The sequence below is a fragment of the Streptomyces sp. PL-29 genome (genome assembly GCF_058344425.1).
This window is the reverse complement of sequence record NZ_CP136996.1, coordinates 2,485,102-2,541,284: the sequence shown is the minus strand read 5'-3', so window position 1 is coordinate 2,541,284 and position 56,183 is coordinate 2,485,102. Positions and strand designations below refer to the sequence as shown.

The window sequence follows — 56,183 nt, the reverse complement described above, 5'->3', positions numbered from 1 at the left end:
TGTGGCGCGACGGGCACAACTGCCGAAGCCCCGACGGGCGGTTGTCCGGCCTTCCGCCGCCGACGTGGCCGACCTCGTCACGCGGTGGTGTGCCGTTCCCCTGCGGCCCGCTCCGGGAGGACGGGGCTCAGATGCCCAGGTCCTTGATGATCTTGGCTACGTGGCCCGTCGCCTTCACGTTGTAGAAGGCGTGCTCGACCTTGCCCTCCTCGTCCACGACCACCGTGGAGCGGATGACGCCCGTGACCGTCTTGCCGTACAGCTTTTTCTCGCCGAACGCCCCGTATGCCGCCAGCGTCTCCTTCTCCGGGTCGCCGACCAGGGTGACCTTCAGGTGCTCCTTCTCGCGGAACTTCGCCAGCTTCTCCGGCTTGTCCGGGGAGACGCCGATGACGTCGTAGCCGGCCGAGGCCAGGACGTCCAGGTTGTCCGTGAAGTCGCACGCCTGCTTCGTGCAGCCCGGTGTCAGGGCCGCCGGGTAGAAGTAGACGATGACCTTGCGGCCCTTGTGGTCGGCGAGCGAGACCTCGTTGCCGTCCGCGTCGGGCAGGGTGAAGGCGGGGGCGGTGTCGCCCGGCTGGAGTCGCTCGCTCATCTCACAGTCTCCTCGGAAGGGGAACGGTACGTCACGAGACTAAGCTGACAGACTGTTCACGGCGGACCACGCCCCCACACGATGACGACCACGACGACGGAGGCAGCGCGGTGTCGGAAGCCAGGACCCCCGCACAGATCGAGGCGGATATCGTCCGCCGCCGCGAGCAGCTCGCCGAGACGCTCGACGAGATCGGCGTGCGCGTACACCCGAAGACGATCATCGGGGACGCGCGGGCCCGGGCGGCCTCGACCGTCGACCAGACCGCGGGCCGTGCCGTCGCCGCGGTGAACCGCCTCGTGACGGACCTGCGCGACGGTCTGCGTCACGAGGACGGCAGCCCGCGCATCGAGCGCGTCGTGCCCGTCGCGCTGCTCGCGGTCGGCGTGGTCGGCCTGCTCGTGGTCTCGGCGCGCCGCAAGCGCGGATGACCCTGGACGGTACGGGACCGGTGAGGACAGGTAGGTTCGGGGCGTGAGCGACAACACCACCCACGACAAACTGCCCATCCGCATGCTCCACGACCGCGTGCTCGTGAAGTCCGACCTGCCCGAGGGCGAGCGGCGTTCCGGCGGCGGCATCCTGATCCCGGCGACGGCCGCCGTGGGCAAGCGGCTGGCCTGGGCCGAGGTCGTCGCGGTCGGGCAGAACGTACGGACCGTCGAGCCCGGGGACCGGGTGCTCTACGACCCCGAGGACCGGGCCGAGGTCGAGGTGCGCGGGGCGACGTACGTGCTGATGCGCGAGCGGGACCTGCACGCCGTGGCCGCGGAGCGGCTGGAGGGGTCGGAGGACTCCACCGGGCTGTACCTCTGATCCGACGCACGGCGGAAGGGCCGGTGGCCGAGGCCACCGGCCCTTCCGCCGTCTTTTGCTACGGTGGGGGAGAACCCGACGAGACGCGCCGTACCGGGTAGGAAAAGACGACGCACCCCGTACCGCTCGACGTCTCGGAGGTGCCGTCATGGCCTGGGTTCTTCTTCTTGTCGCCGGTCTGCTCGAAGTCGGCTGGTCGATCGGCATGAAGTTCACCGAGGGCTTCACCCGGCTGTGGCCCAGCGTGTTCACGGGCGCCGGCATCGTGGCCAGCATGGTGCTGCTGTCGTACGCCGCGAAGACCCTGCCCATCGGCACGGCGTACGGGGTGTGGTTGGGCATCGGGGCCGCCGGTGCGGCCGTGCTCGGTATGGCGGTGCTGGGTGAGCCCGTCACCGCCGCCCGGATCTTCTTCATCTGTCTGCTGCTGGTCGCCGTGGTGGGGCTGAAGGCGACCTCGGGCCACTGACCCCCGGCCGCCCCGGTCACTCCCCGGTCCTGCGGTCACTCCTCGGTCACTCCAGGAACGCGGACGGCGGGCGGGGGCCTCCGATCGTCCCGCCGCCGTCCCAGCCGCCCCCGCTTGCGCCGGTGCCCGTTCCGCCCCGGGGGCCGGAGGTGGTGGCGCCCTCGTCGTCCCGGCCGGTGCCGCCGCCGTCCTGGCCGCCCTGGGTGCGGCCTCCGGTGTCCCGGCCCCCCTGGGCCTGGCCGCCGTTGTCGCGGCCGCCGCCGCCGTCCTGGCCGCCGTTGTCCCGGCCGCCCTGGGTGCGGCCCCCGTCGCCCTGGCCGCCGTTGTCCTGGCCGCCGGACGGCGGGGTGGGCTGCTGGGACGGGGACGGGGTGTCCTCGCCGGGCGTCTCCCGCGGGGACTCCGGCTGCCAGGAGGGCGGCGGGGGCTGCGCGGCGCCCGGCTGGAGGTCGAGTTCGAAGTCGACGGGGTCGGTGCCCTCCAGCGCGCTCTTGGTGTACGCGGCCCAGATGCGGGCCGGGTAGCCGCCACCGCCGATGCGGGGCTCGCCGAGGGCCCCGTAGAGCGACTCCAGACTGCCGGTGTCCGGGTCCTGGCCCATCATCGCGACCACGGTGACCAGGTTCGGGGTGTAGGCCGCGAACCAGGCCGAGCGGTCCAGCTCGGCCGTGCCGGTCTTGCCCGCGGCCGGGTGTCCGGCAGCGAGGGCTGCCGTACCGGTGCCGTTGTCCACGACGCTGACCAGCATGGACGTGGTGGTGTCGGCGGCTTCGCGGCTGATGGCCTGAACGGGGGTGCGCTCCGGCAGGGGGACCGTGTCGTCGCCCTTGGCGATCTCCTCCAGGAAGGTGTAGGGGGTGCGCCGGCCGTGGTCGGCGAGGGTCGCGTATGCCTGGGTCATGTCGAGGACGCTGGCCTGGAGGGTGCCCAGTGCCATGGCCGGGCCGACCACGAAGTTCGGCGTGTCCTCGGGGATGCCGAGGTCGATGGCCGTCTTCTTGACCCTGGCGGTGCCGACGTCGACGGCCATCTGGGCGTACACGGCGTTCACCGAGAGGTCGGTGGCGGTGCTGACCGTGATGTTGCCGTAGGAGATCTGGCCCTCGTTCTCCGGCGCGAAGCGGATCCGGCCGCCGACGACGGGGCGCTTGTTGTCGCCGTTGTAGACGGTGTGGGGGGTGATCCTGCGGCCGTCCTGGGTGCGGGAGTCGTTCTCCACGGCGGCCGCGAAGACGAACGGCTTGAAGGTGGAGGCGACCTGGTAGTCGTGCCGGGTCGCGTTGTTCACGTACTGCCTGGTGTAGTCGAGCCCGCCGTACAGGGCGACGACCTTGCCGGTGGCCGGGTCGATGGAGACCCCGCCGGCCCGCACCACCCGGTCCGCCGGGTGCGCCTCGGGGTCGAGCTTGCCGAGCATCCGGTCCTCCACGGCCTCGACGAAGTCGGCTTGGAGGCGCCGGTCGATCGTGGTGGTGATCCGGTAGCCGCCCTCGGCGAGGGTCTTGTCGTCGAGGATCTCGCGGTCGAGGATGAACTCCTTGACCGCTTCGACGAGATAGCCGCGCTGGCCGGACAGTCCGGCGGCGGCCCGGACCTTGCCGGGCTCGGGGAACTGCGTGGTCGCGCGTTCGGCACTGCTGAGCCAGCCCTTGGTGACCATGCCGTCGAGGACGTAGTTCCAGCGGGCGAGGGCGCGGGCACGGCTCTGCGGGTGGGAGACGACGTCGAAGGCGCTGGGGGAGTTGAGCAGGGTCGCGAGGTAGGCGCCTTCGGCGGTGGTGAGGCGGCCGACCTCCTTGCCGTAGTACGCCTGGGAGGCGGCCTGGATGCCGTAGGCGTTGCGGCCGAAGTAGCTGGTGTTCAGGTAGCCCTCGAGGATGTAGGCCTTGGACTTCTCGCGACCGAGTTTGATCGCGATGAAGAACTCCTTGGCCTTGCGTTTGATCGTCTGCTCCTGGCCCAAGTAGTAGTTCTTGACGTACTGCTGGGTGATCGTCGACCCGGACTGGGTGCCCTTGCCGGTGGCCGTGTTCCAGGCGGCCCGGACCATCGCCTTGGGGTCCACGGCCCGCTCGGAGTAGAAGTCCCGGTCCTCCGCGGCCAGTACGGCCTCCTGGACGGTTCGCGGGATCTGTGAGAGGGCCACGTTGACCCGGTTGACCTCGCCGTCGCGGGCGAGCTGGGAGCCGTCGGAGTAGAGGTAGACGTTCGACTGCGCGGTCGCGGCGGCATTGGCCGGAGGGATGTCGACCAGTAGGTAACCGGCCACGAGTCCGCCGCCGATCAGGAGGGCGAGGAGCAGTACCGCGCCGAGGACCATGCGCCAGGTGGGCAGCAGGCGGCGCCATCCGGTCCGCCCGCGGCGGGCTTTCCCGCCCGGTCCGCCGCCCGGCCCGGGAGGCCGCGTCCCGGGCCGCGTCCGCCCGCGGGCCGACTGCCGGGCCCGCGGGTCGAGGGCGCCGGGCGGGGTGTCCGGGTCTCGAGGGGTCCAGCCCGCGGGTGGTGACTGGTCGCTCATCTCCAGGACTCCTCGACGCTGTACGAAATATCCACTTCTGTACCTCATGGTGTCTACCCGATGGCCGGTGACCACCGCCCCGGACGGGGGTAAATCGGTCGCGTGGCTCGCCCCTCCGCACTAAGCTCACGCGCTTTGGCCGACCTGGCCGACCTGGCCGACGTAGGAACGACGCGGAAAACGGAGGGGATACGGTGCGCCAGAGAGTGCGCCTCTACGCGGCGGTCGCGGCCGGCGGTTTCCGCCGCTACGCCACCTACGGGACGGCGACCGCCGCGGGCGTGTTCACCAACACCGTGTTCGGGTTCATCGTCGCGTTCACGTACATCGCCCTGTGGGACCAGCGCCCGGGGCTGGGCGGCTACGACCAGGCGCAGGCCCTGGCCTTCGTCTGGGTGAGCCAATCGCTGCTGGCCGCGGGAGCCCTGATCGGCGGCGGCTTTCAAGAGGAGCTCCAGGAGCGGGTCCGCACGGGCGACATCGCCGTCGACCTCTACCGGCCCGCGGACCTCCAGATGTGGTGGCTCGCGGCCGACCTGGGCCGTGCCGCCTTCCAACTGCTGGGGCGCGGGCTGGTGCCGCTCGCGGCGGGGGCGCTGGCCTTCCGGCTGGCGCTGCCCCCGGATCCGTGGCGCTGGCTGCTGTTCCTGGCCTCCGTCGGACTCGGGCTGGTGGTGAGCTTCGCGGTGCGCTACCTGATGGGGCTGCTGGCGTTCTGGCTGCTGGACGGTTCCGGGATCAACCTGATGATGACCGTCGTCTCGATCTTCTGCTCGGGGATGCTGCTGCCGCTGACCGTCCTGCCCGGGGCCTTCGGTGCGTTCGTGCGCATGCTGCCCTGGTCGGCGATGCTCCAGGTCCCGATGGACGTGCTGCTGGGGGTGAACTCGGGGGCCGGGTACGCGGCCGGCGCGCTGGGCTTCCAGATCTTCTGGGTCCTCGTACTGCTGGGCGCCGGGCGGCTGTTGCAGGCGGCGGCGACGCGGAAGGTGGTGGTCCAGGGTGGCTGAGGTCACGGGTGCTGCGGGGCCTGCCGGGGCTGCCGGGGCTGCCGGGGCTGCGGGGGCGGTACGGGAGCGGGAGCATGCGGACCTGGTGGCGCCCCGGGTGCGCGGCCGGGTCCGGGAGGGGCTGCGCGGCTACGGCCTGATCGTCGCCATGTGGATGCGGGCGACCATGACGTACCGGATGTCCTTCGTCCTGTCGACGCTGGGCAATGCGGCGATCACGATGCTGGACTTCGCGGCGATCTCCATCATGTTCTCGCACGTGGACGTCCTCGGCGGCTTCACCCTGCCCGAGATCGCCCTGCTGTACGGGTCCTGCTCGGCGTCCCTGGGGCTCGCCGACCTGCTGCTGGGCAGCACCGACCGGATCGGCGCCCGGATTCGCGACGGTTCGCTCGACACCATGCTGGTGCTGCCCGTCCCGCTGCTCGCGCAGGTCGCGGCCGATCGTTTCGCGCTGCGCCGACTGGGTCGGATCGCGCAGGGGCTGGGGGTGCTGGGCTGGGCGCTGTCGTCGCTGGACGTGGACTGGACGGTCGGGAAGGTGCTGCTGATGCCGGTGATGCTGCTGGCGGGCGCGGCGATCTTCGCTGCGGTGATGGTGGCCGGAGCCGCCTTCCAGTTCATCGCCGGGGACGCGGCGGAGGTCCAGAACTCCTTCACCTACGGAGGCTGCACGATGCTGCAGTACCCGCCGACGGTCTTCGCGACGGAGCTGCTGCGCGGGGTGACCTTCGTCGTCCCGCTGGCCTTCGTCAACTGGCTGCCCGCGCTGTACGTGCTGGGGCGGCCCGATCCGCTGGGGCTGCCGGGGTGGGCTGCGTTCCTGAGCCCGCTGGTGGCCGTGGCGGTGTTCGTGCCCGCGTCGCTGGCCTGGCGCGCGGGAGTTCGTTCGTACCGGAGCACGGGGAGCTGAGCCGTGGGTGACGATGCGCTGATCTCGCTGGACGGGGTCGAGAAGGTCTTCGACGTACGGCGCCGGGTGGGCCTGCTGCGCCGGGAGAAACGCCGGGTCAGGGCGGTGGACGGCATCAGTTTCGCGGTCGCGCGGGGCGAGATGGTCGGCTACATCGGGCCCAACGGGGCCGGGAAGTCCACCACGATCAAGATGCTGACCGGGATCCTCACGCCGAGCGGCGGACGGCTGCGGGTCGCGGGCATCGACCCGGCGCGGGAGCGGGTCCGACTCGCACAGCGGATCGGGGTGGTGTTCGGGCAGCGCACCACGCTGTGGTGGGACCTGCCGCTGAAGGACTCGTACCGGCTGATGCGGCGGATGTACCGGGTGCCGAGGGCGCGGTTCGAGGAGAACCTGGACCGGTGCGTGGACCGCCTCGACCTGGCGGAGCTGCTGGACGTCCCGGTACGCCAGCTGTCGCTCGGGCAGCGGATGCGCGGGGACATCGCCGCGGCGCTGCTGCACGATCCGGACGTGCTGTACCTGGACGAGCCGACGATCGGGCTCGACGTGGTGAGCAAGGCCAAGGTGCGGGGCTTCCTGCGGCAGTTGAACGCGGAGCGCGGCACCACCGTGCTGCTGACCACGCACGACCTGCAGGACATCGAGCAGCTCTGCGAGCGGGTGATGGTGATCGACCACGGGCGGCTGATGTACGACGGGGCCCTGGACGGCCTGCACGCGGCGGGCTCGGCGGGTTCGGCGGGGGAGAGCGAGCGGATGCTGGTGGTGGACCTGGAGCGGGAGCTGGCGCCGATCAGCGTGCCGGGGGCGCGGGTGGTGAAGGTGGAGGGCCCCCGGCAGTGGCTGGCGTTCCCGGCGGGCACGTCGGCCGCGCCGCTGGTGTCGGCGGTGGCGGCCCGGTACCCGATGGTGGACCTGTCGGTGCGGGAGCCGGACATCGAGGACGTGATCGCGAAGATGTACGCCGGGCGGGGCTGACCGGGGCGCAGGTCGGGGGCGGGTCAGGGATGGTTCAGGGGAGAGTCGGGGGCGGCCTCAGGGCCCCGGACCATACAACTCCCGCGCGCCGGTGCATAGTCTGGTGCACATGAGTGACGAGCGGCCGGAGAAGCCGTTGCCGGAGTTGAGGGCGTCGGATGCCGACCGGGACCGGGTGGTGGAGCGCCTTCGGGACGCCGTCGCCGAGGGTCGGCTCGACATGGAGGAGTTCGAGGAGCGACTGGAGGCGGCGTACAAGTCCCGTACGTACGCGGAGCTGGAACCGCTGACGGCGGATCTGCCGGCGGTCGCGGGGCAGGCCGCGCCGGCCCCGGTCCCGTCCGCATCGGCGCCGGCGGCCGGCGCGCCCTGGCCGGGCCGGATCGGCGGTACGGGCTCGTCGGCGCTGGCGGTCGCGGTGATGTCGGGCTTCCAACGCAAGGGCCGCTGGACGGTCCCGCCCCGCTTCGATGCGGTGGCCTTCTGGGGCGGCGGCGAACTGGACCTGCGCGAGGCGGACTTCGCGCAGCGCGAGGTGGTGATCAACTGCGTCGCGGTCATGGGCGGCATCGAGATCACGGTGCCGCCGGGGGTGGACGTGGACGTCCGGGGCTTCGGCTTCATGGGCGCCTTCGACCAGCGCGACAGCCCGGGCCCGACCCAGCCGGGCGCTCCGCGGGTGGTGGTGACGGGCTTCGCGTTCTGGGGCGGTGTCGAAGTCAAGATCAAGAAGCCCAAGCGTCCCTTGGGCGGCCCGTCCCTCCGCAAGGAGCTCTGAGCTTCCGGGGAGGCCGTCCCCGCGGTCGGTGGTTCGGCCGGAGCGTCCGCCCGCGCGGCACGCCGCGGGGGCGGGAGGGGCGCGCCCGCAGGGCGAGCGAGCACCGCCCCGTACGGGCCGTTCCGGCCGTACGTGCGAGCCGAGGAGGCACCCCGCGCGGGGCGCCACCGCGCGCCGGATCCTGTGCGGGCCGCTGCTTCCACCCGGCTCCCGCCACGTCCCCCGCAGGGGCGGGCACGAGAGGCCGGGCGGACCGGGACCGTCTCCCCCGCGGGGGCGGTACGGCGGGTCGGGCCCACTCGGGCCCGCTCCCGCAGGAGCGGACGGGCGGTCCGGTCCGGACGGGGACCGTCGGCCCCGCGGGGGCGGCCCGGCGCGTCCGGACCGGGACCGTCACCCCCGCGGGGCGGAGAGCCGGGCCCGGGCCGTCCGGACCGCTGCCCCCGCGGGAGCGGAAGGGCGTGGCGGGAACTCCGCCGCCCTCTCAGGAGTCGGATGCTATGCAGACAAACCGGCACGCCCCCGGGGAAGGCAGGAGCACGTGGACAACCGCAGCACAACCGGCGACGGCGCCGGCGGCGCAGCCGCCGGTACGGCCGGCGGCACCGCCCCGCCACCACCACTGCCGCCCTCGTCCCCCGCCCGCGGAGCATTCGTGTTCAACGCCGCCGACGAGGAGCGCCGCCGCGGCGTCCGCCGGATGAAGGCCACCGCGACCGGCCTCCTGCTCCTGGTCGCGCTGGTGTACGTACTGGCCACGTACGCCCAGCACGCCTGGGGCGCCGGTGGCTGGGCCGGCTACGTCGCCGCGGCTGCGGAAGCCGGCATGGTCGGCGCGCTCGCGGACTGGTTCGCCGTCACCGCCCTCTTCAAGCGGCCGCTCGGCCTGCCCATCCCGCACACCGCGATCATCCCGACCAAGAAGGACCAGCTCGGCGTCACCCTGGGCGAGTTCGTCGGCGAGAACTTCCTCTCCGCCGACGTGGTCCGGGCCCGCCTCCACGCCCTCGGCATCGGCGGCCGCCTCGGTGCCTGGCTGGCCGAGCCCGCGCACGCCGACCGGGTCACGGCCGAACTGGCCACGGCCCTGCGCGGCGCACTGACCGTCCTGCGGGACTCCGACGTGCAGGCAGTGGTCGGCGAGGCCATCACCCGGCGGGCCGAGTCCGCCGAGATCGCGCCGGGCATCGGCAAGACCCTGCAGAAGATCGTCTCGGACGGCGGTCACCGCCGCGCCGTCGACCTCGTCTGCGCCAAGGCGCACGACTGGCTGGTCACCCACGGAGACTCGATCACGGACGCCGTCCAGGGCGGAGCCCCCGGCTGGACCCCCCGGTTCGTCGACCGCAAGGTCGGCGAGCGCGTCTACAAGGAGCTGCTCCGCTTCGTCACGGAGATGCGGGACATGCCCGAGCATCCGGCGCGCGCGGCGGTCGACCGCTTCCTGCGTGACTTCGCGGCCGACCTGCAGTCGGACACGGCGACGCGCGCCAAGGTGGAACGCCTCAAGTCCGAGATCCTGGCCCGCGACGAGGTCCAGGACGTCATCGCCTCCGCCTGGTCCGCGATCCGCTCGATGATCATCTCGGCGGCGGAGGACGAGCAGAGCGAGCTGCGTCTGAGGGTCCGCGCCTCGCTGATCTCCCTGGGCGCGCGCCTGGCCACCGACGGTCGCCTCCAGGCGAAGGTGGAGGGCTGGATCGAGGGTGCGGTCGTCTACGTGGTCACCACCTACCGGGCAGAGATCACCTCGCTGATCACCGACACGGTGGCGGCCTGGGACGCCGAGCACACCTCCCGCAAGATCGAGGCCCACATCGGCCGCGACCTGCAGTTCATCCGCATCAACGGCACGGTGGTCGGCGCCCTGGCGGGCCTGCTGATCTACACGGTCTCCCGCGCCTTCGGTGCCTAGCGCGGCGACCTCGGAGCGCCGCGGATGCCGAGGAGCGCGAGGGTCGCACCGCCGGTCAGCGCGGTGCCGGTCCCGGCGAGCGGGTCCGCGGTGGGCGGGGCGGCGTACAGCACGGCGGACACGGCCTGCTGCCGGGCATCGGACGGGCCGGTCTGTGGCAGGTACACACCCGGTAGGAGCCGCTGCCCGGGGCCTCCGCGGCGGCTGCGGCCGCTGATGGTGGCGGCCGGGACGCCGGCCTGCCGGAGCTGGTGGTGGGTGGTCGTGTTCAGCTGGCGTCGGGCGAAACGCGTGTTCATGGCCCCGGTATGCCCGGTCGCGGGCGGTCGACGCTCAGGCCGAGGGGTGGTTCGGGGCGAGGAAGACGGCGACCGCGTTCCGCGTGCCGGGCAGCGGTTTCACCTCGTGCCAGCCGAGCCGGTGGTAGGTGGCCACGGTGTCGGTGGCCACCCGGGAGGTCAGCAGCCAGGCCCGCTCTGCGGGGGCGTCGGCGGTGATCTCCGCCAGCAGGGCGCGCCCGGTGCCGTGGCCGCGCGCGTGCGGGCGTACGGCGAGTTCGTCGATCTCCAGGGCGCCGATGAGGAGCTCGCGCACGCGCTGTCGGCCGAGCTGCGCGGCGACCTGCCCGTAGGCGCGGTCCGTGGGGAAGGCGCGGGGGGTCAGCCAGGCCGTGGCGAACCCGTCGATGCCGAGGGGCGACTGTGCAAAGGCGGTGCGGAAGCCGGTGCGCCGGCTGTCCGCCTGGAGCCGTACGGCGAACTGGCGAATGGTTTCTTCATTTTCGTTCCACGGCGGCGCCGAGAAGACCTCGCCGTAGACGTCGGCCAGTTCGTCCACCAGGTCGAGGACGGCCGGTCCATAGCAGATCACGTGTGCAGCTCCTTGGGCCGGCTTGGGCGGCTTGGGCCGTATCGCCCCTGTCGAAGGCCGAATCTACGCCTGGGGTGCTCCCCGGACGGGAGGTCCACAGATCCGGAGGGTGTGCGACAAATCCGACTTCCGTACGGTGTCGTGGGCCACCCGTATCGGCCCGCTCGGCCCGGCGTTGAGCCCGACGTGCGCAACAACCTCCTGAGCAGGGCCCTGATGGGTCTCGCCGCCTGCGCGGTGGCGTTCTTCGTGCTCCTGGGCGTCGTGGCCGTACTGCCGCGGTCCCTCCAGGACGCGCTGCCCGACGGCGTCCTGGGCGGGGCGGCCGTCGTGCTGACGGTGGCGGCCGCGCGCCGGTTCGCCCGCCGGGCGCGTTAGCCTCGTCCGGTGACGTTCGAACGGCTGGAGGTCCCCGCCATGGAGCAGTTCCCCACATCGGTCGTAGCCGCAGGCGGCCTCGTCGGCGGGTACGCCGCAGCCCGCTGGACCGGCAGGCGGCCGCTCGGCGGTGTGGTTCTCGCAGCGGCCGGCACCGTCGCCGCGCGCGAGTGGCACCGCCGCACGTCGCCGACGACGACGGCCCTGCTGGGCGCGGCCTACGTCGCGGCGTTCGCGGGCTCGCACCCCCTGGCGAAGAAGATCGGTGCCTGGCCCGCGGTCTGCACGGCGGCAGCCGCCGTGGCCGCCGCAACCTACGCGGTGGCAGACCGCTAGGGCGGTCGAAAATTCACCGCGAACGTTGGGTGGACCGCCCCTTCTGGATCGTTCTCCAGAGAGGCGATATTCCGCCCCCCTACTCCCCGTGGCACTCCGAGTACGGCTTGCCCGAGGTGCACCAGCAGGGGGCCGTGGGGGTGGGGGGCCAGGGGGTGGCCTTGCCGCGGGCCGCGAGGGTCGTGGCGTATTCGGCCAGGAGGCTGGGGGACGCGGGGGAGGTCTTCTCGGAGGCCGCGAAGGCCTCGTACGAGGGGACGCTCGCCGTGACGATGCCCAGGTTGGTGGTGCCCGAGGCGGCGAGGGCGCGCAGGGAGGTCTCGATGTCGCGCAGATGGGCCTCGTGCGAGGCGTACTCCGCGCCGAGCGTCGGGTAGCTGGTCAGCAACTCGGACAGTTCGCGCTGCGGCCAGTGGAGGATCGCCACCGGGAACGGGCGGGACAGGGCCGCACGGCGGTCGCCCAGTTCGGCGCGCAGGCGGGCGATCTCGGCGCGCAGCTCTGCGGGGTCGTCGGAGCCTAGGGCCCAGATGCGCTTGGGGTCGTGGAGCTCGTCGAGTGGGATGGGGCCGATGTGGCGCGTGTCGGCGACCATGTCCCAGTCGTCGTGCGGGCGCCCGAGGAGGCGGCGCACGCGGTGGCGGCCCGTCAGGAGGGCGGTCGTGGCCGGGGTGAGCGGGGTGGAGTCCGCGATCAGGAGCGTCGCGGCCTGAGTGAAGCAGTTCTCCGCGTCCTCCAACTCGTCGTGCGTCTCCAGGGCTTCCGCGATGACCTCCCACGGGGCCGGGTCCTTGGGGGAGGCGGCGCGGATGCCCGAGATGAGGGCGCGGGCCTCGGGCTCGTGGCCGTACTCCCAGAGGTTCGCCGCCTGGAGGGCCTTGATCAGGTGGGGGTCGGACGGTGAGGAGGACAGGAGCTGGTCGTAGAGGGTGCTCGCCCGGTCCCGTTCGTCGGCCAGTTCGAGGTGGGCCGCGGCCTGGAGGAGCAAGGGCTCCTGGTCCTCGGGGTAGCGGGTCGCCGTGCGGATGAGGCGCTCGGCTTCGGCGATGTGCTCGGCAGGCGTGTCGGGGCGCATGGTTCACACCGTACTGCCGCTGGTCAGTTGGTGGGGGAGGACTTAGGGTGCCGCCCGTGCGCGATCACATACCTGTGGTGGTCCAGGGGCGGGGTCGACAGGCGCGCCGGGTCGGCCCGGCGCGGATCCTGTGGGCGACCGCCGAGCTGACCGTCACCGCGGGCGTGGTGGTGTTGTTGCTGGTGGTGCACCAGATGTGGTGGACCAACCGGCAGGCCGTCGCTGTGGCGCAGGAGCAGGTCCGGGTTCTGGAGCGGGACTGGCGGGCCGATCCCCATCCTTCCGGTTCGCCGTCCGGTTCGTCCGCCGGTTCGCCGTCCGCTGCTTCTCCCCCCGCCTCCCCTTCCGGCCCCTCGGCCGTTCCTGCTCCCCGGCCGGAGCCCGGGTCCGCCGCCGAGCCGTCGGGGGCGCGCGAGCGGGCCTACGCCGTCCTGCGCATCCCGCGCCTCGGCCTCGTCGCGCCCGTCGCGCAGGGAATCGACCGGCGGGCCGTCCTCGACCGGGGGTACGTGGGGCAGTACCCCGGGACCGCCGGGCCCGGGGAGCGGGGGAACTTCGCTCTGGCCGGACACCGCAACACCCACGGCGAGCCGTTCCGGTACGTCAACCGGCTGCGGCCGGGCGACGAGCTGATCGTCGACGTGCGGGGGCGCAGGTACACCTACGTGGTGGGAAAGGTCCTGGGCGAGACGACCGCACGGGACACCGGGGTGATCGCGCCGGTGCCGCGGAGCGTGGTGAAGCCGGAGTACGGGTACGACGAGCCCGGCGCGTACATCACCCTGACCACGTGCACGCCCGAGTACAGCTCGAAGTACCGGCTGGTGGTCTGGGGGACCCTCAGACCGTGACCCGGGCCCCGCCGTTGTCGGTGGACCCGGTTACCATCGACCGAGGACGGTGCAGTTCACGGATGTGATGAGGGGGAGGTTCGCATGGGTCGGTCACGACGCTTCGACGTTCCGCCCGCCCGGATCGCCCGGCTGCTCTCCGTACTGCTCCCGCTCGTGCTGCTCGGGGGAGCCCTCGGCCTGTTCGCGGGGGAGAGCGGGCTGGGCGCCGTGGTGGTCGCCCTCGCCGCGTCCGTCGCGTCCGTCTCCGTGGGCGCCGAGGCCCTGGCCGCCGCCGCGCGGCTCGTACGGCCCGTACCGCCGCACCGCATACGCACCGTGATCCGTGATCGCGAGCAGCGCACGGCGTTCCTGCCGCAGCGCGATCCCGACGCCTCGGGCCGTTCACGACCCAGGGCACCCGGCCGTCTCGCCCCGACGGCCGCGTAGGGGCGCGCAGTACTCCCCGCCTTCTGCTGACTGATCACTGTTGTCGCCCCTCGTGGGTCGTCACGCCGAAACGCAGTTCTTTCGACGTTCGACGAGACCCCTCGGAGGGCCCACGTGTCCGTTCTCATCCACCTTGTCGCTGAGCTGGGCCGGCTTCTGGAGCCGGCCCTGGCCGAGTCCGCGACTGCTGCCGCGATCGTGCTGTTCACCGTGCTCGTACGGCTCGCCCTGCACCCGCTGAGCAGGGCCGCCTTCCGCGGTGCGACCCCGGTGGCCGGCCTCCTGCCCGTGCTGCTCCAGCTGCCGGTCTTCTTCCTCATGTACCAGGCGTTCTCGTCGGGGAATGAGCTGCTGGACCACCGGTTGTTCGCCGCCCCGCTGGGGTCCCGCTGGAGCGACGCGCTCGGGGAGGGCGGCCTGTTCGGGGCGCAGGGGCTGGTGTTCCTCGCGCTCTTCGGGGCGATCGCGGTGGTAGCCGCGTGGAGTGCCGCGCGCGGCCGCCGGTCCGCCGCTGCGGCGGCTGCGGTTGCGGCCGCCCCGAAGAAGCCGGCGCATCCTGCGAAGGCCGCCAAGAAGGCCGGTGCCGGTGCCGGTGCCGGGAGTGCGGCGGTCGCGGGGCTGCCCGAGCTGAGCGCCGAGCAGCAGGAAGCCATGCGCAAGCTGGGCGGCGTCCTGCCCCTGCTGTCCTTCGGGACGCTGATCACCGCCGCCGTCGTGCCGCTGGCGGCCGGCCTCTACCTGCTCACCACCACCGCCTGGTCCGTGGCGGAGCGGGCCTGGCTGGAGTACCGCAAGGGGCGTGTCGCGGCGCGGGTCGCGGCCGGAGCCGCCGCCGACCGGTCGGCGGCGGACAGGGCTGTGCGTTCCAGTCTGTGAACAGGGTCTTGCGGATGGGGTGGCCATCTTGGAGGATCGACCAATCCTCCGATGGCCGCAACCCATCGTCCGGCCCGGGGCATGCCCGTGGGCCGACCACCCACGACCACGGGAGAATGCCCATGAAGCTGCTGCGTGTCGGACCGGTCGGGTCGGAGCGCCCCGCGCTGCTCGACCAGAACGGGACCCTGCGGGATCTGTCCGGCCTGATCACGGATGTGGACGGCGCGCTGCTCGCCGACGGCTCCGTGCTGTCCCGGGTGCGGGACGCGGCCGCCTCCGGTGAGCTTCCGGTCCTGGACGCCGAAGGGCTGCGAACCGGTGCGCCGGTCGGCCGCATCGGCAAGATCATGGGCATCGGGCTGAACTACTTCGGCCACGCGGCGGAGATCGGCGTGGAGCCGCCGGCCGAGCCGATCCTCTTCCTGAAGGCCGCGGACACGGTGGTCGGCCCCGACGACACCGTGCTGATCCCGCGCGGCAGCGTGAAGACCGACTGGGAGGCCGAACTCGGCGTCGTCATCGGCAGCACCGCCCGCTACCTGGACACCGCGGAGCAGGGCCTGGCCCACGTCGGCGGCTACCTTCTGGTCAACGACGTCTCGGAGCGCGAGTTCCAGATCGAGCGCGGGGGCACCTGGGACAAGGGCAAGAACTGCGAGACCTTCACCCCGCTCGGCCCGTGGCTGGTCACCGCCGACGAGATCCCGGACCCGCAGGTCCTGGACGTGAAGCTGTGGGTCAACGGCGAGCTCAAGCAGGACGGCAACACCTCTGATCAGATCTTCCCGGTCGGTGAGGTGGTCCGGTACCTGAGCCGGTTCATGACCCTGTACCCGGGCGACGTCATCGTCACCGGCACACCGGCCGGCGTGGCGATGGGCCAGCCGGAGCCGAAGCCGTACCTGCGGGCCGGCGACGTCGTGGAGCTGGAGATCGAGCGGCTCGGCCGTCAGCGCCAGGAGGTCAAGGGCGCGTAACCGCCGTACGGGACACGGAGGACGGGCGAGGGGCGGGCGAGGGCCGGGCGGGGCGGCCGTCGGGGCGGCCCCGCCCGTCCCGCACGCGCCGGCTCACGCGCGTGCCCGGGACGTCACGCGGTTCCGTGCTGCCTGCGGTCTTCGGCGCTCCAGGTGCTCTCCATGTCCTCAGTGCTCTCGGTGCGCCATGGTGACGGGAAGCTCCACCGCCACGCCTTCCTGGGACGACATGCGGGCAGCCTCCAGTACGTCGAGGCAGCGCGCGGCCTCGTGCGCCGTGACCGGGGCGGGCCCGCCGGTGCGCAGGGCGGCCGCCACCGCCGCGTAGTACGCCGGGTAGTCGCCCTGTTCGGTCGGTACCGGGGCCCCGCCACCGGTCAGCGGGGATTCGCCCGAGCCCACCCGCCCCCACAGGTGCGGCGGCTCCTCGCCCCAGGGCAGCCGCCCGTCCGGCCGCAGGCCCTCCCGCAGGGCGCCCTCCTGCGGGTCCAGGCCGTACTTCACGTAGCCGGCGCGGGAGCCGAGCACCCGGAACCGCGGTCCGAGCTGGGCCGTCGCTGCGCTGACGTAGAGGTGCGAGCGGACCCCGTTCGCGTGGGTGAGGGCGATGAAGGTGTCGTCGTCGGTCTCGGCGCCCGGGCGGCGCGCGTCGGTCTCTGCGTAGACCCGCACGGCGGGCCCGAACAGCACGAGGGCCTGGTCGACGACGTGGCTGCCGAGGTCGTAGAGCAGGCCGCCGATCTCCTCCGGGGCGCCCGACTCCCGCCAGCCGCCCTTCAGCTGCGGGCGCCAGCGCTCGAAGCGGGACTCGAAGCGGTGGATCTCGCCCAGTTCGCCGTCCGCGAGGAGGCGGCGCAGGGTGAGGAAGTCGTTGTCCCAGCGGCGGTTCTGAAAGACGGAAAGGAGGACTCCGCGCCGGTCCGCCAGGGCGGCGAGCGCCCGGGCCTCGGCGGCGGTGGCGGCGAGCGGCTTGTCCACGACCGCCGGGATCCCGGCTTCCAGGGCGGCCGTGGCGAGCGGGACGTGCGTCTTGTTGGGGGAGGCGATCACCACGAGGTCGAGGTCGCGCTCCCACAGCTCGTCGGAGGTGGGGGCGGTGCGGACGCCGGGGAACTCGGCGCGGGCGCGGGCCTGCCGATCCGGGTCGGAGGTGACGACCGTGTCGAGGACGAGTCCGTCCGTGGCGGCCACGAGGGGGGCGTGAAAGACGGAACCGGCGAGTCCGTAGCCGATGACGCCGACACGAAGTGGTGCAGTGGGGGTGGGGGTGCTCATGAGGCCACTTTGGCAACAGCGTTGTCGAAGTGCAAGGAGGGTGGACAATGGGCCTGTGAACAGGGCTAGCGGGAGCGGGAACGGGAGCGGCGGCCGGGGCGACGCATACGGTCGGCGCGGCGGGGCCAACCTGCCGGCGCTGCGCGGCCACAACGACGCGCTGGTCCTGGACCTGCTCCGGGCCGCGGGGCCGGCGGGCCTGGGGCGCGCGGAACTCGCCGCCCGCACGGGACTCACCCCGCAGGCCGTCAGCAAGATCACGGCCCGGCTCAGTGTGGAGGGCCTGGTCGCGGAGGCGGGCCGGGCCGCTTCCACCGGCGGAAAGCCGCGCACCCTGCTGAGGCTGGTGCCGGATGTCCGGCACGCCGTGGGGGTGCAGCTGGACCGCGACGAGCTCCGGGCGGTACGGGTGGACCTGGCGGGCCGCGTCGTCGCCGAGAGCAGCGGCCCGCTCGACTTCGGGACCGGACCGGAGGCGGCGGTCGAGGCGGTCGTACGGGCGGTCGCGCGGGTCGGCGCCCCGTCCGGCCTGCCGCCCTTGGGGGTGGGGGTGGCCGCGCCGGGACCGCTCGACCACCGGGCCGGGGTGATGGGGCGGGTGACCGGCTACCCGAGCTGGAAGGACTTTCCGCTGAGGGGGGTGCTGGAGGGGCGGCTGGGACTGCCGGTGCTGCTGGACAAGGACACGAACGCCGGTGCGGCCGCGGCCGCCGGGGCGTGGCTCCGGGCCGCCTGGCCCGATCCGGATGCGGATGGGGACGCGGACACGGGGCCGGACACCGGGCCGGACACGGACACGGAACCGGGCGCGGGCGGGTACGCCGGCAGCGGTCCCCGCACGTGCGTGTATCTGCACGTCGGGACCGGACTCGGCGCGGGGCTGTGGCTGGGCGGCGGGGTCTACCGGGGCGTCCGCTCGGCGGCGGGCGAGTTCGGCCACCAGGTGCTCCTGCTGGATGGCCCGCCCTGCCGGTGCGGGGCCCGCGGCTGCGTGGAGGTGCTGTGCCTTGAGGCGGTGGCTCGGGGTGATCTTCCCGGGGCCGCTCGGATCCTGGGCGAGGCCGCGGCCAACCTGGTCGCGCTGCTGGACGTGGACCGGGTGCTGCTCGGCGGTCGGGTGGTGGCGGCGGCGCCGGACGTGTTCGTGTCCGGGGTCGGAGCCGTTCTCGCGGCCCGTGCGCTGGATCCGGCCCGGCCGGTGGTCGCCCTGGCGGGTGCGGGTGTGGCGGAGGGGGCGGCGGAGATGGTGCTGGCGCCGTTGTTCGGGCGCGAGTAGGGCGCGGCTCGGCCGCGCGGGTCCCGTCGTTCCGCTCCGTAAGGGGCACATGCCGGTGCTGGTGCGTCGCGGGGGCCTGTGCGTTGCCGGGTGCGGCGCTGCTGCGGGGGCGATACCCCCGGGCCCCCGTGCCTCGACCGTCGGCGGTTGAACGGGGCCGGTGGGGCGGGAGGAGCGGGGTTGACGGGTGCACCGATCGGGCGTAAACCGGAACGACTCAGGCGTGGTGCGTGGTGACGGTTCGCGCCTGCGTGGGAGGGTGCGGGCAGGCCGGGGTGATGGTCACCTCGTCCGACCATCGTCCTGTCCGGCAAGCAGCGAAGGTCTTCCATGCGACTGCGCAAAGCCCTTGCCCTCACGGCCTTCCTCTCCGCCGTCCTGGCCGTCACCGCCGCACCCACCGCCGGCGCGGACGTCGGCACCGGCGGCGGTGCCCGCCCCGCTCCCGCGCTGCCGTCCCGCATCCAGGCCGCCTGCGGGGACGGCAAGAGTTCCGCCTTCCCCATCGGCGCGCGGATCCGCGGTGGCCCGGCCGTGTACCGCACCGGCGGCGAGCCGCAGACCTGGTACCTGGACCTGACCAACACCACGAACTCCCGGTGCACGGCCATCCACCCCGTCGTGGTCCTCACCGACAAGGCCCGCACCCTGCGACCCGCCCACCTGCGGATGGAGTTCGAAGCCCCGGGCGGCACCCTGCCCGCCGGGCTCGAACGCAGCGACCGCGACGAGATCATCGCCGTCTTCGACGGCGGGGACGCCTTTCCCGGCTTCACCGTGGCCCCCGGCGGTACCCACACCGTGAAGGTCTCGCTCTCCTTCGCCCCCGACGCGCCCACCGGTGAGGTCGTCGCAGACGCCGCCCTCGTCCAGCGCAAGGGCGACGACGGGGACTGGATCGGCGAGGCGGGCGGCTACCGGTTCTCCGTCGAGGAGCCCGCGGGCTCCGTCGAGGCCGGCTCCCTCGCCCACACCGGACCCCACGCGTGGGTGTACGGGGCGGGCGCCCTGACCGCCGTCGCCGTGGGCGGAGGCCTCCTGCTGGGAGCCCGCAGACTCCGCACCCGACCCCGCGGCCGCGGGTGCTGACGCCGTCCCGCCTGCACTGGAGTCCGCCCCCCGGCTGATGTCCGTCCGCCCGTGATGACGTCGGCCGGCCCGTGGGGAAGTCCGCCCGCCCCCGGAGTCACGTACGGCGGCCGCGACCGCCCCGCATAGAGTCCCGTTGTGGAAAAGAACCTCCAGAGCCACCGCCCCGGCTCGCCCGTGCGGTCCGGCATCCCCGAGCACGGCCGCATCCCCAAGTACTACGCCGTCAAGGCCCGGATCGCCGAGCTCCTCGACGCGCTCGGCGAGGGCGGGACACTGCCCACCGAGCGCGATCTGGCCGAGCGGTACGAGGTCTCCCGCGAGACCGTCCGGCAGGCCCTGCGCGAGTTGCTGCTGGAGGGCCGGCTTCGCCGCTCCGGCCGGGGGACCGTCGTCGCCGGGCCCAAGCTGGAGCAGCCGCTGTCCCTCGCCAGCTACACGGAGGGGGTGCGCCGCCAGGGGCACCGGCCGGGCCGGCGGCTGATCGGGCTGGAACAGTTCCCCTGCCCGCCCGACCTCGCGCCCGGGATCGGTGCCGAGCCCGGCCAGCCCGTCTGGCACCTGGAACGGGTCCTGCTCGCCGACGACGAGCGCGTCGGCCTGGAGAGCACATACATCCAGGTGGCCCGTGCCCCGCGCCTGGACATCGATTTCCAGCCGGACTCCTCCTTCTACGGATATCTCCGCGACAGCCTCGGCATCTCCTTCGGCGAGGCCGACGAGAAGCTGGAGACCGTGCTCGCCACCCCTCGCGAGGCCCTGCTGATCGGCACCCCGCCGGCCCTGCCCATGCTGCTCATCCACCGCTTCTCGCGGGACGGGGAGGGCCGCCCCTTGGAGCGGGTGCGTTCGCTCTACCGCGGTGACCGGTTCAGCTTCACGACCCGCCTGCGCGCCGAATAACCCGACGTCAAATCACCCGTAGCCACTGAAAAGGGGTGCAGTGATATCACAGAAAGATAACGGGTCTGGTCCAATCGTCGAGGCGCGTTCACCGGCGCGTCGCCGGACCGCCCCTCCCGGGTCACGGCCGGCACCCACCGTTGGCGGCGTGAGAGTCATAGTCGTCGGAGGCGGCGTGGTCGGCACCATGCACGCCTGGCAAGCAGTCGAACGCGGCCACGAGGTCGTCCAGATCGAGCGGGAGGCCGAGGCGCGCGGCGCCTCACTGCGCAATTTCGGCCAGATCTGGGTCAGTGGACGGGCCGGGGGCGAAGAGCTCGACACCGCCCTGCGCGCCCGCGAGCTGTGGGAGCGGATCGGCGCGGAGGTGCCCGGCCTGGGTTTCCGCGCCATCGGCTCCCTCACTCCCGTCCGCAACGCCCGCGAACACGCCGTCGCCGAGGCGGCCCTGGCCCGCCCGGACGCCGCCGCCCGCGGCTACGAACTTCTCGGCGCCGGGGAGGCGCGCAGGATCAACCCGGCCCTGCGCGGCGACTTCGAAGCCGCCCTGTGGTGCGAGCGGGACGCGGCCGTCGAACCGCGCACCGCTCAGCTGCACCTGCGCGAGGCCCTGCGCGCCAAGGCCGGCAGCCGCTACACCTTCCTGCCCGGCCGCGAGGTCCGCGAGGTCACCGGCCCCGGCGCAGTCCGCGACGACCACGGCGACGTCCACCGCGGCGACGCCGTGGTCCTGGCCACCGGCGCCTGGTTGACCGGGCTGGTCCGCGAACTGGTCCCAGACCTGCCCGTGCGCCGGGTCCGGCTCCAGATGATGCAGACCGCGCCGCTCGGGGAGGCGCTCACCACCTCCGTCGCGGACGCCGACAGCTTCCGCTACTACCCCGCCTACCGGTCCGCGGCCCTCGACGAGCTGAACGCCGGCCAGGCCCAGACGCCGATCGCCGCCGCGCACCGGATGCAACTGCTGATGGTCCAGCGCCAGGACGGCGGACTGACGATCGGCGACACCCACGCATACGAGCACCCCCTTCGCCTTCGACACCGTCGAGGATCCGTACGAGCACCTCACCGAGGTCGTCGAGTCCTTCCTGGGCCGCTCACTGCCGAAGATCAGGCAGCGGTGGGCCGGCGTGTACGCGCAGTGCACGGACACCTCCCGCGTCGTCCACCGCCAGCAGGTCGCCGACGGCGTCTGGCTGGTGACCGGACCCGGCGGGCGCGGCATGACCTGCTCCCCCGCCATCGCCGAGACCACCGCGAACGAACTGGGCTGGTAATCCCGATGACCGACACCACCGAAACCACCGGCACCACTCGCGCCGAAGCCACCGACACCACCCGCACCACCACCCGCACCACCACCGGCGCCGGCCGGCTGGTCGTCCTCGACATGGCCGGTACCACCGTCGCCGACGGCGGCCTGGTCGAGCGCGCCTTCGAGCGGGCGGCGGGGCGCCTCGGCGTCGAGCCCGGCACCCCCGACCACGCCGAGAAGCTCCAGTACGTCCTGGCCACCATGGGCGAGTCCAAGATCTCTGTCTTCCGGCACCTCTTCGGCAGGGAGGAGCTGGCCCGTCGCGCCAACTCCGCCTTCGAGGAGGCCTACGCGGAGCTCGTCGACGGCGGCCTGGTCGCCGAGGTCCCCGGCGCCCGCGCCGCGATCGAGGAGCTCCGTGCCGACGGCCGGACCGTCGCCCTGACCACCGGCTTCGCCCGCGTCACCCAGGACGCCATCCTGGACGCACTCGGCTGGCAGGACCTCGCGGACCTCACCCTCTGTCCCGCCGACGCGGGCGGCCGCGGCCGGCCCTTCCCCGACATGGTGCTGACCGCGTTCCTGCGGACCGGTGCCGCGGCCCGGGTCGCGGATGTCGCCGACATCGTGGTCGTCGGCGACACGGCCTACGACATGCTCAGCGGGCGGCGCGCCGGAGCGGGCATCGTGGCGGGCGTTCTCACCGGCGCCCACGACCGCGCGGCGCTGACGCGGAACGGCGCGACCCACATCCTCGGCTCCGTCGCCGAACTCCCGCGGCTCCTCACGGAGTCGGCGTGAGCGGTATCCGCTTCGACGGGGTCAGCGTCGCCTACGACGGCAACACCGTGCTGGACCGCCTCGACCTGACCGTGGAGGCGGGCGAGGTAATGGCGCTGCTCGGACCCTCCGGCTCGGGCAAGACCACCGCCCTGCGCGCGGTCGCCGGCTTCGTACGGCCCGGCGCGGGACGGGTGCTCATCGGCGGCCGGGACGTCACCGCACTCCCGCCGCACCAGCGCGGCATCGGCATGGTCGTCCAGCAGTACGCGCTTTTCCCGCACATGCGGGTCGAGGACAACGTCGCCTTCGGCCTCAAGGCCCGGAAGGCGCCGAAGGCCGTCGTCCCCGGCCGGGTCGCCGAAGCCCTGGAGATGACGGGCATGGCCGCCTACGCCCGGCGCTACCCGCGCGAGCTGTCGGGCGGCCAGCAGCAGCGGGTCGCCCTCGCCCGCGCCCTCGCCATCCGCCCCGGCGTGCTCCTGCTGGACGAACCGCTCTCCGCCCTCGACGCACAGCTGCGCTCCGGGATGCTCGCCGAACTGGCCCGGCTGCACCGCGAACTGCCCGACGTGTCCATCCTGTACGTCACGCACGACCAGGTGGAGGCGCTCACCCTGGCCGACCGGATCGCCGTCATGGATCGCGCCCGGCTGCAGGACTGCGGAACACCGCAGGAGCTGTACCGGGCCCCGCGCACGGAATTCACCGCTTCCTTCGTCGGCGACGCGAACCTGCTCCCGGTCACGGTGGCGGACGGCGGCGCCGTCTTCGAGGGCCGTGCGCTGACCCTCGACCCGGGGCGCGCGGCGCCGGGAGCCGCGGCCACCCTGTGCGTACGGCCGCACCTGCTCGGTCTCGGTACCGGCCCCAACGCGCTGAGCGGCACCATCACCGAGGTGCAGTGGCGGGGTTCCACGCACCGGCTGTACGTCGACGTCGGCGGACACCGGGTGAAGGCGGACCTTCCCGAACTGCGGGAGACGCCCTCGCTGGGAGACCCGGTCACGCTGCACTTCGAGCCGCGCGACGCGGTGCTGCTGGCCGCAGGGGTGACCCGTGCCTGACGCCGCGCGGCAAGCCCTGCCGCCCCCGCCGCGGGGCTCCGCCGCACCCCCGCCGCCCGACCCGGTGCCCCCGGTCCTTCCCGCTCCCGGTCTCGCCCTCGCGGCCCCCGGGGCGCCCCCGCGGGGGATCCCGCGCAGTGTGTGGGCGGTGCCGCCGGTGGCCGTGCTCGCGCTGCTGTTCCTGTATCCCCTCGCGCTGGTCGTCCAGCAGTCCCTCACTCCCGACGGCGGCGGCGCCTTCGACGCCTATGCCCGCGTCTTCGGGTCGCAGGCCTTCCGCGACGCCCTCGGGACCACCGTCTGGCTCGCGGTCGGAGCCACCCTCGGCTGCCTGCTCCTCGGGTTCACGCTCGCGCTGATCATCGCGTTCGTGCCCTTTCCCGGAGCCCGCACCGTCGCCAGGTTCATCGATGTCTTCCTCTCCTTCCCCTCCTTCCTCATCACTCTCGCCCTCCTCTTCCTCTACGGCACTGTCGGCATGGCCAACGGCCTCGTCACCGGATTCACCGGCGCCGCCGAGGGGCCGTTCCGCTTCCTCACCACCCCCTGGGGCGTCCTGCTCGCGGAGATCACCTACTTCACGCCCTTCGTGATCCGCCCGCTCCTCGCCGCTTTCTCCCAGCTCGACACGGCCCAGCTGGAGGCCGCCGCGAGTCTGGGCGCGCGCCCCGCCCGGATCGTGCGGCGGGTGATCCTGCCCGAGGCCCTCCCGGCCCTCGCGGCCGGCGGCAGCCTCGTCCTCGTCATGTGCCTCAACGAGTTCGGGATCGTCCTGTTCACCGGGGCCAAGGGGGTCACGACCCTGCCGATGCTCATTTACGGCAAGGCCATCCTCGAATCCGACTACCCGGCCGCCTGCGTGGTCGCCGTCGTCAACATCGTGATCTCCGTAGGCCTGTTCGGCCTCTACCGGATGGTGGGCAAGCGTGCTGGTGCATAGCAAGACCGGCCGCTGGGCCGCCTGGGGCCTTTTCGGGCTTCTGTTCCTGCCGCTCTTCGCGCTGCCCCTGGCCGTCGTGGTCGCGGCGTCCTTCGCCACCCACTGGTCCGGAGCCTTCCCCTCCGGCCCGACCGCCGCCCACTACGCCGCCGCCGTGCGCGGCGAGTCCCTCCAGGCCCTCACCACCAGCCTGGTCACCGCCGTCGCCGCCAGCCTCCTCGCGCTCACCGTGGGCACCTGGTCCGCGCTGGCCGCCGCCGCGCTGGGAAAGCGGGGCAAGCGGCTCCTGGACGCGCTGTTCATGCTGCCCGTGGCGGTGCCGTCCGTGGTCGTCGGCCTCGCCGTCCTCGTCGCCTTCAGCCGCCCGCCCGTCCTGCTCAACGGCACCGCCCCGATCGTCGTCCTGGCCCACACCGTCCTCGTCACGGCGTTCGCCCACCAGTCGGTGTCCGCCGCCATCGTCCGGCTCGACCCCGCCTACGAGCAGGCGGCGGCCTCCCTCGGCGCCCGTCCCGGGTACGTGCTGTGGCGGGTCCGGCTGCCCCTCCTGCTGCCGTCCCTCACGGCCGCGGCCGGCCTCTGCTTCGCCCTGTCCATGGGTGAGCTCAGCGCCACGATGATGCTCTACCCGCCGGACTGGGTGCCCCTCCCGGTCCGTATCTTCACCGCCACCGACCGCGGTTCGCTCTTCGGTGGATCCGCCGTCGCCGTCGTCCTGATGGCCACCACCGTGCTGGTCCTGCTGGCCGTCTCCCGTATCCGCACCAGGGCCTCGTACCGCTGATTCCCTCCGCCCCCGCCGAGCCGGGCGGATCCCCACCGATCGCAGTCGATCGCGGCCGGTCTCCGTCGAACTCCGCCCGTCCCCCTCCCGCCGAATCCTGTACCCCGTAAGGAAGTTCCATGCCCAGAACCCTCGTGCTCCGCGCCTGCGCCGCGGTCACCGGCAGCCTCGCCCTCACCGTCTCACTCACCGCCTGCGGCGGCTCCTCCGCGGCCGGCCCCGCCGAGTCCGAGGAGACCGAGAAGGTCGTCACCGTCTACAGCGCCGACGGCCTCAAGGGCGAGAAGGGCGACGGCTGGTACGACCGGGTCTTCGCCGACTTCACCAAGAAGACCGGCATCGAGGTCAAGTACGTCGAGGGCGGCTCGGGTGAGATGGTGCAGCGCGCCGTCCGCGAGAAGACCAACACCCAGGCCGACGTGCTGATCACCCTGCCGCCCTTCATCCAACAGGCCGACGGCAAGGGCCTGCTCCAGCCCTATGTGCCCCGGGGCGCCGACAAGGTCAACGGCGCGGACAAGTCCACCGACGGCAAGTGGACCTCGGTCGTCAACAACTACTTCGGCTTCGTCTACAACAAGAAGGAGCTCGCCGAGGCCCCCAGGACCTGGGAGGAGCTGCTGGACGCCCGCTACAAGGACAAGCTCCAGTACTCCACCCCGGGCGTCGCGGGCGACGGCACGGCCGTCCTCATCAAGTCGATGCACGACTTCGGCGGCAAGGAGCCGGCGATGGAGTACCTGAAGAAGCTCCAGGCCAACAACGTCGGCCCGTCCTCCTCCACCAGCAAGCTCGCGCCCAAGACCGACAAGGGCGAGCTGCTCGTGGCCAACGGCGACGTCCAGATGAACTTCGCGCAGTCCAAGTCCATGCCGAACCTGGGCATATGGTTCCCCGCGAAGGAGGGCGGCAGGCCCACCACCTTCGCCCTGCCGTACGCGGCGGGCCTGGTCGCCAAGGCCCCGCACTCCGAGAACGGCAGGAAGCTCCTCGACCACCTGCTCGGCGAGGAGGCCCAGCGGCTGGTCAGCGAGGTGGGCGGCGGCTTCCCGGCCCGCAGCGACGTCAAGCCGACCGACGCCAACGCCGTCGAACTCACCAGGCTCATGACGGGTGTCGAGATCTTCGAGCCGGACTGGGCGGACATCGACAAGAACCTCACCGACTACGTGGACGCGTGGAAGTCGGCAACCGGAAGCTGACCTGTCGCCTCCCGGTCACCCACGACCGGCACAGTGACACCCGCATAACGGGTCTGGACCGAAGACCGCACCTTCGGTCCGGGCCCGGCGCCGGCCGGGGGTGTCCTGCCGATCGCGCCGGGCCCGCGGGCCCTGGCACCGCACCCCGCCGGCACGTCACCCCCAGCGCCCCTTCCCACGATCACTCCCGGAGGAGTTCGTGTCCCCTGCCATCCCCGCCGTCCCTGCCGGACGCACCCTCGCCGTGGCCGCGACCGCCACCGCCCTGATCGCCGCTGCCCTCGGCGCCCCCACCGCCACCGCCGCCGCGGCCGGCACCAGCGACAAGGTCCTCGTCATCGGCGTCGACGGCGCGGTCCTCGACCGCGTCAAGGCCGCCGACGCCCCGCACCTGCAGGGCCTGATGGCCCAGGGGCTGACCGCCCGGAGCACCCTCTACGCGAGTCCGATGGCCGCCACCTCCTCGGGCCCCGGCTGGTCCACCATCGCCACCGGCGTCTGGCCCGACAAGCATGGGGTGAAGGACAACTCCTTCATCGGCAAGAACTACGCCGCCCACCCCGACTTCCTCACTCGCATCGAGAACGCCAAGCCGGCGCTCAACACGTATGCGGCCGCGGACTGGGAACCCATCACCTCCACCGACCAGAACGGCCCGATCTTCTCCGCCAAGGTCGACAAGCGCCTCTCCCTCAAGGGCGACCGCGACGGCTACCGCAAGGAGGACCCGAAGGTGGCCGCCGCGGCCGCCACGGAACTGCGCACCCAGAACCCGGACGCCGCCTTCGTCTACCTCGGCGAGATCGACGCCGCCGGCCACTCCCACGGCGCCGCCAGCCAGCAGTACCTCGACGCCGTCGCCCGCGTCGACGCCCTGGTCGGCCAGCTCCTCGCCGCCGTAGAGAACCGCCCGACGTACGGCCGGGAGAACTGGAAGATCCTGGTCACCACCGACCACGGCCACACCTCCTCGGGCGGCCACGGCGGCTCCACCCTCGCCGAACGCGGCACCTTCGTGATCGCCAAGGGCGCCGGGATCCCCGCCGGTTCGGTCCGCGACGACGTCAAGCTGGCCGACGTGGCCGCGACCGCCCTCGCCCAGGTCGGCGTCAGCGCCCCCGGCATCGACGGCGTCCCGCTGGGCTCCCCGGACGCCGACCCCTTCGACACCGTGCGCCCCGCCCTCCAGGCCCGGGTGGACGAGACGGGCATCCCGGCCGGAGTGAAGGGCTTCACGCACACCCCGCCCGCCGGCTGGTCCGTCGACAACTCGAAGATGGGCACGGGCGGTGTCAGCGAGTGGGCCGGCTGGGCCTTCGCGACCGACGAGTTCTGGACCCAGTCGCAGCGCGACCAGTGGCGCGAGCTGAACGTCCGCTCCCGTGACGTCTTCGCCGTCGCCGACTCCGACGAGTGGGACGACAAGGCCCACACCGGCACCTTCGACTCCACCCTCGTCACCCCCAAGTGGCCGGTCACGGGCGGCAGTACACGAACCCTCACCTTCCAGACGCACTACCGCCACGAGGCGGGCCAGACCGCCCAGGTCCTCGTCTCGTACAACGGCGCCGCCCCGACGGTGGTGAAGACCTACACCGCCGATGCCGTCGCCAAGACCGAGTCCCTCGCCCTCCGGGTCCCGACCGGAGCCACCGACGTCCAGGTCCGCTTCCGCTACAGCGGTGACAACAACTGGTTCTGGACCATCGACGACGTCCGGCTGGGCTGACCGCCCGCCCGCCCTCCCGCGTCCGGGCTGTGGACGGCCGAGACGTCCGCAGCCCGGCCCGGATAGGGTGGTACAGACCAGAGGCAGCAGGTCAGCGAGAGCGGAGAACAGTCCCGTGGCAGAGCGCAAGCCGATCGAATCGTGGCTCACCGACATGGACGGGGTCCTCATCCACGAGGGCACGCCGATCCCGGGCGCCGATGCCTTCATCAAGCGGCTGCGCGAGTCGGGCAAGCCCTTCCTGGTGCTGACCAACAACTCCATCTACACCCCGCGCGACCTCCAGGCCCGCCTCGCCCGCATGGGTCTGGACGTCCCCGTCGAGAACATCTGGACCTCCGCCCTGGCCACCGCGAAGTTCCTCGACGACCAGCGCCCCGGCGGCACGGCCTACGTCATCGGCGAGGCCGGTCTGACGACCGCCCTGCACGACATCGGCTACGTCCTCACCGACCACGAGCCCGACTACGTGGTGCTGGGCGAGACCCGCACCTACAGCTTCGAGGCCATGACCAAGGCGGTCCGCCTGATCAACGCCGGGGCGCGCTTCATCTGCACCAACCCCGACGAGACCGGTCCCTCCACCGAGGGCCCGCTCCCCGCCACCGGCGCCGTCGCCGCGCTGATCACCAAGGCGACCGGCAAGCAGCCGTACTTCGCGGGCAAGCCGAACCCGCTGATGATGCGCACCGGCTTGAACGCCATCGGCGCGCACTCGGAGACCAGCGCGATGATCGGCGACCGGATGGACACCGACGTGCTCGCCGGTCTGGAGGCCGGCATGCGGACCTTCCTGGTGCTGACCGGGCTGACCAGTGAACAGGACACCGAGAAGTTCCCCTACCGCCCGACCGAGACGGTCGCCTCGATCGCGGACCTGGTCGACCTGGTCTGACGGACGGCGGCCCGTACGGCCGTCCGGGCGTACCGTGTTTGGGGCGTACGGCTGACACGTACGGCGCCGCTCCGGATGCGGAGCGGCCTGCCGCGCGTGAATCTCCTTGTCGAGGAGGTTCACCATGCGCAGTGTTCCGATCGCTGTCCGCACCGCCGCCGTGGCCGCCGCTCTGGCCGCGTTCTCCGCGGTGACCGTCGTGTCCGCGCCCGCCGCCCTCGCGGGTGAGGAGGACCGTGGCGACCGCGGCAGCATCACGGTCGACCCGAACCCGGCCGCCCCGGGAGCGCAGGTCAAGCTTCGGGTCCACGGCTGCGAGGGCAACCGGGGGGCGGCCAAGTCCTCCGTCTTCGTCTCGGACGCCGATCTCTACGGACGCGACGGCGGGCGCCGCAGTCCGCTCTACGGCGACGCGATGATCAGCTCGCACGCCTCGCCGGGCTGGCACGCCGTCCGGGTGTACTGCGACGGCGGTGAGAAGTTCACCGGCTCCGTGCAGGTCGCCGCCCGCCGCCACCCCTCCCACCACGCCTCGCCGATCTGGCCCGTCCACGCGGGCGGCGGCGGCATGGCGGACCGCCCGGCCGAGGCTCCCGGCCTGCTCACGGCGGCGAAGAAGGAGCACACGGGCGGCGACGGCCCGGGGACGCCGCACACGGTGATCGGCGCCGTGCTCGCCGCGGTGGCCACGCTGGCCGTCGCGGGCCGCGCCCTGGCCCTGCGCCGCCGACGCAGCGGCGAGTGAGGCGGGCGGCGCGTGGGCGAGGAGTGGCGGACGGACGAGGCCAAGGCTTCCGCCGGGGGTCGGTTGCTGACCTTCGCGGCCTGGTCGGTGCTGGTGCTGGGCCTGTGGCTGTGGGGCCGTGAGCTGACCGTGCCGCCGGCCCCGCTCGCCGGGCAGGGCGGCGGAGGATTGAGCGCGGGGCTGCCGGCCGCGCACGCCCCCGTCGCGGGATCGCTGCCGCAGCGCGTCGACGTGCCGTCCATGGGGATCCAGGCTCCGGTGGTCTCCCGTGGTCTGGACAAGGACGGTGCGATCGATCCGCCGCCGTACGACAGCCCCGGCACGGTGGGCTGGTGGGGGCAGGGCGTCCAGCCGGGGGCGGTGGGGACGGCACTGATGGTGGGACACGTGGACACGCGGTCCAAGCCGGCGGTCTTCTACGGCCTGAGCACGGCGAAGCCGGGTGACAAGGTGCGCGTGGTGCGGGCGGACGGCTCCGTCGCCGAGTTCACGATCGAGGACGTACGGGTCTACGAGCGTGCTGCCTTCGACGCGCACAGGGCGTACGGCCCACGGGTGCCGGGCCGCGCGGAACTGCGGCTGGTGACCTGCGGGGGGACGTACGACAAGACGGCCAAGGAGTACACGGCGAACGTGGTGGTCTCCGCCTATCTCACCGGCGTGGGAGTCCGCTCCGGCACGTCGGTCTAGCGCGCCCGGCGCACGGAGCCCTCGCACGGGAACGAAGAAGCCCCTCACAGGTTTCCCTGTGAGGGGCTTCTTCCGTCTGTGCGCCGCCAGGGACTCGAACCCCGGACCCGCTGATTAAGAGTCAGCTGCTCTAACCAACTGAGCTAGCGGCGCTTGCTGACAGGGAAAACTCTACCCCACCTCCGCGGGTGCTCATGACCAGCCACGCCCACCTTGTCCGATTAACCCATGTTTGGGCAGTTTATCGTGCACGATATGTCTGCGCCGCCCGCATCTGACGCTTTACCAGATGCGGCCCCGGTCGACCACTGGAACAGCAGGGGAGTGGACGGAACCGCATGACGATGCAGCCCCCGGCGCATGTGCAGATGCCCATGCCCGCTTTCGAGGAGTACGAGCCCGCGGGCGACTGCGTGTGCCGGGGCTGCGCCCAGCGCCGCCGGGACCTCGCCCGCGCCGGAGCCATACCGCTTCGGGACGGCGGCCACCCCGCCGCGCGCGGCGCGCGGCGGGCGCTGGTCGTGGCCACCGCAGCCGGAGTGGTCCTCGGCGGTGGTGGCGGGACCGCGGTGGCCCTGAGCGCACCCGCCACCGGACCGGTGGCCCTCGACGACCCCGGCAGCCCGCAGGGCGGCCGCGCCCCCCTGCACGGCCCGAAGGGCATGCCGGGCAACCCCGGGGCGCCGGCCCGGCCCGGCGCCGTCAAGCGGATCGACCGCACGACGATCATCAACAGGGCCAAGCTATGGCTGGACGCGCGGGTTCCGTACAGCATGTCCGCGTACTGGTCGGACGGCTACCGGCAGGACTGCTCGGGCTACGTCTCCATGGCCTGGAACCTCGGCTCGAACGAGTGGACCGGCAGCCTCGACACGTTCGCCACCAAGATCACGAAGGAGGAGTTGCTGCCGGGGGACATGCTGCTCTTCCACAACCCGGCGGACCCCAACAACGGCTCGCACGTGGTCCTCTTCGGCGGATGGGTCGACGAGACGCGCACCCACTACGTCGCCTACGAGCAGACGCGCCCCACGACGCGGAAGCAGGCCACGCCCTACGGCTACTGGGCCAACGCGGCGAAGTACGTCCCCTACCGGTTCAACGGGGTGACCGGCGGCATCGTCCCGGAGGCCCCGGGCACCGTCCCCGCCCCCGAAGCGCCGGCGGCGGGCCCGAAACCCGGCGACCCCGCCAGGACCTTCCCGGGCGCGGACACGTTCGGCCCGGGCGCCGTCAACGACCACGTCGCCCAGCTGGGCCGGATGCTGATCGAGCGCGGTGCCTACCGCTTCTACCCCAAGGGGGTGGCCGACCGGACGTGGAGCGACCACGATCGGCTCGCCACCCAGGCCTTCCAGCGGGCGCAGGGCTGGACGGGCGCCGACGCCGACGGCGTGCCCGGCGCGCACACCTGGCGCCTGCTCGTCGACCAGCAGGGCAAGAACATCCCGCCGACGGTGGGCGCGGCGCCCGGCCCCGGCGGCGTACGGGCCTACCCCGGCGCCGCGGTGTTCCGCCCGGGGCAGTCGCACCCGGCCATCGAGGCCCTCGGCCGACAGCTGGTGAAGAAGGGCTTCGGCAGGTACTACACGTCCGGGCCGGGCCCCCGCTGGGGCGAGGCCGACCGCCGCAACGTCGAGGCCTTCCAGCGCGCGCAGGGCTGGCGCGGGGCCGCGGCCGACGGCTATCCGGGCCCGGAAACGTGGCGTCGGTTGTTCGCATGACGGAGGTAACGATGTTTCCCACGCGCACCACCTCGACGACGGGCACCCTCCGCCTGCCGGCCGCGCCCGAGCCCGCCCCGACCTCCTTCGGTTGGGCCGCCACCACCCCGACCCTGTCCCTGCGGGCCGCACCCCCGCCGGCTGCGGAACGGGCTCCGTCCCGCACCGGCGACGGGCCCGCCGCGCCGCCCGCCACCGGGTCCGTCCCGCCGCCGGCCGGTGAGGCCGTGCCCGGTCCCGTCCCGGTGCCCGCGGCCGCATCGGGTGCGGTGTCGGCGGAGCCGCCGGGGGGAGCCCTGGCCCGCGCCCGCCGCATCGGCGGCGCCCGTTCCGACCCCGTCCGGGCCGGGGGAGCCGTGGCCCGCGCCCGCCGGGCACGGTTCGACGATGCCCGCCCGGCCCTCCGTATCGGCGCCGGCCGGGTCGGCCTCCTCCGGGCCGGCCCCCGCCGCCGTTGCGTGGCCCGCCGTCGCACCGCACGGGGTACCGGTTCCCGCCGGACAGGCCCCGCCCCGGGCTGCCGAGCCGTCTGCGGTGTCTGCCCCGCAGCCCAGGCCCGCCGCACAGACCCCGCAGACCCCGGACGGGTGCGGTTCCGCGGCCGTGCCGGGGGCGGTGCTCGCGGGGGTGCCCGCAGCGCAGGCCCCGCGGGCCGTACCGCTCGGCACGTACGCCGTGCCCCCGGCGGTGGAGCAGCCCGTGGGGCCCGCCCCGGAGACGGCCTCCGAGCCGCCCGCCGTTCCGGCGCCCGCCGGTGAGGCCGAGCCTCTGGCGGCGCGGGCGCCGCACGCGTCCTGGCCGCAGCCGACGCCCCGCCCGGCGGACAGGGTTCCCGGACCCCTCCTCCCTGCTCCTGCGGCGGCTCCGCTCGCGCACGGCGAGACGGCGGGGGTGGACGACGGCTCCGGCCGCGTCCCGGCGCCGGGTCCGCAGGCGGCCGAGGCGGCCGAGGCGGCCGAGGCCGCGGTGCCCGCGGCGCGGGGGCGGGCCGAGCCCGAGCACACCCGGGCGGGCTCGGAGGGCGGACGGCCGGACGCCGGTGTCCCGCACCCGCAGTGCGGGGAGCGCGAGGAGTCCGGTGCCGCCCCGAACTCGGGCGTGCCCGGACCGGGCGTCGCCGAGATCGTCGCCCGGGCGGTGACGCGCGCCATGGAGGAGGACAGCGCCCGGGACCTCCCGAACGCCGCCGCCCCCCACCGCGGGACCGCCGTCACCGAGGTCCCGTTGCACCTCCCGTTCCGTGCCGCGTCGACCGGCCTCCTGCCCCAGCGCGCCCCCGCGGCGGTGGCCCGCCCCGTGCGCCCCGCCCCCGGCCGCCGGGTCCCCCGCGGCGACGACCAGCTCCGCGAGCACCGTGGCCCGGTGCTGCCCGGCTGGGTCGGCGTGGCCGTCGGCGGCCTCGCCCTCGTCGGCTGCACGGCGGTGCTCTGGCGGGCCGGGGCCGTCCCCGACGCCTTCGCGGCCGCGTTCGGGGCCGCCCCCCGCGCCTACCGCGGACTGCGTGCCGCCGACTGGCCGCCGCTGGCCTTCCTCGGCGTCGTGGCCCTCGTGGCGCTCGGCGGCCTCGGTCGGGCGCGTACCGGCCACGCCTGGGTGCTCACCCTCTTCGGCCGCTACCGCGGCACGGTCCGCCGTACCGGTCTGACCTGGGTCAGCCCTCTCCTGCTGCGCCGCCGGGTGGATGTACGCCTGCGCCACTGGCGCAGCGACCCGATGCCCGCCGTCGACTCCGGCGGACTGGCCCTCCAGGTCGTTGTCCAGGTCGTCTGGCAGGTCAAGGACACCGCCCGTGCCACGCTCGCCGTCGCGGACCACACCGGATACCTCGCCGAGCAGGTCGAGTCCGCCATGGCCCGCGTGCTCTCCCAGCTTCCGGCAGACGCCTTCCACGAGGACGCCCCGACCCTGCGCGACGCCGAGGCCGTCGGCGACGCGCTGACCCGGATGCTGGCGGCCGAGACCGAGGCGGTCGGGATCGAGGTGTTCTCGGCCCAGCCGACCCGGATCGAGTACGCGGCCGAGGTCGCCGAGGCCATGCGCCGCCGCCGGGTCGCGGCGATCGACGCCAAGCATCGGGACACGGTGCTGGCCTCGGTGGTGGACGCGGTGGACGACACCGTCCACCGGCTGACCTCGCGCGGACTCGTCGAGCTCGACGACTACGAGCGCAAGGCCCTGGTGAAGGACCTCACGGTCGCCTTCTGCACGGGACGCGCCGACTAGGGCCGGCCGGGGGCGTGGGGCAGGCGGGGCCTTCGCGATGTGCCCGGGCGGGGCCGGGGCACGTACCGCGTCGGGAGCGGGAGCGGGAACGGGTGGCCGGAAGAGACCGGACCACCCGTTCTCTCATTGGTATGGACATGGCCAACTCTCGTCAATAATCTGGGACTTGGTCTAGACCTGAATCCCCTGCGCGCGCTCGCCGAACTCCCCCCACGTCCAAGGAGCATCATGCGTAACGTCCGCGTGCCCGGACGGGCCGGCGTCGCCGCGCTCGGTCTCGGCCTCGTTGCCGCAGTCACCCTCGTCGGCGCCCCCAGCGCCAGCGGTCACGGCTACACCGACACCCCCATCAGCCGCCAGAAGCTCTGTGCCAACAGGACGGTCTCCGACTGTGGTGCGATCCAGTGGGAGCCGCAGAGCGTCGAGGGCTTCAAGGGCTTCCCGGCCGCCGGCCCCGCCGACGGCAAGATCTGTTCCGGAGGCCTCTCGCAGTTCGCCGAGCTCGACAACCCGCGCGGCGGCGCCTGGCCCACCACCAAGGTGACCAGCGGTCAGGGCTATTCCTTCCGGTGGCAGTTCACTGCCAACCACTCCACCACCGACATCAAGTACTACGTCACCAAGAACGGCTGGACCGGCACCAAGGCCCTCACCCGCGCCGATCTCGAACCCCAGCCCTTCCTCACCGTCGCCTACAACGGCGCCCGCCCCGCCATGACCACCGTGCACCAGGGCGCCATGCCGAGCGGCAAGACGGGCCGGCACCTCATCCTGGCGGTCTGGACCGTCAACGACACCCCGATGGCCTTCTACGCCTGCTCGGACGTTCAATTCTGACCATACGTCAGCTACCCTCCGGCGGCATGCGGACGACGACAGCACCCGAAACCGTCGCGGAGCTCATAGCGCGCCAATGGGGCGACCACCGGCCCGGGCTGAAGCACGCGGAAGGCGTCCTCACCCACCACCGGACCGCCCGCGAAGCCGCCGCACGCGCCGCGCTCCTCGTCGACCTCATGCCCGCGGAGGCCGAGCCGCACCTCGGGGTCCTGCTCGACAACACCCCCGAGTTCCCGTTCTGGCTCGGCGCGGCGGCCCTCGCCGGGGCCGCCGTCGCCGGGATCAACCCCACCCGGCGCGGCCCCGAGCTGGCCCGGGACATCCTGCACACCGAGTGCCGGCTCCTGATCACCGAGCCCGCCCACCTTCCCCTGCTGCGCGGCCTCGACCTGCCGGGCGTACGCGTCCTGATCACCGGCACCGAGGAGTACGAGGCCCTCCTCGCGCCCTACGCGGCCGCCAAGCCCGGCGACGCCGCACTGCGCACCCCCGGCCCGGACTCCCGCCTCCTCCTCTACTTCACCTCCGGCTCCACCGGCGCTCCCAAGGCCGCCATCTGCAGCCAGGGCCGGCTCGCCGCCGCCGGAGCCTCGCTGGCCCGCAGCTTCTCCGTCGGCCCGGACGACGTCCACTACGTGTGCATGCCGCTCTTCCACGGCAACGCCGTCATCGCCGACTGGCTCCCGGCGCTCGTCGGCGGGGCCGCGGTGGCCCTGCGGCGGCGCTTCTCCGCCTCGGCGTTCCTGGACGACGTACGGGCGTACGAGGCCACCTACTTCACCTACGTCGGGCGGGCGATCCAGTACCTGCTGGCCACCGGGCCCCGCCCCGACGATCGTGTCCACCGCCTGCGGCTCGGCTTCGGCACCGAGGCCGGGGCGGTGGACGCGGCACGCTTCGCCGAGCGATTCGGCGTCCGCCTGGTGGAGGGTTACGGCGCCACCGAGGGCGGCGCCTCGATCCAGCGCACCCCGGACACCCCGCCGGGCGCCCTGGGTCGGGCGGGTGCGGGCGACAACCTGGCGGTCATCGACCCGGAGACGGGCGCGGAATGCCCTCCGGCCGTCCTGGACGGGGGCGGCCGCCTCCTCAACGGCTCGGCCGCCATCGGGGAACTCGTCAACCGGGGCCACAGCCTGTTCGAGGGCTACTGGCGCAACCCCGAGGCGGAGGCCGACCGCACCCGCGACGGCTGGTACTGGACGGGCGACCTGTTCTTCCGCGACGCGGCGGGCTTCCTCTACTTCGCGGGCCGCACCGACGACCGGCTCCGCGTCGACAGCGAGAACCTCGCCGCAGCGGTGATCGAGAACATCCTGGCCCGCTGGCCGCAGGCAGCCGCGGTGGCCGTCTACGGGGTCCCGGACGAGGTCGCCGGCGACCAGGTAATGGCGGCCCTGTCCCTCCGGGAGGGGGCGGAGTTCTCCCCGGACGCCTTCGCCGCCTTCCTCGCCGGCCAGCCGGATCTGGGCACGAAGATGCTTCCGCGCTATGTCCGCGTCGTCCCGGAGATGCCGGTCACCGCGACGAACAAGGTCCACCGCGTGTCCCTGCGCCGGGCGGGCTTCCGATGTGCCGACCCGGTCTGGCACCGGTCCCCCGCGGGGGGCTACACCCTCCTGACCCCGCCCGAGCTCATGGCCCTGCTGGCCCGGTACGCGGCGCAGGGCCGCACGGACCTCCTCGACCGCGAAGCGGGCCTCCGCTAAGGAGGGCGGTGTTCCGGAACGGTGAAAGGTGCAGGTGGGGAGTGGGCTCGGGGCCGTCCGGGCGGGGGCGGCCGCCCGCCGCGGGTGCCCGCGGTCCGCGCGTACCCGCGCGGGGCGTGGTTTGGAGCACCCCTGAGGACCGGGTACTATTTTCTCTGTCAGCAGGCGCCGCTAGCTCAGTTGGTTAGAGCAGCTGACTCTTAATCAGCGGGTCCGGGGTTCGAGTCCCTGGCGGCGCACCTGTCCTTCGGGCGGTTTCCGGTTCACCGGGAACCGCCCGAAGTGTTTTCCGGCCGGCCCCGAACGGGCGCCGCTAGAGGGTGAGCGACAGCAGCAGCGGCGCGGCCTTCCGGTTCAGGGTGTCGGCCGCGGCGCGCAGCCGGTGCGCGTGCTCGACCGGCATCGACAGCGCCAGGCAGCCGACCGAGGCGCCCGCCGTGATCGGGACGGCCGCGCAGACCGTGCCCACGGCGTACTCCTGCAGGTCCAGCATCGGGACGGTGGCCGGCTGGGCGTCCAGCTTGGAGAAGAGGACCCGCTCGTTCACGATCGTCTTCGACGTGAGCCGGGCGATCTTGTGTCGGGACAGGTGGTCGCGCCGCCCGTTCAGGTCCAACTGGGTCAGCAGGCACTTGCCGACCGCGCTGGCGTGCGCAGCCGACCGGAAGTCGACCCACTCGTGGACCTTCGGGGTGCGAGGGCTGTCCGCGAACTGCGTGATCCTGACCTCGCCGTCCACGTACCGGCTGATGTAGACGGCCGCGCCGACCGAATCGCGCAGCCGGTCGAGGGTCTCTTGGAGCTTGTCGGTCAGGGCCTGCTGGCGGTCGGTGCCGGACCCGAGCAGGACGAGGGAGTCCCCTATGGCGTACGCGCCGTCCGCCACCTGCAGGACGTATCCCTCCCGGCGCAGCATCAACAGCATGGGGGCGAGATGGACTGCGGGCAGGCCGGTCTCACGCGCGATCTGCATGTCGGTCACACCGCCGGTGTGCCGTGCGATCGTTTCGAGTACGCGCAGTGCGTACTGCACCGAGTGGAACGGCGCGGTCGGCTCGGGCTTCAGCGCCACGGTTTCCCCCCTAGCAGGTTGTTACCGCTTGCCTTACCACGATAGCCATCAAGAGGCCCCTGTGGAGCGTCGGTTGGGGAGATTGATGGCTCGATCGCGTCCGTCTGCCTCGATCTATGACGCAGGCATATGCCGTGGTCACGCGTCCCGCGCCGTCGCTCCGGGAATGCCCGGCGACCGGTCACGGTTCGAGTTCTTCGTACGGTTTCGCGCGGACGTCGCGCGGACGTGGACGACGGTACGGGAGCGACGATGAGTGACACCGGGGACGCGGGCGGCGCGGCGAGCGGGCTGCGCGGAGGCGGCGCCGACGGCCCGGCCGTCGATGCGCAGGACGGCCCCGGCGGCATACGGGGTACCGCCCTCGGCCGGGCGCCCGTACCGCTCTCCGTCCTGGACCTGGTCACCGTCGGCGCCGGCAGCACCGCGCACGACTCCCTGCGCACCAGTGTGGCGATCGCGCGCCTCGCCGAATCCCGCGGCTACCACCGCCACTGGGTCGCCGAGCACCACTCCATGCCCGGCGTCGCCAGCTCCTCGCCGGCTGTGATCCTGGCCCACCTCGCCGCGCACACCTCCCGCATCCGGCTCGGCTCCGGCGGGGTGATGCTGCCCCATCATGCCCCGCTCGCCGTCGCCGAACAGTTCGGCACCCTGGAGGCGCTCGCCCCGGGGCGGATCGACCTCGGGCTCGGCCGGGCCCCCGGCACCGACGGCCGCACGGCCGCCGCACTGCGCGGGCCCGGACGGCTCGATGAGGGTGCGGACGAGTTCCCGCGCCGGCTCGCGGAGCTCACCCGCTTCCTCGACGACGACTTCCCCGACGGGCATCCGTACGCCCGCGTGCACGCCGTACCGGGCCCGGTGCAGGGTCCGGCCGGGCGGCCGCCGCTATGGCTGCTCGGCTCCTCCGGCTTCAGTGCGCAGCTCGCCGGAGAGCTGGGCCTGCCCTTCGCCTACGCCCACCACTTCTCGGCGGCGGGCACGCTGCCCGCGCTCGACCTCTACCGCAGGAGCTTCCGGCCCTCGGCCGTCCTGGATGCCCCCTACGCCGTCATCGGGGTGTCGGCGCTCGCCGCCGACACCGACGAGGAGGCCCGCGCCCAGGTGCTCACGGGCGCGCTGTCGATGCTGCGGCTGCGCGCCGGGCGCCCGGGGCTGGTGCCCACGCCCGAGGAGGCGGCCGCGTACCCCTACACCCCGCTGGAGCGGGAGTTCGTGGACGGCTGGCTCGCCAACATCGTCCACGGCACATCCGGCGCGGTCGCCGACGGCCTCGACGGCCTCGCCCGACGCACCGGGGCGGACGAGCTGATGCTGACGACCAACGCCCACAGCGGGGCCGCGCGTCTGCGCTCCTACGCTCTGGTCGCCGATGCCTACGGCATGCCGGAGTCGGCGCCCTCGGTCGACTGACGTCAGGAGAACGGGGTTTGGCTGGTTTGTTGCCAAAACCTTGCCGGAGGCTGTCTCAAGGGAGCCTTAAACCGCTCGTCACCCGGGGTGGCGAGCGGTTTCTGATGTGCGCTCACGTCTCTGACTTGGGTAAATGGCGCGGGAGTGGTCTAGTCCTTCTTTGGTCCGAACCATTGACGCGGGGCGTGAGTGATCGCTATCACTTCTCTCACCCGAACCTCCAGCACTCTCCTCCCAGCCCCCCCGGAGGCAGTACATGCACATCCGTAAACCCTTCGCCGCGGCCGCCGCAACGGTCGCGCTGGCAGCCGGAGCGCTTGCCTCCTTCGCGGGACTCGGCACCGCCCAGGCCGCCGACGCCGCGGCCGGAGCCACGGCGGGCGGCGTCCGCATCGCCTACTACGACCAGTGGAGCGTGTACGGGAACGCCTTCTACCCCAAGCACCTCGACACCCGGGGCATAGCGAGCAAGCTGGACATCATCAACTACTCGTTCGGCAACATCCACCCCACCGAGCTCACCTGCTTCGAGGCGAACAAGGCGGCCGGCGATGACAACAACCCCAACGCCGGTGACGGCGCGGGCGACAGCTACGCCGACTACCAGAAGTCCTTCAGCGCGGCCGACAGCGTGGACGGCGTCGCCGACAAGTGGGACCAGCCGATCGTGGGCGTCTTCAACCAGTTCAAGGAACTGAAGGCCAAGTACCCCCACCTGAAGATCAACATCTCGCTGGGCGGCTGGACGTACTCCAAGTACTTCCACGACGCGGCCAAGACCGACGCCTCCCGCAAGAAGTTCGTCGCCTCCTGCATCAAGCAGTACATCAAGGGCGACCTCCCGGTGGAGGGCGGCTTCGGCGGCCCCGGCACCGCGGCGGGCATCTTCGACGGCATCGACATCGACTGGGAGTACCCGGGCTCCTCCGGCGGCCACCTGGGCAACCACTACGGCCCCGAAGACAAGCAGAACTTCACCCTGCTGCTCCAGGAGTTCCGCAAGCAGCTCGACGCCGAGGGCGCGGCCAACGGCGGCAAGAAGTACATGCTGACCGCGGCCCTCCCGGCCGGCCAGGACAAGATCAAGTACATCGAGACCGACAAGATCGGCCAGTACTTGGACTACGCCAACATCATGACGTACGACATGCACGGCGCCTGGGACGGCGACGGGCCGACGTACCACCAGTCCCCGCTGTACCCGTCCGCGGCCGACCCGACCGACCCGATCGCGCCGGGCACCGAGAAGTACAGCATCGACAACGCCATCGACTCCTGGATCGACGGCAACCCGGCCTACGGCATCACCGGCGGCTTCCCCGCCGACAAGCTGACCCTGGGCTACGAGTTCTACTACCGCGGCTGGAAGGGCGTTCCGGCCGGCAGCACCAACGGCCTCGCCCAGACCGCGACCGGCGGCTCCGCCGCGCGACCGCTCAGCCAGCAGGCGGGCATCGCGCACTACAAGGAGCTCGGCGGCATCGTCGACAACCCGGCGACCACCTTCTGGGACGACCAGTCGAAGTCCTCGTACTTCTACAAGGACGGCGAGTTCTTCACCGGCCTGAACCAGAAGTCCATCCAGGCCCGGGTCGACTACGGCAAGCAGCGCGGCCTGGCCGGCGCGATGATGTACTCCCTGCTCGGCCTCGACAACAACGCCACGCTGCTGGGCCAGATCTCCGACGCCCTGGGCGGCACCACGGTCCCGCCGACCACGCCTCCCACGACGCCGCCGACCACCACGCCGCCGACGACGACCCCGCCGACCACGCAGCCTCCGACCGGCTGCAGCTCGACCCCGGCCTACGTCGCGGGCACGATCTACACCGCCGGCAACGAGGTCTCCCACAACGGCCGCACGTACAAGGCCCAGTGGTGGACGCAGAACGAGACGCCGGGCACCACCGGTGAATGGGGTGTCTGGAAGGACCTCGGCGCCTGCTGATCTCCCCCCACCCCGCGCCGAGCGACGCCTCCGCCCCGCCCCCTCTCCCAGGGGCGGGGCGGAGGTGTGTGACATGGTTGCCGGATTCCGGACACCCTGCCGTAGTGACCTCGTTAGGCTCGGCCACAAGCCCGCTTCCCGCTTGGGGGTGCCGTCCCATGGTCCTGGCCCGCGACATCGATCCCAGCGCCTCGCCGCTGGACTACTACAGCTACGAGTTGCGCCGCCTGAAAGAGGAAGCGGGCCTGAAACAGTCGCAGCTCGGCGCGATCATCTTCTGCACGGGCTCCCTGATCGGCATGGTCGAAAACGGCCGCCGCGTCCCGACCCGCGACTTCTCGGAGCGGGTGGATGCGGCCCTGAATACGGGCGGGGTGTTCTCCCGCCTGGTGGGGCTTGTCCTGCGGACCCAGTTGCCCAACTGGTTCCAGGCGTACGCCGAGATGGAAGCGAGGGCCACACACATCTCTTCGTTCCAGCCGCAGCTGGTGTACGGACTCCTGCAGACGGAGAGGTACGCGCGAGCGGTACTTCGCGCAGGGTGGGGCGAGAGCCTCGATGACGCGGTTGCGGCTCGGTTGGAACGCCAGCGCATCCTCAGCAGGGAGCGTCCGCCACTGGTCTGGGTGGTCTTGGACGAGGCCGTGCTGCACCGCCCGTTCGAGAGTCCCGAGATCATGCGGGAGCAACTGGACCGGTTGCTGGAGTTTCGGGACCTGAGGACCGTGCGTATTCAGATCCTCCCGTTCAGCTCCGGGCAACACCCGGCCACAGTAGGGGCGTTCAATGTTCTCCGATTCGAGAAGGAGCCGGATGTCGTCTACGCCGAGAGCTACGGCTCGGCCCATGTGACGGCGAATCCCGAGACGGCCAGTGACTGTGCACATCGCTACGATCATCTGCAGGCTGCGGCGCTCTCCATGGACGATTCCGCGGCACTGATCGCCCGCGTACGGGAGGAACGTTATGGGAACCCAGAACAGTCTGACGGGCGCGCTTTGGCGTAAGTCCAGCTACAGCGGTGGGACCGGCGGCGACTGCGTCGAGTGCGCCCCGCTCGACGGCGCCGCCTGGCGCAAGGCTTCGTACAGCAGCACCAACGGCGGCGAGTGCGTCGAGGTGGCCGCGCAGCCGTGCCGGGTCGCCGTCCGGGATTCCAAGAACCCCGACGGGCCCGCCTTCACCGTCGGGGCGGCGGCGTTCGCCGCCTTCGCCCGCAGCCTGTGACTTAGAGCCAGCCCTGCTGAGCCGCCTTGAGGCCCGCCTCGAAGCGGCTCGTGGCGTGGAGGCGTTCCATCAGCGCAGACATCTGCCGCCGTACGGTCCGCAGCGACACCCCGAGCCGTTTGCCCGCGGCCTCGTCCGTCAGGCCGGAGGCCAGCAGCTTCAGCAGTTCCAGCTCGGCCGCGCTCGGGCGGGAGTCGCCCGTACGGCAGCGGTCCGCGCCCAGCGGTACGGCGGCCTGCCACGTCTGCTCGAACAGGGTGACCAGGGAGGCCACGATCCCCGGGGCGCTGGTGCACAGTGCGCCCAGCCGTGAGTTCGCCGGATCGATGGGGACGACGGCCACGGTGCGGTCGAAGACCAGCAGGCGGGGTGGGAGCAGCGGGCTCGTGCGCACCTGGCCGCCCTGTTCCGTGAGCCAGCGGGCGTAGGACAGGGTCGTCGGGTCGTTGCGGGCGCTGTCCTGGTAGACGGACCGCATCTCGATGCCCCGGGCCAGCGCCCGCTCGTCGAGCGGCCGGGAGGACTCCAGGCTGGCCTCGGACAGGGCGCCGCCCGGCAGGATCGCCAGGCACTCGCGCTCCAGCCCGTGGGCGAGCTCCTCCAGCCGGCTCTGGATGGCGTCCATGCCCACCAGGCGTTCCGCGCCGTCGACCTCGGTGTTCGGGCGCAGTTCCGCGAACTCGGAAACCACCTGGGCCGCCGCGGCCTTGCTGCGGGCCAGTTCCTCTTGCTGCCGGGCCAGTTCCTCCTCCTGGCGGCGCAGCAGCAGTTCCAGGCCCAGTTCCGGGCGGACCGCCCGCAGTGCGCCGGGGCTGTCCCGGGACGGTCTGAGCAGGTCCAGGTCGACCAGCCGGTCCAGGCCCTCGCGGACCTGCGTCTCGGTGAGGTCGAGGCGTGCGGCCAGCTCGGCGACCCCTCCGGAGGGGTCGGCCAGCATCCCCCGGTACACGGCCTCCACCTCGGCTCCGAGCCCCAATGTCTGCAGCAAGTCCCCGCCCCCCAGCGTAACTTCGGCATCCACACCGGTGCCGTCAGCGGTGATCGTAGGCGAAACCTGGCACCAAGGTGCCAGGCCCTTTGGTGCCAGCCGGAAACCCTTCTGCGCGGGTCGCGGGCGCAGCACCATGGTGATCACCGGAACGGCGGGGGCGGAAGCCCCCGGCTCAGGCCAGAGCCCACGGACGAACCGGACAGCGCGCAGCAGCACACCGCACCGCACGGACCACCACCAGCATTCGACCTCAGGGGAAACCATGTCCCGCACCGCCCGCCGCTTCGCCGCTGTCGCCGCCGCCCTCGCCGCCCTCTGCGCCGCCGCCGTCACCGCCACTGTGGCGCCCGCCCCCGCCGAAGGCGCCCACATCAGCGCCAGCATCAACGGGGACGCGCTCCCGGCGGACGCCGACGGCAGCATCAACTGGGACTAGCCGACGTGCGCATCGTCCGGGCCGCCCTCTCGGGCCCGCGCCAGGACCCCGGCCACCCCGACGCGCTCGCGCTCCTCTCCGACCTGATCTGGGCCCACGCCGAGGCCGCCCACGGGCTCGAACACGTACGGGCCAAGCCGGCCGGCCGAGGCGTCGACCTCTACCTCTTCCTGCGGGCCGTCTCCGAGACCGCCGCGCTGGACCAGGCCCGCGCGCTTCTCGACGGCGTCCGAGCTCCCCTGCGCGCCCACGGCTACCGCACCGCCGAGCCGCGTCGCTGACGCCCTCCCACGAAGGAACACCGTGAACACCACCCTCCGCCGGGCCGCCCGCACGACCGCGGTCGCCGCCCTGTCCGGCGCCCTCGGAGCCGGACTGCTCACCGCCGCGGCCGTCGCCGCCGCCCCTGCGGCGACCGCCGCGACCACCTGCAGCGGGACCGCCTCCCTCTACGGTGTCCTCCCCGACGGCCGGCTCACCTTCAGCACCATCACACCCGCCACCGGCGACCTGAAGAAGGTGCTGGTCGGCGCCGTCCTGGGCTTCGAGCCCAGGACGATGGCCACCCTGAACTTCAACACGATCCTCGTCACGTCTACGGCCGGCGCCCTCTACCGCCTCGACGTGCTCACCAACAACACCTCCCTCGTCCTGGAACGCCCGCCCGTCAAGCTCTTCGACAGCGGCTGGACCCACGACAAGCTCACCTACGACGGCCACGGCCACCTCTACGGGACGGCCGGGGGCCTGCTGATCCAGTACCTGGTCTCGCAGCCCAAGCCGACCGGCTCGGCGCACATCGGGCAGCGCAAGGAGATCGGCAGCGGCTTCGTCCTGAAGACCCTCACCGCCGCCGGGGACGACCGGCTCCTGGCCACCACCGCGGCCGGCGCCCTCTACTCGTACACGATCAACAGCGATGGCAGCTGGGATCGCGACGACCTCAAGGCCTCGGGCTGGTCGGCCTTCGACCAGGTCGTCTCACCCGGCGGCGGCCTCTACTACGGCCGGATCGCCAGCACCGGCGCCATGTACTGGTACAAGGACGCCAATCCGGCCGACGGCTCCGGCGCCGACATCGCCTACCACAACGAGACGCCCGTCAACACGGGCGGCTGGACGCAACAGTTGCTCTCTGCCCAGCCGGCGACCTTCAGCTGTACCACCACCGCGGACCCCCTCGACGGCCGGGACATCCCCGCGGTGAAGGCGGCCGGACGCGACCTGATGAACAAGCACGACGGCGGCGCCTGGAACAGCTCCGCCCAGTGGAACTGCCTGGAGCAGCTCTGGGACAAGGAGAGCGGCTGGCGTTACTGGGCCGACAACCCGAACTCCACCGCCTACGGCATCCCGCAGGCCCTGCCCGGCTCCAAGATGGACGCCTTCGGCGACGACTGGCGCACCAACCCCGTGACGCAGATCAAGTGGGGCCTGTCCTACATCGACGGCCGGTACGGCACGCCCTGCGGCGCCTGGACCCACTTCCAGAACAACAACTGGTACTGAGCCGCGGCCCCTCCCGCGCCCGCGCCGTACCCCTCCACCTCACGACCTCCCCGGCCCGACGCGCGTGCGTCAGGGCTGCCCGAAAACCGGAGACACCGATGCTCTCGACGTCCCTCAAGCGCCGCCTCGCCGCCACCCTCGCCGTCGGCGCCACCACCCTCGGCCTGGTCACCGTGTCCTCGGCGCCCGCCCAGGCCGCCGCCATCTGCGGCGGCGACGTGTCCGTGTACGGCACCCTCCCGGACGGCCGCCTCACCTACACGGCGATATCCCCGAACACCGGGGACCGCGTGAAGACGCTGATCGGCGCGGACCTCGGCTTCACCCCCAAGGCGATGGCCACCCTCAACTTCAACACCGTCCTGGTGACCTCGACGGCCGGCGAGCTGTACCGCGTCGACATCCAGACCAACGGCAACGCCCTCGCCCTGGCCGGCGTCACGAAGATCTGGGACAGCGGCTGGACCTTCGACAAGATGACCTACGACGGCGCGGGCCACCTCTACGGCACCGTCGGCGGCCAGCTCCACCGGTACAACGTTTCCCAGGCCAAGCCCAGCGGGCCCGCCCACATCGCCAAGCACGTCGTCATCGACGAGGGCTTCGTCCTGAAGACCCTCGCCGCGGCCGGCGACGACGTCCTCGTCGCCAGCACCGCCGACGGGCGGCTGCTGTCCTACCAGATCAACGGCGTCGGGGACTGGGAGAGCGCGGAGCTCAAGGGCAGCGGCTGGTCGGCGGTCGACAGCCTGGTCTCGCCCGGCGGCGGCCTCTACTACGGCCGGACGAACGGCGGTATGTACTGGTACCACGACGCCGACCCCACCGACGGCAAGGGCGACGACATCGCCTACCACCCCGGCGACCCGGTCGACGCGAGCGGCTGGACCCAGACCCTGCTCTCCGCTTTCGCGGGCGACTGCACCTACCGTCCGCCGGCCCCGCCGACCCCCACCCCCTCCACCCAGGGCGGCCAGATCGCCCGTAGCGAGATCATGAGCCGCGCCCTGAACTGGCTCGGCCGGGACATCTCCTACAGCCAGAGCGCGTACGCCTCCGACCCGGACGGCGACCACACCTACCGCACCGACTGCTCGGGCTTCATCTCGATGGCCTGGCACGCCTCCACCAGCTACACCACCGCCAGCCTGCCGAGCGTCAGCGCCACCATCTCCAAGTCCGACCTGCAGCCCGGCGACGCGCTGAACACCTCGGACGGGCACGTGGTGCTCTTCGAGAAGTGGATCGACAAGGGTGCCGGAAAGTTCTCCTACATCCACGAGTCCAACCCGAACGACGACATGATGCGTGGCCAGGACTACCTCAACGGCGGCAGCGACGGACGTATCGCCGGCCACGCCGCGTCCGGCTACGTCGCCCTGCGCTACGACAAGACCATCAGCGGCTGACGCAGCCGCAGGAAGGCCGGACCGCCCTCGGACGGTCCGGCCCACCGGCGCGTTCGGAGCGGGTCGGTCACGCTGCCCGTCAGACCAGGGGGTGCTGGGCCGGCTCGTCGGGCAGGGCGGGGGCCGCCGCCCCCACCCGGCGCCCGATCATGCGGGCGATCACATCCGGGGTCACCGCGCGGGAGTACAGCCAGCCCTGCCCGGTGTCGCAGCCCACGCGGCGCAGCCGGGCCGCCTGCCCGGCCGTCTCCACGCACTCCGCGGTCACCGTGAGGCCCAGCCGGTGGGCGAGCTGGACCAGGGCTTCGACGATGGTCTCGTCGGCCGGGTTCGGGTGCGCGCCCTCGTCGTAGCGGAAGCCGCGTACGAAGGAGCCGTCCAGCTTCAGCACCGAGACCGGCAGCCGGCTGAGGTAGGCCAGGTTCGAGTAGCCGGTGCCGAAGTCGTCGATGGCGATGCGCACCCCCATGTCGCTCAGCGCCTGGAGCGCCTGGAGCGGCCGTCCGGCCGAGCCCATCACCGCCGACTCGGTCAGCTCCAGCTGGAGCAGCTGTGGGGCCAGGCCCGTCTCGGCCAGGATCTCCGCGACGTCGCCCACCAGGTCCGAGTCCCACACCTGCCGCACGGCGACGTTGACGGACACGAAGACCGGGGCGTCGCTCGGCTGTTCGATCTGCCAGCGGCGTGCCTGCCGGCATGCCGTCCGCAGGACCCACTGGCCCAACTGGACGATGGAACCGTCCTCCTCGGCGATGCCGATGAACCGATTCGGCGTCAGCGTGCCGAACTGCGGGTGCCGCCAGCGCACCAGGGCCTCGACACCGCGCAGCGCACCGCTCTCCAGGTCCACCAGCGGCTGGTACTCCAGGGCGAACTCGCCCCGTTCCACGGCCGGCCGGAGCGTCGAGGACAGCGCCTGCCGAGTCATGCGGTGCGCGTTGCGCTCCGGGTCGAAGAGGGTCCAGCGGGCTTTGCCGTCCGCCTTGGCCCAGTACAGGGTCGTGTCGGCGGCCTGCATCAGCCCGGTCACCGAGGTCCCGTCCGTGGCCCGCTCGACCACGCCGATGGAGGCGGAGACCGACAGCCGCTGTCCGGCCAGGTCGAACGGCTCCTGCACGGCCGTCAACACGCTGCGCGCCAGGTCCGCGAGCTGCTCGGTGCCGGTGGAGTCCTCCACGAGCACGGCGAACTCGTCCCCGCCGAGCCGTGCTACCAGGTGCCCGCCCGTGCGCCCGTAGCCGGACTGGTCCGCGCACTGGGTGAGGCGGGAGGCGACGGCCGTCAGCAGCCGGTCGCCGACGCGGTGGCCGAGAGTGTCGTTGACGGCCTTGAAGCCGTCGAGGTCCAGGTAGCACAGGCCGATCCGGCCGGTGCCGCCGCCGTGGTCGTACGTGGAGGCCTCCAGGGCTGCGGAGAGCCGCTCGAAGAACAGCGCCCGGTTGGGCAGCCGCGTGACCGGGTCGTGCATCTGGAGGTGCCGCAGCCGGGCCTGGAGGTCGCGCCGGTCGCTGATGTCGGAGACGGACAGCAGGACGTTCCCGGTGCCGGGTACGGGCCCCAGGGTGACCTCGGTCCACAGCGAGTGCCCGTCGGGGTGCTTGAGGCGGCGGGTGCAGCGCAGCCGGGCCTGGCGGCCGCGCAGGACCTCCTGGTACGCGGCCCAGGTGCGGGCCTCCGCGGCCAGGTCCACCAGGTCGGCGGCGGACCGGTGGACGAGCAGGTGCGGTTCGCTGCCCAGCAGGCAGGCAAAGGCCTGATTGGCCGTCACCACGTAGCCCTCGCGGTCCACGACGGCCATGGGGAGGTGCGCCGCGTTGAAGGCGGCCCGGTAGTCGCGCAGTTCGGACTCGGCGCGATGAGACGCCGACGGAACCGACGGCAGTACCGGCACTGATGGGTGACGCTCCGTAGTGGCCGATCGGATGCTGTCGGCCGCCGAACCGGTTCCTTCTGAGGTTCCGCTCACCGTTGGCCCCGCAGTGTTCGTGAGTGTCCGTGCAGGAAAGTGTGCCGATCATAGGGGCTGCCGGGAGGCCCTATCCAGCGGCGTCACCGGATGAGACGCGGCGGTTCGGCGTGATGACGGATCGTCGGACCGGGACCGCCTGATCGATTCCGTGCGGCTCTGAGCGGGTCGCGCCCCCTCCTGATCTCTGGTGATCGGTCGTGACGTTCTGTAGGTGGTGGCGTGAAGTCCGGGGGTCACCGGCTTGCCGTACTGCTCACTCGTGTGGGGCAGCGGAACAGGGCATAAGTAAGACAATCGCCTCAAGGTGGCTAAACAGGAATGAATCCACCACCGGAGGTCGATGTGACGCGACAGCAGACACCCGGGGGAGTGGACCGCTCTCGCGTCCGAAGTACCGCCGCGGCGCTCACTTCCCTGACGGCGCTCGCCGCCATGTCGCTCGTCGCGGGTCCCGCGGTGGCCGATTCCGGCGCCGGGCCCTGCGCCCTGACCCGCACGGCGGCGCACCACTCCCTGGGGCTGGACTCCTGGAACGGCTCCTACCCCAAGCCCGAACGCACCCTCGACGCGGTGATGGTCTTCCTCTCCTTCCCTGATCACCGGGGCACCCTGACGCCCGAGCTGCTCACCCGCGACTACTTCCCCGCCACCAGCGACTTCTTCGAGCAGGCCTCCTACGGCCGGTTCCGCCTGGTCCCGCACCCGCAGAAGGAGTGGATCCAGATGCCGCTCCCGTCCACCGCGTACGGCATAAAGCGTGACTGGGCCCCCGGCGACCGGGCCGCCTACCTGCGCGATGCGGTCGCCGCGGCCGACCCCCGGGTGGACTTCGCCCAGTACGACATCGTCTACTTCGTCGCCGACCCCGACGCCCCCGGGGTGGACTCCGACGCCACGAAGGTCGTGAACTTCGACCGCCCGATCATCGCGGACGGTGCGGAGCTGCGCCGGATCGTCACCGTCTTCGAGCGCCACCCGCCGGACCGCAACGTACTCGCGCATGAGACCGGCCACGTCTTCGACCTGCCGGACCTCTACCACCGCCCCACCGACGGCAAGGGCGACTGGGACACCTACGTCGGCGACTGGGACGTCATGGGCAGCCAGTTCGGGATGTCCCCGGACCTCTTCGCCTGGCACAAGTGGAAGCTGGGCTGGCTGGACGCCTCCCAGGTGGACTGTGTGCAGTCGGGCTCCTCGCTGCACACCCTGCAGCCGCTCGGGCAGGCACCGCCCAGCGGCGGCACGGGCGGGACCCGGCTCGCGGTCATCCGGACGGGGCCGGGCAGCGCGATCGCCGTCGAGGCCCGGGGCTCGTCCGGCAACGACGGCGGCACCTGCACCGAAGGCGTCCTTGTCTACCGGGTGCGCAACGAAGCGGCCTCCGGTGGCGGCCCCATCGAGGTGCTGGACGCGCACCCGCAGACAGAGGCGTGCTGGGACCGTTCGGTCTACCCGCCGCTGGCCGACGCCCCGCTGGAGGTGGGCGAGACGTACACGGTGCCGGGGGAGCGGATCACCATCGAGGTGGCCGACCGCACCAGGTCCGGCGCGTACACGGTGAAGATCACGACATGACGAAGAAGGCCCCCCACGCGCGTGGGGGGCCTTCTTCCGTCTGTGCGCCGCCAGGGACTCGAACCCCGGACCCGCTGATTAAGAGTCAGCTGCTCTAACCAACTGAGCTAGCGGCGCTTGCTGACGAGGAAGACATTAGCAGGAGGATCGGCGGAACGAAAAATCGATATCCCCAGGTCCCGTCGGTGCGGCGGTGCGGGCCGCCCGTACGAAGGCCCAGAGCAGGGCCTCGGGCCCGGGGAGCCAGGGTTCCCGGACGTCGGGGGCTGCGAGCCAGCGCGACCCGCCGGGGCCGGAGGCGAGCGGCGGGACGGTGACGGCGTCGCCGCGGCCGTGGCACAGCGGCGCCGGGGCGCGGCGTGAGGCCCCCCACTCCTCCCACGCCAGCAGGGCGGGCAGCCGGGGTGCGGTGCCGGGGGTGGCGAAGAGCAGCATCCGACCGCGGTGCACGGCGACCGGGCCGGAGCCGGGCCCCTCGGCCCGGAGCAGGTCCAGGACGCGGCGCCCGAGCAGCACCGGGACGTTGACGACGTCGAAGGCGCGCCCGCAGGGCAGCGTGGCCGGCAGCCCCGGCCGGGCCTGCCACAGGGCGAGGGTGCGGCGGGGCTGCGCGGAGGCCGAGGCAAGCCAGGCGGCCCCCTGCGCGGTGACGTGCGGGGCGGGCGTGGTGCGCGGGCGCTCGCCGGGCGCGTGGAGGGCGGTGCATCCGTGGGCCGTCGTCAGCGTCGTCATATGCCAAGGTCTACCTGCCGTAGCGGGTCGAACCCGCGGAGTTACCGAAAGCCGGGACGGGGCGGGCGGGTAGGCGGTACATTGCCCCCGCATATGCCGGATGCGCGGTGTCCGGCCGCGCGGGCGGCCGGCCGTGCCGCCGTCAGGCCAGGTCGGCGCGGCCGCGCTGCAGGGTCTCGCCGAACTCGATCATCTTGAGGGCGTAGTCCTCGGTCCACTCCGCCCGCTCGGCGATGGCTCCCGGGGTGAGCCGGTCGAACCGCCGGGGGTCCGCCAGCTGCGCGGCGGCCAGCGCCTGGAACTCCACCGCCCGCTCCTGCGCCGCCCGGAAGGCCAGCGTCAGCTCGGTCGCACGGGCCAGCAGTTCGCGCGGGTCCTCGATCGACTCCAGGTCGAAGAAGTGCTCCGGATCCGCCACGGCCTCCGAGGGTTCGAAGAGCAGCGGCGCCGGCCGCAGCCGTCGCTCGGTCCGCTCGGGCTCTGCCATTCCTGTCCTCCTGCTGCGCGTGCGAAATCCTTCCGGGCCACCGTCCATTGTCCAGCGCCCCGCAAGGGTGCGCGCCGACGGGTTGGAACGCCCGTACGGCCGGTGAGGTGCGCGAGTAGCCGGGCGGGTCCCGTGGCGGGGGAGTCGATCAGGTGATCGGCCGTCAGTCGTTGGCGGCCCGCGCCCGCCCCGCCCGGCGGTCCGCTCAGGCGGTGACGGCCTCGGCCGTGAGCTCCGCCTCGCGCCCGGCCGCCAGGGCGGCCACGTCGGCCAGTACCGCTGCCAGCTCGCCGGAGAGGGCCTCGGGGGCCTCGAAGCCCTCGGCGCCGATCAGCTTGGGGATGCCCGGGACCGCGACGGAGTGCTCGGCGGGCAGCATGCCGAGGCGGGTCAGGATCGGGAGCAGCATCTCGGCGGCCGGGGCGCCGCCGGTGGGGCCGGCGCTGTAGCTGACGATGCCGACCGGCTTGCCCTTCCACTCCTCGTAGAGGAAGTCGATGGCGTTCTTGAAGGGCGCGGTGAAGCCGCCGTTGTACATCGGCAGGACGAAGAGGAAGGCGTCGGCGGAGTCGACCAGGGCGCTCCAGTCGCGGGTGTGCTGGTGGGCGTAGTTCCCGGTGGAGGCGTACTCCGGCTCGTCCAGGAAGGGCAGTGCGATCTCGGCGAGGTCGACGGGGGTGACCTCGAAGCCGCCGTGGTCGCGGGCCTGGGCGGTGACCCACTGGGCGAGCGGGCGGCCGGAGGAGGTGGGGCGGGTGGCGGCGGAGACGACGTGCAGGCGGGTCATGGGGGCGACTCCCGGTCGATGAGTTGTTGATGTGTCATCTATCAAAGCGTTATATGAGTGACGTGTCAACCAGGTAGATGATGTGTCATCGATCTGGCTACAGTGGAATGCATGACCCCCGCATCCGAGCCCCGCTGGCTCACCGAGGCCGAGCAGGACGCCTGGTACGCCTGGCGGCGGATGTTCCCGCTGGTCGACGCGGAGATCGCGCGCGACCTCAACCAGGACAGCGGGCTGTCGGAAGCCGACTACGACGTGCTGTCCGTGCTCGGCTCCACCGACGGCCGCCGCATGCGCATCAGCGCACTGGCCGAGCTGATGCAGTGGTCCCGCAGCCGGCTCTCCCACCAGCTCACCCGCATGGAACAGCGTGGCCTCGTCCGCCGCGAGGACGTCGCGACCGACGGCCGCGGCGCGGAGGTGGTCCTCACCGACACCGGGGTGGCCGCGATCACCGACGCCGCACCACTCCACGTCGAATCGGTGCGCCGCCACCTGATCGACGTCCTGACCCCGCAGCAGCTGCAGGCCCTGGCCGAGGTGGGCGAAGTGCTCCGGCGCCGCTTCGGCGCCCACCGCAAGGCCGGGGGCTGAAGCGGAGCGCCCCGACCCCCTACGGCCGCCAGGACACCCGGTGCTCCGCCAGGTGCGCCAGGACGGAGTGGTTGGCCTCCCAGCCGTCCGGGAACTTCATCGTCACGCCCAGCTGCACCGGCTCGGTCGACGGATGGTCGTCCAGCAGCTCCGCTATGCCCGCCCGGGCCACCACCACGCAGGCGTGCCGGTGTCGGGAGGCCAGCACGCACAGCCGGCCCGTCTCCAGATGGAAGGCGGTCGCGTCCGGGCGCCCCGACAGCGGGTGCAGCACCACGGTGAGGTCGTACTCGCGGCCCTGCAGCCGGTTCGCCGTGTCCACCGTGACCCCGCCGACCCCGAGGGCGGCCAGCGCCGCACGGACCGCCGCCGCCTGGTCGCGGTGTGCCGTACCGACCGCGATCCGGTCGGCCGTCAGCGGCACCGGCCCCGCGGACTGCTCGTCGGAGGTCACCGCCCCGCGGTCCAGGACCCGGCGCACCACCCGGGCCACCGCGCCGACCGCCTCCGGATCGGTGCGCGGCGTGTGCCGCGCCGGCAGCTCCAGCAGGCCCCAGCCCGCCTCGGCGGCCTCGTCCAGCACCCGGTCCGGGCCCGACCCGTCCGAGGGCACCCCGTACGAGAGCTTCCGATCGCCCGGCCCCGTACCGCTGCGGAACTGCGTGTACGGGTAGAAGGCGCGCGAGACCAGCGGCGCCGCCGTCGACGGGAGCCGCCAGGACACCGGCAGCCGGTGCTGCGGCAGCTGCGGGTTGTGCGCGAGCAGCGTGCTCACCGCAGACGCCGACGGGTCGTAGGACAGCCCCGCCCACTGCTCCGCGCCCACCACGCTGAACGGGTCCAGCTGCCCCGGGTCGCCCACGAACAGCGCCCGCTCGAACAGCCCGGCCACGGCCAGCAGAGCGTCGGAGCGCATCTGGTACGCCTCGTCGACGATCGCGTGCTGCCACGGCTCGACGTCCTTCACGAACGCCCACTTCGCGGCCGTGGAGAGGGTGATCGGTAGTTCCGCGAGGTCCCCCGGCCTGGCCGAGAGGGTCACCGACGGCAGCTCCCGCAGCGCCGGGTCGTAGGAGTCGCCCTCGCTGCTGTGCAGCCGGCCGACCTTCAACTCCGGGTCCTTCTCGGCCAGCCGCAGCACCAGGTCGTCGACCTGCGCGTTCGTCTGCGCCACCACCATCAGCCGGCGGCCGGCCGCGGCCAGCTCCCGGGACGCCCGGACGACGAGCGTGGACTTCCCGGCGCCGGGCGGGGAGTCGACCACGACACCCCGCTCGGTCCCGTGCAGGGTGTCGTGCAGGATCGCGGCGGTCGCCCGGGCGGCCGCCGCACCCGGATCGAAGGCGGCGGGCGCGGACACGGGAGTCACAGGATGTCCTCCTCGGTGACGGCGTCGGGCAGGTGGAGGGCGGCCCCGGACCCCGGCGGACCACCGTGGGTCCACGGCGTCCGCTCCGGGTCCGGGAGCTTCGGGCCGCCGCGCGCGTCGTGCTCGAAGAGCGTCCAGCACACGCGGTCCCCCTCCTCCGGTACGGAACCCGGCTCCGGGTCCCGGCCGCGTCCCATCTTGTCGAGGAGCCGCAGCACCACCTGCCCGTCCTCTTCGAAACGGACGAACCGTGCGCTCTGCGACCGTCCGTCCCCGTCCAGCACGCGGTACACCGTCGCACCGCCGCCGTCCGCGAGCTGCGGCCGGTCCTGCGAGGACACCGTCACCAGCGGCCGCGGACTGGGCCGCTTCGACTCCGTCCACTCCATCACGACCTCGGTGACCTCGCCCTCGAAGGCCTCGCCTGCAAGCCGCCGGCCCGCCATGACCAGGGGGTCGTCCAGCGCCTCCTGAGCGTCCAGCCGCACCTGCTCGGTCTCCCGCGTGGCCAGCTTCTGGGCCGCCGTCACCGCGTCGTCGCGGCGCGGCTGCGGCGGCTCGCCGGCCCGTACGCGGTCCCGGTGGCCGGTGTACGACCAGCGGTCGCGCGTCCAGCGCTCCTCCGCCCGCTCGCCCGGCGGCAGGGCGCGGGCCAGGCCGATCGCGGTCCAGGTGGCCCGCCAGGTGCTCGACATCTGCTCCACGACCAGCCGACGCACCGCGCGCTCGGCCTCGCGCACCGCGCGGTCGTCCTCCCCGGGCCCTGCCGCCAGGGCCGCGCGCGCCGCGTCGTAGCGGGCGATGGCCGGCGCGAGCAGCTTGTTGTCGAAGGCCGGGTCGGTGGCCGGACCGGCCGGCGGGCACAGCAACTGCCCGTGCCCGTCGCGGCCCAGCTCGGCGCGCAGGGCCGCCTCGGCACCCGACCCGCCCGCGGGCGGGTCGATCCAGGCCAGGAGTGCGCCCAGGTGCTGGTCCTCCAGATTGCTCTGGCCCGTCGCCCAGTGCCGGGACAGCAGGTCCGTCGCCGACAGCAGCATCGAGGATCCGGGCACTCGGGCCCGCTCGCCCAGGTGCGTGAACCAGCGGCCCAGCAGCGGCACCCGCGACGGCGCCGGATGGGGATGGTCCGGATCCTCCTCGGCGGTGCGCCTGAAGCGCATCGACCGCCCGAGCAGCCGCACGTACTCGATGCCCGCCCGGCTCGGCACGATCAGCTGCGGGGCGTCCACGCACAGCTCGGTCTCGACCTTCACCCGCTTGCCCGTCTCCGGGTCGGTCTCGCTCCGCTCGGCCGGCTCCACGTCGTCGGCGTACGCCTCGATGTGCGCCAGCACGTGGACCGCGAGGTCCGCGAGGAACGCCCAGCGCAGGTCCCGGTCGCGGGGCTGGGGTATCACGAAGACCCGAGGCTCGTCCGGATCGGTGCCGACCATCGCGCCCAGCGGCGCTCCGGCCTCGCCGGCCGTGGTCAGCGGCACGAAGACCAACGGCTTGTCGCTCAGGTGGCGGTGGCGCACGGTCGCGAGCGGCTGCGCGCGGCCGGCGCGGACGGCCTCCAGCCGGGCCAGGGTGCTCAGCAGGGGCATTCTGGGCTCTCCGGGACGTGCGGGCGGGGCAGGGCGGCGGACCGTTCCAGCGCCTCGGCGCGCAGCGTGGCCGCGCGGTGCAGGGCGGCGGCGGTGGGGTCCTCGGTGCAGCCGGCGCCGGCGGCGGCCGCAAGGGCCTCCTCGACGGTGGTCA

At 72.8% G+C, this 56,183-nt stretch carries 54 protein-coding genes, 3 tRNA genes, 2 pseudogenes and 1 riboswitch (1 of these 60 running past the window's edge); of the genes and pseudogenes, 42 read left to right on the top strand and 17 right to left on the bottom strand.

Annotated features, from left to right (window positions below; genetic code table 11):
• Positions 1-127: 127 nt before the first annotated feature.
• On the bottom strand, positions 128-595 hold the full coding sequence (gene bcp / locus R4Z63_RS11625; protein WP_384446141.1) for a thioredoxin-dependent thiol peroxidase: 468 nt from the start codon (positions 593-595) through the stop codon (positions 128-130).
• A gap of 110 nt (positions 596-705) precedes the next feature.
• Between bcp and R4Z63_RS11620 the strand changes: the two genes are divergently transcribed.
• The 3 genes from R4Z63_RS11620 to R4Z63_RS11610 all read left to right on the top strand — a co-directional run bounded on the left by R4Z63_RS11620 (position 706) and on the right by R4Z63_RS11610 (position 1,880).
• Positions 706-1,026: a DUF3618 domain-containing protein gene (locus R4Z63_RS11620; protein WP_384446139.1), complete on the top strand. Its 321-nt coding sequence runs from the start codon at positions 706-708 to the stop codon at positions 1,024-1,026.
• Between the two features lie 43 nt (positions 1,027-1,069).
• Positions 1,070-1,411, top strand: a complete 342-nt coding sequence (locus R4Z63_RS11615) for a GroES family chaperonin (protein ID WP_031152325.1) — start codon at positions 1,070-1,072, stop codon at positions 1,409-1,411.
• Positions 1,412-1,458: 47 nt separating this feature from the next.
• Positions 1,459-1,528: riboswitch (guanidine-III (ykkC-III) riboswitch) on the top strand.
• A gap of 31 nt (positions 1,529-1,559) precedes the next feature.
• Positions 1,560-1,880 (top strand): DMT family transporter, encoded by a 321-nt coding sequence (locus R4Z63_RS11610; protein WP_491522535.1) that lies wholly within the window; start codon positions 1,560-1,562, stop codon positions 1,878-1,880.
• A gap of 46 nt (positions 1,881-1,926) precedes the next feature.
• Here the strand turns inward: R4Z63_RS11610 and R4Z63_RS11605 are convergent, their stop codons facing one another.
• Positions 1,927-4,398 (bottom strand): transglycosylase domain-containing protein, encoded by a 2,472-nt coding sequence (locus tag R4Z63_RS11605; protein WP_384446136.1) that lies wholly within the window; start codon positions 4,396-4,398, stop codon positions 1,927-1,929.
• Between the two features lie 206 nt (positions 4,399-4,604).
• On the opposite strand from R4Z63_RS11605, the gene R4Z63_RS11600 reads away from it, so the two are divergent.
• The 5 genes from R4Z63_RS11600 to R4Z63_RS11580 all read left to right on the top strand — a co-directional run bounded on the left by R4Z63_RS11600 (position 4,605) and on the right by R4Z63_RS11580 (position 9,998).
• Positions 4,605-5,408: an ABC transporter permease gene (locus tag R4Z63_RS11600; RefSeq protein WP_384446232.1), complete on the top strand. Its 804-nt coding sequence runs from the start codon at positions 4,605-4,607 to the stop codon at positions 5,406-5,408.
• The gene (locus tag R4Z63_RS11595) at positions 5,401-6,321 is read left to right on the top strand and encodes an ABC transporter permease (protein ID WP_384446134.1); all 921 of its coding nucleotides are present in this window, start codon (positions 5,401-5,403) and stop codon (positions 6,319-6,321) included. The genes R4Z63_RS11600 and R4Z63_RS11595 overlap by 8 nt, the downstream gene beginning before the upstream one ends.
• Before the next feature lie 3 nt (positions 6,322-6,324).
• Complete coding sequence (locus tag R4Z63_RS11590; protein WP_037923376.1) at positions 6,325-7,305, top strand: ABC transporter ATP-binding protein; 981 nt, start codon at positions 6,325-6,327, stop codon at positions 7,303-7,305.
• A 109-nt stretch (positions 7,306-7,414) separates the two neighbouring features.
• Positions 7,415-8,083, top strand: a complete 669-nt coding sequence (locus tag R4Z63_RS11585; protein WP_384446132.1) for a DUF1707 SHOCT-like domain-containing protein — start codon at positions 7,415-7,417, stop codon at positions 8,081-8,083.
• 541 nt (positions 8,084-8,624) lie between these two features.
• Entirely contained in the window at positions 8,625-9,998 is a 1,374-nt protein-coding gene (locus R4Z63_RS11580; RefSeq protein ID WP_384446130.1) for a DUF445 domain-containing protein, read from the top strand.
• On the opposite strand, the gene R4Z63_RS11575 is transcribed toward R4Z63_RS11580, so the two are convergent.
• Positions 9,995-10,297: a hypothetical protein gene (locus tag R4Z63_RS11575; RefSeq protein ID WP_384446128.1), complete on the bottom strand. Its 303-nt coding sequence runs from the start codon at positions 10,295-10,297 to the stop codon at positions 9,995-9,997. The genes R4Z63_RS11580 and R4Z63_RS11575 overlap by 4 nt on opposite strands.
• 34 nt (positions 10,298-10,331) lie before the next feature.
• Positions 10,332-10,868, bottom strand: a complete 537-nt coding sequence (locus tag R4Z63_RS11570; protein WP_384446126.1) for a GNAT family N-acetyltransferase — start codon at positions 10,866-10,868, stop codon at positions 10,332-10,334.
• A gap of 186 nt (positions 10,869-11,054) precedes the next feature.
• Here R4Z63_RS11570 and R4Z63_RS11565 point away from each other — a divergent pair, with 186 nt between their 5' ends.
• Together R4Z63_RS11565 and R4Z63_RS11560 are read left to right on the top strand one after the other, a co-directional pair.
• Positions 11,055-11,246 (top strand): DUF7940 domain-containing protein, encoded by a 192-nt coding sequence (locus R4Z63_RS11565; RefSeq protein ID WP_384446124.1) that lies wholly within the window; start codon positions 11,055-11,057, stop codon positions 11,244-11,246.
• 39 nt (positions 11,247-11,285) lie between these two features.
• On the top strand, positions 11,286-11,582 hold the full coding sequence (locus R4Z63_RS11560) for a hypothetical protein (RefSeq protein WP_384446230.1): 297 nt from the start codon (positions 11,286-11,288) through the stop codon (positions 11,580-11,582).
• Positions 11,583-11,661: 79 nt separating this feature from the next.
• On the opposite strand, the gene R4Z63_RS11555 is transcribed toward R4Z63_RS11560, so the two are convergent.
• Positions 11,662-12,657, bottom strand: coding sequence for an SEC-C domain-containing protein (locus R4Z63_RS11555; protein ID WP_037923386.1), 996 nt, complete (start codon positions 12,655-12,657; stop codon positions 11,662-11,664).
• A gap of 56 nt (positions 12,658-12,713) precedes the next feature.
• On the opposite strand from R4Z63_RS11555, the gene R4Z63_RS11550 reads away from it, so the two are divergent.
• The 4 genes from R4Z63_RS11550 to R4Z63_RS11535 all read left to right on the top strand — a co-directional run bounded on the left by R4Z63_RS11550 (position 12,714) and on the right by R4Z63_RS11535 (position 15,793).
• Positions 12,714-13,508 (top strand): class E sortase, encoded by a 795-nt coding sequence (locus tag R4Z63_RS11550; protein ID WP_384446122.1) that lies wholly within the window; start codon positions 12,714-12,716, stop codon positions 13,506-13,508.
• An 84-nt stretch (positions 13,509-13,592) separates the two neighbouring features.
• Entirely contained in the window at positions 13,593-13,937 is a 345-nt protein-coding gene (locus R4Z63_RS11545; RefSeq protein ID WP_384446120.1) for a DUF6412 domain-containing protein, read from the top strand.
• Between the two features lie 114 nt (positions 13,938-14,051).
• On the top strand, positions 14,052-14,813 hold the full coding sequence (locus R4Z63_RS11540) for a hypothetical protein (RefSeq protein WP_384446118.1): 762 nt from the start codon (positions 14,052-14,054) through the stop codon (positions 14,811-14,813).
• A 122-nt stretch (positions 14,814-14,935) separates the two neighbouring features.
• On the top strand, positions 14,936-15,793 hold the full coding sequence (locus R4Z63_RS11535) for a fumarylacetoacetate hydrolase family protein (protein WP_384446116.1): 858 nt from the start codon (positions 14,936-14,938) through the stop codon (positions 15,791-15,793).
• Between the two features lie 168 nt (positions 15,794-15,961).
• On the opposite strand, the gene R4Z63_RS11530 is transcribed toward R4Z63_RS11535, so the two are convergent.
• Positions 15,962-17,068: a Gfo/Idh/MocA family oxidoreductase gene (locus R4Z63_RS11530; protein WP_384446114.1), complete on the bottom strand. Its 1,107-nt coding sequence runs from the start codon at positions 17,066-17,068 to the stop codon at positions 15,962-15,964.
• Positions 17,069-17,123: 55 nt separating this feature from the next.
• Between R4Z63_RS11530 and R4Z63_RS11525 the strand changes: the two genes are divergently transcribed.
• The 13 genes and pseudogenes from R4Z63_RS11525 to R4Z63_RS11465 all read left to right on the top strand — a co-directional run bounded on the left by R4Z63_RS11525 (position 17,124) and on the right by R4Z63_RS11465 (position 30,423).
• Positions 17,124-18,344: an ROK family transcriptional regulator gene (locus R4Z63_RS11525; protein WP_384446112.1), complete on the top strand. Its 1,221-nt coding sequence runs from the start codon at positions 17,124-17,126 to the stop codon at positions 18,342-18,344.
• Positions 18,345-18,674: 330 nt separating this feature from the next.
• On the top strand, positions 18,675-19,433 hold the full coding sequence (locus R4Z63_RS11520; RefSeq protein ID WP_384446110.1) for a hypothetical protein: 759 nt from the start codon (positions 18,675-18,677) through the stop codon (positions 19,431-19,433).
• A gap of 138 nt (positions 19,434-19,571) precedes the next feature.
• A complete protein-coding gene (locus R4Z63_RS11515; protein ID WP_037923404.1) occupies positions 19,572-20,336 on the top strand; it encodes a GntR family transcriptional regulator in 765 nt (254 codons plus the stop codon).
• Between the two features lie 187 nt (positions 20,337-20,523).
• Positions 20,524-21,432 (top strand): annotated as a pseudogene (locus tag R4Z63_RS11510) (FAD-dependent oxidoreductase); the annotation flags it as partial.
• Positions 21,433-21,618: 186 nt separating this feature from the next.
• Complete coding sequence (locus R4Z63_RS11505) at positions 21,619-22,392, top strand: phosphonatase-like hydrolase (protein WP_384446107.1); 774 nt, start codon at positions 21,619-21,621, stop codon at positions 22,390-22,392.
• The gene (locus R4Z63_RS11500) at positions 22,389-23,438 is read left to right on the top strand and encodes an ABC transporter ATP-binding protein (protein ID WP_384446105.1); all 1,050 of its coding nucleotides are present in this window, start codon (positions 22,389-22,391) and stop codon (positions 23,436-23,438) included. The genes R4Z63_RS11505 and R4Z63_RS11500 overlap by 4 nt, the downstream gene beginning before the upstream one ends.
• Positions 23,439-23,454: 16 nt before the next feature.
• Positions 23,455-24,378, top strand: coding sequence for a 2-aminoethylphosphonate ABC transporter permease subunit (locus tag R4Z63_RS11495; RefSeq protein ID WP_384446228.1), 924 nt, complete (start codon positions 23,455-23,457; stop codon positions 24,376-24,378).
• Positions 24,365-25,162, top strand: coding sequence for an ABC transporter permease (locus R4Z63_RS11490; RefSeq protein ID WP_384446103.1), 798 nt, complete (start codon positions 24,365-24,367; stop codon positions 25,160-25,162). The genes R4Z63_RS11495 and R4Z63_RS11490 overlap by 14 nt, the downstream gene beginning before the upstream one ends.
• 119 nt (positions 25,163-25,281) lie before the next feature.
• The gene (locus R4Z63_RS11485; protein WP_491522534.1) at positions 25,282-26,364 is read left to right on the top strand and encodes a 2-aminoethylphosphonate ABC transporter substrate-binding protein; all 1,083 of its coding nucleotides are present in this window, start codon (positions 25,282-25,284) and stop codon (positions 26,362-26,364) included.
• A gap of 199 nt (positions 26,365-26,563) precedes the next feature.
• Entirely contained in the window at positions 26,564-28,093 is a 1,530-nt protein-coding gene (locus R4Z63_RS11480) for an alkaline phosphatase family protein (RefSeq protein WP_384446099.1), read from the top strand.
• 115 nt (positions 28,094-28,208) lie between these two features.
• Entirely contained in the window at positions 28,209-28,988 is a 780-nt protein-coding gene (locus R4Z63_RS11475; protein WP_037923419.1) for an HAD-IIA family hydrolase, read from the top strand.
• 124 nt (positions 28,989-29,112) lie between these two features.
• Positions 29,113-29,733, top strand: a complete 621-nt coding sequence (locus R4Z63_RS11470) for a hypothetical protein (RefSeq protein WP_037923423.1) — start codon at positions 29,113-29,115, stop codon at positions 29,731-29,733.
• A gap of 12 nt (positions 29,734-29,745) precedes the next feature.
• A complete protein-coding gene (locus tag R4Z63_RS11465) occupies positions 29,746-30,423 on the top strand; it encodes a class F sortase (RefSeq protein WP_037923425.1) in 678 nt (225 codons plus the stop codon).
• Between the two features lie 79 nt (positions 30,424-30,502).
• On the opposite strand, the gene R4Z63_RS11460 is transcribed toward R4Z63_RS11465, so the two are convergent.
• Positions 30,503-30,576: transfer RNA gene (locus R4Z63_RS11460), tRNA-Lys, on the bottom strand.
• Positions 30,577-30,791: 215 nt separating this feature from the next.
• Here R4Z63_RS11460 and R4Z63_RS11455 point away from each other — a divergent pair.
• The 5 genes from R4Z63_RS11455 to R4Z63_RS11435 all read left to right on the top strand — a co-directional run bounded on the left by R4Z63_RS11455 (position 30,792) and on the right by R4Z63_RS11435 (position 37,158).
• Positions 30,792-32,147 carry a peptidoglycan-binding protein gene (locus tag R4Z63_RS11455; RefSeq protein ID WP_384446226.1) on the top strand — a complete coding sequence of 452 codons (1,356 nt, stop codon included), beginning with the start codon at positions 30,792-30,794 and terminating at the stop codon, positions 32,145-32,147.
• A 534-nt stretch (positions 32,148-32,681) separates the two neighbouring features.
• Positions 32,682-34,370, top strand: coding sequence for an SPFH domain-containing protein (locus R4Z63_RS11450; RefSeq protein WP_491522533.1), 1,689 nt, complete (start codon positions 32,682-32,684; stop codon positions 34,368-34,370).
• Between the two features lie 228 nt (positions 34,371-34,598).
• Entirely contained in the window at positions 34,599-35,207 is a 609-nt protein-coding gene (locus R4Z63_RS11445) for a lytic polysaccharide monooxygenase auxiliary activity family 9 protein (RefSeq protein ID WP_052030831.1), read from the top strand.
• Positions 35,208-35,233: 26 nt separating this feature from the next.
• The gene (locus tag R4Z63_RS11440) at positions 35,234-36,919 is read left to right on the top strand and encodes an AMP-binding protein (RefSeq protein ID WP_384446094.1); all 1,686 of its coding nucleotides are present in this window, start codon (positions 35,234-35,236) and stop codon (positions 36,917-36,919) included.
• 165 nt (positions 36,920-37,084) lie between these two features.
• Positions 37,085-37,158: transfer RNA gene (locus R4Z63_RS11435), tRNA-Lys, on the top strand.
• A 74-nt stretch (positions 37,159-37,232) separates the two neighbouring features.
• On the opposite strand, the gene R4Z63_RS11430 is transcribed toward R4Z63_RS11435, so the two are convergent.
• Complete coding sequence (locus tag R4Z63_RS11430) at positions 37,233-37,991, bottom strand: IclR family transcriptional regulator (protein ID WP_384446092.1); 759 nt, start codon at positions 37,989-37,991, stop codon at positions 37,233-37,235.
• 252 nt (positions 37,992-38,243) lie between these two features.
• On the opposite strand from R4Z63_RS11430, the gene R4Z63_RS11425 reads away from it, so the two are divergent.
• The 4 genes from R4Z63_RS11425 (at position 38,244) to R4Z63_RS11410 (ending at position 42,582) form a co-directional block, all read left to right on the top strand.
• On the top strand, positions 38,244-39,407 hold the full coding sequence (locus R4Z63_RS11425) for an LLM class flavin-dependent oxidoreductase (protein ID WP_384446090.1): 1,164 nt from the start codon (positions 38,244-38,246) through the stop codon (positions 39,405-39,407).
• 256 nt (positions 39,408-39,663) lie between these two features.
• Entirely contained in the window at positions 39,664-41,355 is a 1,692-nt protein-coding gene (locus R4Z63_RS11420; protein WP_384446088.1) for a glycosyl hydrolase family 18 protein, read from the top strand.
• Between the two features lie 158 nt (positions 41,356-41,513).
• Complete coding sequence (locus R4Z63_RS11415; protein ID WP_384446086.1) at positions 41,514-42,362, top strand: helix-turn-helix domain-containing protein; 849 nt, start codon at positions 41,514-41,516, stop codon at positions 42,360-42,362.
• Positions 42,322-42,582, top strand: a complete 261-nt coding sequence (locus tag R4Z63_RS11410; RefSeq protein WP_384446084.1) for a DUF397 domain-containing protein — start codon at positions 42,322-42,324, stop codon at positions 42,580-42,582. The genes R4Z63_RS11415 and R4Z63_RS11410 overlap by 41 nt, the downstream gene beginning before the upstream one ends.
• A 1-nt stretch (position 42,583) precedes the next feature.
• On the opposite strand, the gene R4Z63_RS11405 is transcribed toward R4Z63_RS11410, so the two are convergent.
• Positions 42,584-43,570, bottom strand: coding sequence for a LuxR C-terminal-related transcriptional regulator (locus R4Z63_RS11405; RefSeq protein WP_384446082.1), 987 nt, complete (start codon positions 43,568-43,570; stop codon positions 42,584-42,586).
• Between the two features lie 265 nt (positions 43,571-43,835).
• On the opposite strand from R4Z63_RS11405, the gene R4Z63_RS11400 reads away from it, so the two are divergent.
• The 4 genes from R4Z63_RS11400 to R4Z63_RS11385 all read left to right on the top strand — a co-directional run bounded on the left by R4Z63_RS11400 (position 43,836) and on the right by R4Z63_RS11385 (position 46,927).
• Positions 43,836-44,009 carry a hypothetical protein gene (locus R4Z63_RS11400; protein ID WP_384446080.1) on the top strand — a complete coding sequence of 58 codons (174 nt, stop codon included), beginning with the start codon at positions 43,836-43,838 and terminating at the stop codon, positions 44,007-44,009.
• Between the two features lie 5 nt (positions 44,010-44,014).
• On the top strand, positions 44,015-44,290 hold the full coding sequence (locus R4Z63_RS11395; protein WP_384446078.1) for a hypothetical protein: 276 nt from the start codon (positions 44,015-44,017) through the stop codon (positions 44,288-44,290).
• Positions 44,291-44,312: 22 nt separating this feature from the next.
• Positions 44,313-45,518, top strand: a complete 1,206-nt coding sequence (locus R4Z63_RS11390) for an aggregation-promoting factor C-terminal-like domain-containing protein (RefSeq protein WP_384446076.1) — start codon at positions 44,313-44,315, stop codon at positions 45,516-45,518.
• Between the two features lie 98 nt (positions 45,519-45,616).
• Positions 45,617-46,927 carry an NlpC/P60 family protein gene (locus R4Z63_RS11385; protein WP_384446074.1) on the top strand — a complete coding sequence of 437 codons (1,311 nt, stop codon included), beginning with the start codon at positions 45,617-45,619 and terminating at the stop codon, positions 46,925-46,927.
• Positions 46,928-47,006: 79 nt separating this feature from the next.
• Here R4Z63_RS11385 and R4Z63_RS11380 read toward each other — a convergent pair whose 3' ends face one another.
• Positions 47,007-48,893: a putative bifunctional diguanylate cyclase/phosphodiesterase gene (locus tag R4Z63_RS11380; protein ID WP_384446072.1), complete on the bottom strand. Its 1,887-nt coding sequence runs from the start codon at positions 48,891-48,893 to the stop codon at positions 47,007-47,009.
• A 321-nt stretch (positions 48,894-49,214) separates the two neighbouring features.
• Here R4Z63_RS11380 and R4Z63_RS11375 point away from each other — a divergent pair, with 321 nt between their 5' ends.
• Positions 49,215-50,474 (top strand): M6 family metalloprotease domain-containing protein, encoded by a 1,260-nt coding sequence (locus R4Z63_RS11375; RefSeq protein WP_384446070.1) that lies wholly within the window; start codon positions 49,215-49,217, stop codon positions 50,472-50,474.
• Between the two features lie 43 nt (positions 50,475-50,517).
• Here R4Z63_RS11375 and R4Z63_RS11370 read toward each other — a convergent pair.
• The 4 genes and pseudogenes from R4Z63_RS11370 to R4Z63_RS11355 form a co-directional block, all read right to left on the bottom strand.
• A tRNA-Lys gene (locus R4Z63_RS11370) sits at positions 50,518-50,591 on the bottom strand.
• Positions 50,582-51,206, bottom strand: a pseudogene (locus R4Z63_RS11365) (bifunctional DNA primase/polymerase). Before R4Z63_RS11365 ends, R4Z63_RS11370 begins: the two are co-directional and overlap by 10 nt.
• Before the next feature lie 142 nt (positions 51,207-51,348).
• Positions 51,349-51,693 carry a DUF8844 domain-containing protein gene (locus R4Z63_RS11360; RefSeq protein WP_031145303.1) on the bottom strand — a complete coding sequence of 115 codons (345 nt, stop codon included), beginning with the start codon at positions 51,691-51,693 and terminating at the stop codon, positions 51,349-51,351.
• Between the two features lie 205 nt (positions 51,694-51,898).
• On the bottom strand, positions 51,899-52,480 hold the full coding sequence (locus R4Z63_RS11355) for an NADPH-dependent FMN reductase (protein WP_037923450.1): 582 nt from the start codon (positions 52,478-52,480) through the stop codon (positions 51,899-51,901).
• A 111-nt stretch (positions 52,481-52,591) separates the two neighbouring features.
• On the opposite strand from R4Z63_RS11355, the gene R4Z63_RS11350 reads away from it, so the two are divergent.
• Positions 52,592-53,074: a MarR family winged helix-turn-helix transcriptional regulator gene (locus tag R4Z63_RS11350; protein ID WP_037923453.1), complete on the top strand. Its 483-nt coding sequence runs from the start codon at positions 52,592-52,594 to the stop codon at positions 53,072-53,074.
• A gap of 19 nt (positions 53,075-53,093) precedes the next feature.
• Here the strand turns inward: R4Z63_RS11350 and R4Z63_RS11345 are convergent, their stop codons facing one another.
• The 3 genes in view from R4Z63_RS11345 to R4Z63_RS11335 are tightly spaced (each overlapping or abutting the next) and all read right to left on the bottom strand, a layout consistent with a single transcriptional unit that may run on beyond the window.
• Positions 53,094-54,443 carry an AAA domain-containing protein gene (locus R4Z63_RS11345; RefSeq protein WP_384445979.1) on the bottom strand — a complete coding sequence of 450 codons (1,350 nt, stop codon included), beginning with the start codon at positions 54,441-54,443 and terminating at the stop codon, positions 53,094-53,096.
• Positions 54,440-56,029, bottom strand: a complete 1,590-nt coding sequence (locus R4Z63_RS11340; RefSeq protein WP_037923455.1) for a hypothetical protein — start codon at positions 56,027-56,029, stop codon at positions 54,440-54,442. The genes R4Z63_RS11345 and R4Z63_RS11340 overlap by 4 nt, the downstream gene beginning before the upstream one ends.
• Positions 56,017-56,183: the final stretch of a hypothetical protein gene (locus tag R4Z63_RS11335; RefSeq protein WP_384445978.1), read on the bottom strand. Its footprint extends 1,003 nt past the window's final position; only the last 167 of its 1,170 coding nucleotides appear in the window; the start codon falls outside the window, past its right edge — the gene reads right to left on this strand; the stop codon is at positions 56,017-56,019. The genes R4Z63_RS11340 and R4Z63_RS11335 overlap by 13 nt, the downstream gene beginning before the upstream one ends.

Coding starts and splice junctions, on each gene's coding strand:
- bcp (WP_384446141.1), bottom strand. CDS start 595: ATGAGCGAGCGACTCCAGCCGGGCGACACCGCCCCCGCCTTCACCCTG.
- R4Z63_RS11610 (WP_491522535.1), top strand. CDS start 1,560: ATGGCCTGGGTTCTTCTTCTTGTCGCCGGTCTGCTCGAAGTCGGCTGG.
- R4Z63_RS11605 (WP_384446136.1), bottom strand. CDS start 4,398: ATGAGCGACCAGTCACCACCCGCGGGCTGGACCCCTCGAGACCCGGAC.
- R4Z63_RS11585 (WP_384446132.1), top strand. CDS start 7,415: ATGAGTGACGAGCGGCCGGAGAAGCCGTTGCCGGAGTTGAGGGCGTCG.
- R4Z63_RS11575 (WP_384446128.1), bottom strand. CDS start 10,297: ATGAACACGCGTTTCGCCCGACGCCAGCTGAACACGACCACCCACCAC.
- R4Z63_RS11560 (WP_384446230.1), top strand. CDS start 11,286: ATGGAGCAGTTCCCCACATCGGTCGTAGCCGCAGGCGGCCTCGTCGGC.
- R4Z63_RS11555 (WP_037923386.1), bottom strand. CDS start 12,657: ATGCGCCCCGACACGCCTGCCGAGCACATCGCCGAAGCCGAGCGCCTC.
- R4Z63_RS11545 (WP_384446120.1), top strand. CDS start 13,593: ATGGGTCGGTCACGACGCTTCGACGTTCCGCCCGCCCGGATCGCCCGG.
- R4Z63_RS11535 (WP_384446116.1), top strand. CDS start 14,936: ATGAAGCTGCTGCGTGTCGGACCGGTCGGGTCGGAGCGCCCCGCGCTG.
- R4Z63_RS11530 (WP_384446114.1), bottom strand. CDS start 17,068: ATGAGCACCCCCACCCCCACTGCACCACTTCGTGTCGGCGTCATCGGC.
- R4Z63_RS11520 (WP_384446110.1), top strand. CDS start 18,675: ATGCGACTGCGCAAAGCCCTTGCCCTCACGGCCTTCCTCTCCGCCGTC.
- R4Z63_RS11505 (WP_384446107.1), top strand. CDS start 21,619: ATGACCGACACCACCGAAACCACCGGCACCACTCGCGCCGAAGCCACC.
- R4Z63_RS11485 (WP_491522534.1), top strand. CDS start 25,282: ATGCCCAGAACCCTCGTGCTCCGCGCCTGCGCCGCGGTCACCGGCAGC.
- R4Z63_RS11470 (WP_037923423.1), top strand. CDS start 29,113: ATGCGCAGTGTTCCGATCGCTGTCCGCACCGCCGCCGTGGCCGCCGCT.
- R4Z63_RS11455 (WP_384446226.1), top strand. CDS start 30,792: ATGCCCATGCCCGCTTTCGAGGAGTACGAGCCCGCGGGCGACTGCGTG.
- R4Z63_RS11445 (WP_052030831.1), top strand. CDS start 34,599: ATGCGTAACGTCCGCGTGCCCGGACGGGCCGGCGTCGCCGCGCTCGGT.
- R4Z63_RS11440 (WP_384446094.1), top strand. CDS start 35,234: ATGCGGACGACGACAGCACCCGAAACCGTCGCGGAGCTCATAGCGCGC.
- R4Z63_RS11425 (WP_384446090.1), top strand. CDS start 38,244: ATGAGTGACACCGGGGACGCGGGCGGCGCGGCGAGCGGGCTGCGCGGA.
- R4Z63_RS11420 (WP_384446088.1), top strand. CDS start 39,664: ATGCACATCCGTAAACCCTTCGCCGCGGCCGCCGCAACGGTCGCGCTG.
- R4Z63_RS11415 (WP_384446086.1), top strand. CDS start 41,514: ATGGTCCTGGCCCGCGACATCGATCCCAGCGCCTCGCCGCTGGACTAC.
- R4Z63_RS11410 (WP_384446084.1), top strand. CDS start 42,322: ATGGGAACCCAGAACAGTCTGACGGGCGCGCTTTGGCGTAAGTCCAGC.
- R4Z63_RS11400 (WP_384446080.1), top strand. CDS start 43,836: ATGTCCCGCACCGCCCGCCGCTTCGCCGCTGTCGCCGCCGCCCTCGCC.
- R4Z63_RS11385 (WP_384446074.1), top strand. CDS start 45,617: ATGCTCTCGACGTCCCTCAAGCGCCGCCTCGCCGCCACCCTCGCCGTC.
- R4Z63_RS11375 (WP_384446070.1), top strand. CDS start 49,215: ATGAATCCACCACCGGAGGTCGATGTGACGCGACAGCAGACACCCGGG.
- R4Z63_RS11360 (WP_031145303.1), bottom strand. CDS start 51,693: ATGGCAGAGCCCGAGCGGACCGAGCGACGGCTGCGGCCGGCGCCGCTG.
- R4Z63_RS11355 (WP_037923450.1), bottom strand. CDS start 52,480: ATGACCCGCCTGCACGTCGTCTCCGCCGCCACCCGCCCCACCTCCTCC.
- R4Z63_RS11350 (WP_037923453.1), top strand. CDS start 52,592: ATGACCCCCGCATCCGAGCCCCGCTGGCTCACCGAGGCCGAGCAGGAC.
- R4Z63_RS11340 (WP_037923455.1), bottom strand. CDS start 56,029: ATGCCCCTGCTGAGCACCCTGGCCCGGCTGGAGGCCGTCCGCGCCGGC.